The sequence below is a fragment of the Bradyrhizobium sp. STM 3557 genome (assembly GCF_045571465.1).
In the GTDB taxonomy this organism is placed as follows: domain Bacteria; phylum Pseudomonadota; class Alphaproteobacteria; order Rhizobiales; family Xanthobacteraceae; genus Bradyrhizobium.
Genome location: NZ_CP120697.1, coordinates 5,328,237 through 5,385,907, shown reverse-complemented (window position 1 = coordinate 5,385,907; position 57,671 = coordinate 5,328,237). Strand labels below are relative to the sequence as shown.

Annotated in this window: 41 protein-coding genes, 1 tRNA gene and 1 pseudogene (2 of these 43 cut by a window edge); 19 read left to right on the top strand and 24 right to left on the bottom strand. The window is 59.6% G+C overall.

The window, feature by feature from the left end:
* Positions 1-282: the 3' portion of a RidA family protein gene (locus tag P6U24_RS24760; RefSeq protein ID WP_407155095.1), read on the top strand. Its footprint begins 114 nt before the window's first position; only the last 282 of its 396 coding nucleotides appear in the window; its start codon lies beyond the left edge, outside the window; the stop codon is at positions 280-282.
* 26 nt (positions 283-308) lie between these two features.
* Here P6U24_RS24760 and P6U24_RS24755 read toward each other — a convergent pair whose 3' ends face one another.
* Positions 309-968, bottom strand: coding sequence for a TetR/AcrR family transcriptional regulator (locus P6U24_RS24755; protein ID WP_407155094.1), 660 nt, complete (start codon positions 966-968; stop codon positions 309-311).
* Between the two features lie 220 nt (positions 969-1,188).
* Here P6U24_RS24755 and P6U24_RS24750 point away from each other — a divergent pair, with 220 nt between their 5' ends.
* Together P6U24_RS24750 and P6U24_RS24745 are read left to right on the top strand one after the other, a co-directional pair.
* A complete protein-coding gene (locus P6U24_RS24750) occupies positions 1,189-2,421 on the top strand; it encodes an acyl-CoA dehydrogenase family protein (RefSeq protein WP_407155093.1) in 1,233 nt (410 codons plus the stop codon).
* Between the two features lie 254 nt (positions 2,422-2,675).
* The gene (locus P6U24_RS24745) at positions 2,676-3,734 is read left to right on the top strand and encodes a phosphotransferase family protein (RefSeq protein ID WP_407155092.1); all 1,059 of its coding nucleotides are present in this window, start codon (positions 2,676-2,678) and stop codon (positions 3,732-3,734) included.
* Between the two features lie 201 nt (positions 3,735-3,935).
* Here P6U24_RS24745 and argE read toward each other — a convergent pair whose 3' ends face one another.
* Complete coding sequence (gene argE, locus P6U24_RS24740; protein ID WP_407155091.1) at positions 3,936-5,138, bottom strand: acetylornithine deacetylase; 1,203 nt, start codon at positions 5,136-5,138, stop codon at positions 3,936-3,938.
* A gap of 158 nt (positions 5,139-5,296) precedes the next feature.
* Between argE and P6U24_RS24735 the strand changes: the two genes are divergently transcribed.
* Positions 5,297-5,740, top strand: coding sequence for an NIPSNAP family protein (locus P6U24_RS24735; protein WP_407155090.1), 444 nt, complete (start codon positions 5,297-5,299; stop codon positions 5,738-5,740).
* A gap of 580 nt (positions 5,741-6,320) precedes the next feature.
* Positions 6,321-7,403, top strand: a complete 1,083-nt coding sequence (locus P6U24_RS24730) for an IS4 family transposase (protein WP_407155089.1) — start codon at positions 6,321-6,323, stop codon at positions 7,401-7,403.
* 497 nt (positions 7,404-7,900) lie between these two features.
* Here the strand turns inward: P6U24_RS24730 and P6U24_RS24725 are convergent, their stop codons facing one another.
* The gene (locus P6U24_RS24725; protein WP_407155088.1) at positions 7,901-8,686 is read right to left on the bottom strand and encodes an SDR family NAD(P)-dependent oxidoreductase; all 786 of its coding nucleotides are present in this window, start codon (positions 8,684-8,686) and stop codon (positions 7,901-7,903) included.
* Between the two features lie 137 nt (positions 8,687-8,823).
* Between P6U24_RS24725 and P6U24_RS24720 the strand changes: the two genes are divergently transcribed.
* Both P6U24_RS24720 and P6U24_RS24715 read left to right on the top strand, forming a co-directional pair.
* Entirely contained in the window at positions 8,824-9,531 is a 708-nt protein-coding gene (locus tag P6U24_RS24720) for a histidine phosphatase family protein (RefSeq protein ID WP_407160569.1), read from the top strand.
* Positions 9,532-9,563: 32 nt separating this feature from the next.
* On the top strand, positions 9,564-10,331 hold the full coding sequence (locus P6U24_RS24715) for an SDR family NAD(P)-dependent oxidoreductase (protein WP_407155087.1): 768 nt from the start codon (positions 9,564-9,566) through the stop codon (positions 10,329-10,331).
* Positions 10,332-10,524: 193 nt separating this feature from the next.
* Here the strand turns inward: P6U24_RS24715 and P6U24_RS24710 are convergent, their stop codons facing one another.
* The gene (locus P6U24_RS24710) at positions 10,525-11,763 is read right to left on the bottom strand and encodes a serine hydrolase domain-containing protein (RefSeq protein ID WP_407155086.1); all 1,239 of its coding nucleotides are present in this window, start codon (positions 11,761-11,763) and stop codon (positions 10,525-10,527) included.
* 150 nt (positions 11,764-11,913) lie between these two features.
* Between P6U24_RS24710 and P6U24_RS24705 the strand changes: the two genes are divergently transcribed.
* Both P6U24_RS24705 and P6U24_RS24700 read left to right on the top strand, forming a co-directional pair.
* Positions 11,914-11,989 (top strand) — tRNA-Trp (locus P6U24_RS24705).
* A gap of 75 nt (positions 11,990-12,064) precedes the next feature.
* Complete coding sequence (locus P6U24_RS24700; protein ID WP_407155085.1) at positions 12,065-13,780, top strand: recombinase XerD; 1,716 nt, start codon at positions 12,065-12,067, stop codon at positions 13,778-13,780.
* Here the strand turns inward: P6U24_RS24700 and P6U24_RS24695 are convergent.
* Both P6U24_RS24695 and P6U24_RS24690 read right to left on the bottom strand, forming a co-directional pair.
* Positions 13,728-15,173, bottom strand: coding sequence for a tyrosine-type recombinase/integrase (locus tag P6U24_RS24695; protein WP_407155084.1), 1,446 nt, complete (start codon positions 15,171-15,173; stop codon positions 13,728-13,730). The genes P6U24_RS24700 and P6U24_RS24695 overlap by 53 nt on opposite strands.
* Before the next feature lie 156 nt (positions 15,174-15,329).
* Positions 15,330-18,692, bottom strand: coding sequence for a phage tail tape measure protein (locus P6U24_RS24690; protein ID WP_407155083.1), 3,363 nt, complete (start codon positions 18,690-18,692; stop codon positions 15,330-15,332).
* A 379-nt stretch (positions 18,693-19,071) separates the two neighbouring features.
* Between P6U24_RS24690 and P6U24_RS24685 the strand changes: the two genes are divergently transcribed.
* From P6U24_RS24685 to P6U24_RS24670, 4 genes are all read left to right on the top strand, one after another.
* Positions 19,072-19,287, top strand: coding sequence for a hypothetical protein (locus tag P6U24_RS24685; protein WP_407155082.1), 216 nt, complete (start codon positions 19,072-19,074; stop codon positions 19,285-19,287).
* A gap of 260 nt (positions 19,288-19,547) precedes the next feature.
* Positions 19,548-20,111 (top strand): recombinase family protein, encoded by a 564-nt coding sequence (locus P6U24_RS24680; protein WP_407155081.1) that lies wholly within the window; start codon positions 19,548-19,550, stop codon positions 20,109-20,111.
* 216 nt (positions 20,112-20,327) lie between these two features.
* Complete coding sequence (locus P6U24_RS24675; RefSeq protein ID WP_407155080.1) at positions 20,328-20,489, top strand: hypothetical protein; 162 nt, start codon at positions 20,328-20,330, stop codon at positions 20,487-20,489.
* Complete coding sequence (locus P6U24_RS24670; RefSeq protein ID WP_407155079.1) at positions 20,480-20,818, top strand: hypothetical protein; 339 nt, start codon at positions 20,480-20,482, stop codon at positions 20,816-20,818. Before P6U24_RS24675 ends, P6U24_RS24670 begins: the two co-directional genes overlap by 10 nt.
* Before the next feature lie 28 nt (positions 20,819-20,846).
* On the opposite strand, the gene P6U24_RS24665 is transcribed toward P6U24_RS24670, so the two are convergent.
* The 11 genes from P6U24_RS24665 to P6U24_RS24615 form a co-directional block, all read right to left on the bottom strand.
* On the bottom strand, positions 20,847-21,113 hold the full coding sequence (locus P6U24_RS24665) for a hypothetical protein (RefSeq protein ID WP_407155078.1): 267 nt from the start codon (positions 21,111-21,113) through the stop codon (positions 20,847-20,849).
* Positions 21,110-21,517, bottom strand: a complete 408-nt coding sequence (locus tag P6U24_RS24660) for a hypothetical protein (protein WP_407155077.1) — start codon at positions 21,515-21,517, stop codon at positions 21,110-21,112. Before P6U24_RS24660 ends, P6U24_RS24665 begins: the two co-directional genes overlap by 4 nt.
* Positions 21,514-21,705 (bottom strand): hypothetical protein, encoded by a 192-nt coding sequence (locus tag P6U24_RS24655; RefSeq protein WP_407155076.1) that lies wholly within the window; start codon positions 21,703-21,705, stop codon positions 21,514-21,516. Before P6U24_RS24655 ends, P6U24_RS24660 begins: the two co-directional genes overlap by 4 nt.
* A 459-nt stretch (positions 21,706-22,164) precedes the next feature.
* The gene (locus P6U24_RS24650; protein WP_407155075.1) at positions 22,165-23,595 is read right to left on the bottom strand and encodes a hypothetical protein; all 1,431 of its coding nucleotides are present in this window, start codon (positions 23,593-23,595) and stop codon (positions 22,165-22,167) included.
* A gap of 87 nt (positions 23,596-23,682) precedes the next feature.
* On the bottom strand, positions 23,683-23,859 hold the full coding sequence (locus tag P6U24_RS24645) for a ribbon-helix-helix protein, CopG family (protein ID WP_407155074.1): 177 nt from the start codon (positions 23,857-23,859) through the stop codon (positions 23,683-23,685).
* A 274-nt stretch (positions 23,860-24,133) separates the two neighbouring features.
* Positions 24,134-24,922: a hypothetical protein gene (locus P6U24_RS24640; RefSeq protein WP_407155073.1), complete on the bottom strand. Its 789-nt coding sequence runs from the start codon at positions 24,920-24,922 to the stop codon at positions 24,134-24,136.
* A gap of 82 nt (positions 24,923-25,004) precedes the next feature.
* The gene (locus P6U24_RS24635) at positions 25,005-26,201 is read right to left on the bottom strand and encodes a GIY-YIG nuclease family protein (RefSeq protein ID WP_407155072.1); all 1,197 of its coding nucleotides are present in this window, start codon (positions 26,199-26,201) and stop codon (positions 25,005-25,007) included.
* The gene (locus tag P6U24_RS24630) at positions 26,194-28,257 is read right to left on the bottom strand and encodes a DEAD/DEAH box helicase (protein WP_407155071.1); all 2,064 of its coding nucleotides are present in this window, start codon (positions 28,255-28,257) and stop codon (positions 26,194-26,196) included. The genes P6U24_RS24635 and P6U24_RS24630 overlap by 8 nt, the downstream gene beginning before the upstream one ends.
* Positions 28,254-31,031 carry a class I SAM-dependent DNA methyltransferase gene (locus P6U24_RS24625; RefSeq protein ID WP_407155070.1) on the bottom strand — a complete coding sequence of 926 codons (2,778 nt, stop codon included), beginning with the start codon at positions 31,029-31,031 and terminating at the stop codon, positions 28,254-28,256. Before P6U24_RS24625 ends, P6U24_RS24630 begins: the two co-directional genes overlap by 4 nt.
* A 159-nt stretch (positions 31,032-31,190) precedes the next feature.
* A complete protein-coding gene (locus tag P6U24_RS24620) occupies positions 31,191-32,072 on the bottom strand; it encodes a hypothetical protein (protein ID WP_407155069.1) in 882 nt (293 codons plus the stop codon).
* Positions 32,073-32,270: 198 nt separating this feature from the next.
* Positions 32,271-33,140: a helix-turn-helix domain-containing protein gene (locus P6U24_RS24615; RefSeq protein ID WP_407155068.1), complete on the bottom strand. Its 870-nt coding sequence runs from the start codon at positions 33,138-33,140 to the stop codon at positions 32,271-32,273.
* A gap of 54 nt (positions 33,141-33,194) precedes the next feature.
* Here P6U24_RS24615 and P6U24_RS24610 point away from each other — a divergent pair, with 54 nt between their 5' ends.
* Entirely contained in the window at positions 33,195-34,769 is a 1,575-nt protein-coding gene (locus P6U24_RS24610; protein WP_407155067.1) for a hypothetical protein, read from the top strand.
* Between the two features lie 566 nt (positions 34,770-35,335).
* On the opposite strand, the gene P6U24_RS24605 is transcribed toward P6U24_RS24610, so the two are convergent.
* From P6U24_RS24605 to P6U24_RS24595, 3 genes and pseudogenes are all read right to left on the bottom strand, one after another.
* Positions 35,336-35,692, bottom strand: coding sequence for a hypothetical protein (locus tag P6U24_RS24605; protein ID WP_407155066.1), 357 nt, complete (start codon positions 35,690-35,692; stop codon positions 35,336-35,338).
* 61 nt (positions 35,693-35,753) lie between these two features.
* Positions 35,754-36,518: pseudogene (locus P6U24_RS24600) on the bottom strand (transposase); the annotation flags it as partial.
* A gap of 651 nt (positions 36,519-37,169) precedes the next feature.
* A complete protein-coding gene (locus P6U24_RS24595; RefSeq protein WP_407155065.1) occupies positions 37,170-38,249 on the bottom strand; it encodes a phosphatase PAP2 family protein in 1,080 nt (359 codons plus the stop codon).
* A 612-nt stretch (positions 38,250-38,861) separates the two neighbouring features.
* Between P6U24_RS24595 and P6U24_RS24590 the strand changes: the two genes are divergently transcribed.
* From P6U24_RS24590 to P6U24_RS24570, 5 genes are all read left to right on the top strand, one after another.
* Positions 38,862-40,988, top strand: coding sequence for a type I secretion system permease/ATPase (locus P6U24_RS24590; protein WP_407155064.1), 2,127 nt, complete (start codon positions 38,862-38,864; stop codon positions 40,986-40,988).
* Positions 40,975-42,429, top strand: coding sequence for an HlyD family type I secretion periplasmic adaptor subunit (locus tag P6U24_RS24585; protein ID WP_407155063.1), 1,455 nt, complete (start codon positions 40,975-40,977; stop codon positions 42,427-42,429). Before P6U24_RS24590 ends, P6U24_RS24585 begins: the two co-directional genes overlap by 14 nt.
* Positions 42,430-42,504: 75 nt before the next feature.
* On the top strand, positions 42,505-42,744 hold the full coding sequence (locus tag P6U24_RS24580) for a hypothetical protein (RefSeq protein WP_407155062.1): 240 nt from the start codon (positions 42,505-42,507) through the stop codon (positions 42,742-42,744).
* Between the two features lie 42 nt (positions 42,745-42,786).
* Positions 42,787-43,203, top strand: a complete 417-nt coding sequence (locus P6U24_RS24575) for a hypothetical protein (RefSeq protein ID WP_407155061.1) — start codon at positions 42,787-42,789, stop codon at positions 43,201-43,203.
* A 13-nt stretch (positions 43,204-43,216) separates the two neighbouring features.
* Positions 43,217-54,565, top strand: coding sequence for a calcium-binding protein (locus P6U24_RS24570; RefSeq protein WP_407155060.1), 11,349 nt, complete (start codon positions 43,217-43,219; stop codon positions 54,563-54,565).
* 484 nt (positions 54,566-55,049) lie between these two features.
* On the opposite strand, the gene P6U24_RS24565 is transcribed toward P6U24_RS24570, so the two are convergent.
* From P6U24_RS24565 to P6U24_RS24550, 4 genes are all read right to left on the bottom strand, one after another.
* Positions 55,050-55,412, bottom strand: coding sequence for a hypothetical protein (locus tag P6U24_RS24565; protein ID WP_407155059.1), 363 nt, complete (start codon positions 55,410-55,412; stop codon positions 55,050-55,052).
* 545 nt (positions 55,413-55,957) lie between these two features.
* Positions 55,958-56,434, bottom strand: coding sequence for a DUF992 domain-containing protein (locus tag P6U24_RS24560; protein WP_407155058.1), 477 nt, complete (start codon positions 56,432-56,434; stop codon positions 55,958-55,960).
* Positions 56,434-57,573 (bottom strand): AI-2E family transporter, encoded by a 1,140-nt coding sequence (locus P6U24_RS24555; RefSeq protein WP_407155057.1) that lies wholly within the window; start codon positions 57,571-57,573, stop codon positions 56,434-56,436. The genes P6U24_RS24560 and P6U24_RS24555 overlap by 1 nt, the downstream gene beginning before the upstream one ends.
* A gap of 50 nt (positions 57,574-57,623) precedes the next feature.
* A protein-coding gene (locus P6U24_RS24550; protein WP_407155056.1) for a hypothetical protein crosses the window boundary here: on the bottom strand, positions 57,624-57,671 show its 3' portion. It continues 192 nt past the right edge of the window; 48 of the gene's 240 nt are visible here — the last part of the coding sequence; the start codon falls outside the window, past its right edge; its stop codon occupies positions 57,624-57,626.

Below are 57,671 nucleotides of genomic sequence, written 5' to 3'. Positions count from 1 at the left end.
CCGCCGTTCGATCCAAAGACCGGCGAGCTCGGCCATGTCGCGATTGACGTGCAGACCGAGCGCGTGCTGGCGCAGATGAAGCTGTGCCTCGAGGCGGCCGGCGCCTCGCTCGACAACGTGATGAAGTGCAATCTCTATTGCACCTCGTCGAAGCATTTTGCCGCGGTCAATGCGGTCTACACCCGCTATTTCCCCGAGAACCCGCCGGCGCGGATCTTCGTCTGCATCCCCGAATGGACCGGGCCGTTCGACATCGAGATCGACTGCATCGCCATGGTCTGACCACGCGCCCGCCGTCTTGCTCCCCGTCACTGCAGCTGGCGGGCGCGGGCGGGCTGCGGCTTTGCGGCCGCCACAAGTCCCATAGCCGCCACCGACACCACGCGCTCGATCACGCCTGAAACGTCGTCGAGGTCGCATTGGCCGTCCGACAGCTTGGTGAGCCGCTCGCTGTCGCGGATCGTGTGATGCGCCATCGCGAGCGCGAAATGCAGGCCCCAGTACAGTTCGACGTCGCTGCGACCGGGCAAAGCGCGCTTCAGCGCAGCGGCGAATTTGCGCAAATGATCGATCTCGCGGGTCTTGATGCGGCGGATCGGCGGCACCGATTCGATCGAGGCGCGGATCATGAAGCGCGCCGCGGTGGAGCGCTCAGTCTCCGGGCCCAGGCAGTCGCGCATCACGGGCGCGACCAGCGCGCGCAGGATGTCGTAGATGTCGGCCGCGCCGCCGCCTTTCTCCTCGGCCGCGCGCAATTCGCGCAGCCGCTCGCGGTTGAGCGCGATCGAGCGGGTCACGAACAATTCCGCGATCAGCTCGTCCTTGGAGCCGAAATGATAATTCACTGCGGCGAGGTTGACGTTCGCCGCTGCGACGATGTCGCGCAGGGTGACATCGGAGAAGCCGCGCTCGGCATAGAGCCGCTCGGCGGCGGCGAGGATGGCGCTTCGGGTCAGATCGCTCGGCATCGTTGCCTCCGCCGTGCCGGAATGTACGACGCGGGTTGCATTTCAAACAGCTGTATGAAACTATCGTTTGATAAGCTGGAATGTCAATGCGCAGATTTCGCGCGGCGGCATTTCGGGACTCTCGCGCATGCCAGCGCCGGCACAAGAAGTGTCTTGCGGGAGCTGGCGGGCAGGCGGAGAGTGCGGCCCAACAATCAAGCAAAGCCTCAAGGAGCGTCCCATGGACTTCACGTTATCGGCCAAGCAGCAGGAGTGGCAGGAGCGGGTGCGGAGCTTCATGCAGAAGCATGTCCGCCCGGCGGTCCCGGTCTACAAGCAGCAGGATGCCGAGGGCGGTCGCTGGAAGGTGATCCCGATCCTCGAGGAGTTGAAGGCGAAGGCCAGGGCCGAAGGGCTCTGGAACATGTTCCTGCCGCCATCCGAGCATGAGGATGACGAGTTCCGCGGCGCCGGGCTGACCAATCTCGAATATGCGCTGCTGTCGGAGGAGATGGGCCGCATCTCCTGGGCGTCCGAAGTGTTCAACTGCTCGGCGCCGGATACCGGCAACATGGAAGTGCTGATCCGTTACGGCAACAAGGAGCAGAAGCGCAAATGGCTGCGGCCGCTGATGGATGGCGAGATCCGCTCCGCCTTCCTGATGACCGAGCCGGCGGTGGCCTCGTCGGACGCCACCAACATCGAGACCCGCATCGAGCGCGACGGCGATCACTATGTCATCAACGGCCGCAAATGGTGGTCGTCGGGCGTCGGCGATCCCCGCTGCAAGATCGCGATCCTGATGGGCAAGACCGATCCCTCGGCGGCGCGCCACCAGCAGCAGTCGCAGATCCTGGTGCCGCTCGACACGCCCGGCATCAAGGTCGAGAAGATGCTGCCGGTGTTCGGCTTCGATGATGCGCCGCACGGCCACGCCCAGGTGCTGCTCGAGAATGTCCGCGTGCCGGTGTCCAATCTCCTGCTCGGCGAGGGCCGCGGCTTCGAGATCGCGCAGGGCCGTCTCGGCCCCGGCCGCATCCATCACTGCATGCGCACCATCGGCAAGGCCGAGGAGGCGCTGGAGAAGATGGTGAGACGGCTGATGTCGCGCACCGCCTTCGGCAAGAAGATCATCGAGCATTCGGTGTGGGAGCAGCGCATCGGCGAGGCGCGCACCAATATCGAGATGACGCGCCTCTTGTGCCTCAAGGCCGCCGACATGATGGACAAGGTCGGCAACAAGACTGCGCAGCTCGAGATCGCCATGATCAAGGTGGCGGCGCCGAACATGGCGCTGAAGATCATCGACGAGGCGATCCAGGCGTTCGGCGGTGCCGGCGTGTCCGATGAAGCGGGCCTCGCCAAGGACTATGCCGGCATCCGCACCTTGCGGCTCGCCGACGGTCCGGACGAGGTGCACAACCGCGCCATTGCCAGGCTCGAAATCAAGAAGTATGCAAACACGAACCACTAATCGGGTTGGTGCGGCATCGGAAGTGGGCTCCCTCTCCCTTGGGGAGAGGGGTGGGGTGAGGGGTGACGGACTATCGTTGGCGCTCACCCCCTCACCCGATTTGCTGACCTTACGACGCTTCGCGTCGCCGGCAGCAAATCGACCTCTCCCCGCCGGGAAGAGGTGAGCCGCCTCCGTGGATAAACAGGTTCAAGCCAGAGGCAATCTGGCTGTAAGGCGGAGCCACGTCTCCGCTAAACAAAGGAGCGCCCGTCGTGGCTGATGCCGTGCGGAAGGATGAGGATTTTTCCGGCACCAAGCCGGTCGAGGAGCGCCACCGCGTCGACGAGGCGCAGCTCGCCGCCTGGATGGCCGAGCATGTCGAGGGTTTTGCTGGCCCTTTGACCGTGCTGCAGTTCAAGGGCGGGCAGTCCAATCCGACCTATCGGTTGGATACGCCTGATCGATCCTACGTGATGCGCCGCAAGCCGTTCGGCAAATTGCTGCCGTCGGCGCATGCGGTCGATCGCGAGTATCGCGTCATTGCTGCGCTCGGCAAGCAGGGTTTTCCGGTCGCGCACGCCTATGCGCTGTGCACGGATGACAGCGTGATCGGCGCGGCCTTCTACATCATGTCGATGGAGGAGGGCCGGGTGTTCTGGGATCCGACCCTGCCGCATGTCGATGCATCGCAGCGCCGCCCGATCTTCCAGAGCAAGATCGAGACCTTGGCGAAGCTGCATAGCTTTGACCCGGCCGCGATCGGGCTTGCCGATTTCGGCAAGCCCGGCAATTATTTCGCGCGCCAGGTCGATCGCTGGACCAAGCAGTACCGGGCATCAGAGACGGAGCACATTCCGGAGATGGAGAAGCTGATCGAGTGGCTGCCGCGCACCTTGCCCGTGCAGGAGCGCGTCTCGATCGTGCATGGCGACTACCGCCTAGATAACATGATCTTCCATGCCACCGAGCCGCGGGTGATCGCGGTGCTCGACTGGGAGCTGTCGACGCTGGGCGATCCCATGGCCGACTTCACCTATCTCTTGATGCAGTGGATCATGCCGGGCCTCGCAGGCATCGACCACCACGCGCTCAACATCCCGACCATGGATGAGGCGGCGCAGATCTATTGCGGCGTGACCGGCACGAAGCTGCCGGACCTCAACTGGTACTTCGCCTACAATCTGTTCCGCCTCGCCGGCATCCTGCAAGGCATCATCGGCCGCATCCGCGACGGCACCGCCGCCAACGCCAAGGCGATCGAATCGGTCAAGCGCATGGTGCCGATGACCAAGACGGCGTGGGAGTACGCGCAGAAGGCCGGGGCGGTTTAAGCGTCATTGCGATGTGTCCGCCATAGCTCAAAGGGCGAGGGCGGAAGCAATCCAGAGCGGCACGACGATTCTGGTTTGCTTCGTCCGCTTCGCTGTCCGCTTCGCTCCTCGCAATGACGGCGGCGGGAGTAGCCCGCGTGAGCGTAGCGACACGCGGGACCGGCGGTCGAGGCGACCCGGATATCGCTTCGCTCATCCGGGCTACACTCCATGCCGTAGCGTGTCCAGCCCATCCGCCTTCTCGCATTGCGCGATCAGCCGCCCGATCATCTCGGCGCAGCGCTCCAGCTCGGCGATCTCGACGAATTCGTCCGGCTTGTGCGCCTGGGCGATGGCGCCGGGGCCGATCACGACGGAGGGGATGTCCGCCATCGCCACGAACAGTCCGGCCTCGGTGCCGTAGGACACCTTGATGTGGCTGTTGCGGCCGGCGAGCGTTTTCGCGAACGTCACCAGCGGATGACTGTCCGCCATCTCGAGCGCCGGATAGTCGACGATCTCCTCGAAGTCGATGCCGCAATCCGGATGGCCGCGCCGCATCGCAGGCTCGAGCTCGCCGCGGACCCAGGCGACGATGCCGTCCGTCACCTCCTTCGACTCGTGCACGCCGAGGCCGCGGCACTCGAATTGCAGCTCGCAGGTGTCGGGCACGATGTTGAGCGCGGTGCCGCCCTGCACGATGCTCGAAAGCAGCGTGGTGAACGGCACGTCGTAGAGCGTGTCGCGCGCGCCGCCCGCAGCGATCGCGCGCGCACGCCGGCGGATCTCGACGATCAGGTCGGCGGCATATTCGACCGCGTTGACGCCCTGCGGCGCCAATGAGGAATGGCAGGCCAGGCCGCGCAGGGTGGCGCGCAGCGCGTGCTTGCCCTTGTGGCCGATCGCGACCTGCATCAGGGTCGGCTCGCCGACGAAACAGGCCAGCGGCTTGACGGCCAGCTTGTTCACTTCCGCGAGCAGCGGCCGCACGCCGACGCAGCCGACCTCTTCGTCATAGGAGATCGCCAGATGGATCGGCGCAGCAAGCTTCGCGCGCACCATCTCCGGCACCATGGCGAGACATGTCGCGACGAAGCCCTTCATGTCGGCGGTGCCGCGGCCGTAAAGCCTGCCGCCGCGTTCGATCAGCGTGAACGGATCATGGCTCCAGCTCTGGCCCGTGACCGGCACCACGTCCGTATGCCCTGAGAGCACGATTCCCGGCTTGTCGGCTGGGCCGATCGTGACCCACAGCGCGGCCTTCTGGCCGGTCGGATCGGTGATGCGCTGTGCGCGCACGCCATGTGCGGCAAGGTAGGCCTCGACATGATCCACCAGCGCGAGATTCGATTTGTCGCTGACGGTGTCGAAGCCGACGAGGTCGGCGAGAATGATCTTGATACGGTCGGTACGGTCGCTTGGCATGGTGGCTCGGGGAGGATGCTTTCGCCTTTCGCCGCCAAGGGAAGGCAGCGTGTCTGCGGCAGACGCGGCGAGGGTCTGTCGCGACGGATTATCGCCGATCGGGGCAACGAATGAAAGATCGTCAGGTGTGGCGCTATCGCCTGCGGAGAGCAGCGATCATGGCGCGCAACGCGAGGGCGATTTCCGTCACGTTCCGTGTTACCTTCGGTGGACGTGCGACCAGTGTCGAGAAACCAGCCATGATTCAGCAACTGCGCATCTATGAAATCTTCGAGCACAATAAGGCGGCGTTCCATGCGCGCTTTCGCGACCACGCCGCGCGCATCATGCGCAGCCGATACGGCTTCAAGATCGTGGCGATGTGGGAAACCAAATTCGGCGAGCGCACTGAATTCGTCTACCTGCTGGAATGGCCGGACGAGGCCACTAAGACGGCCGCGTGGGCCGCCTTCATGGCCGACGCCGAATGGTCCGATATCAAGCGCGTCACCCATGCCGAGCATGGGCTGATGGTCGGCCAGATCGAAGATCGGTTGCTGATGCCGGTCGACTATTCGCCTGCTCATGCAACGAGCCTGATGCCGACTGAAGCACCTGATTGATTTGCCCGTCGGGCACTTTCATCGCTTGTCGATGCGCGCAAAGGTCGCAGACGCAGATAATCAAGCCGCTGCGAAGAACTGATTTTCGAAGCGCGATCAGGCTGATAATCAAGTCGTGACTGCGGGCGCGAAAATTTCGCTTTCGTTTTTACAGAAATCATGGTTGTTTGTCTGCATCCCGCCTCGGCAAGAGGGGCGTATCGCGATCGTCACGACACGCGAGGCGGGCATGCGGTGGGCGTATCGGATTGCAGCGTGATTCATTCATGCGGACGAACAACACGATGCGCACGGTCAAGTCGTGTGGTCCCGGCATCCCGGTGCTGATGCCAATTCGGCGACGATGCGCCGATGATGGGGGCAAGAACGCCGGTCCCCAGGGAGAGCGCGAAGCAGCCGTTAAAACCATCCGCGCAGGGAAGGCCGGATATTTGGCTGAACCTGTGGTTCTGCCGCGTGCTTTTTGCTGCACGCGGACCATGGGTATCAGCTGATACCCGGTCTTCCCCATAGGCGTTAAGTTTAGTCTTGCGTGTTGGAATCGTTCGTGATTCGAACATGGGATGACACGAGATCGCTTTTGAACGAAGACTGGGCGAGCGTCGTTACGCAGCTAGGTGGGGCTGCGCAGCTCGAGAGCAGCGCGCGCCAGACGAAAGCTTTCGTGCGGCAACGGCGGATCCCTGATGCGGTGGCGTTGCTTCGGCTGATGCTGGCTTATTGTCTGGGTGAAAGAGGGTTAAGATCGACGGCCGCGTGGGCTGCTTCTGTTGGCCTTGCCAATCTGAGTAGCGTGGCGCTGTTCTACCGCCTGCGTCAATGTGGCGATTGGTTTACCGTGCTTGTGGAGCGCTTGCTCGCGGCGGCGGCGCCAAAGGCGAGCCGAGGCCGTCTGATCCGTATCATCGATGCCACGACAGTGCCTCAGGCAGGGCCGGCTGCGCGCAAGAACAGCGAGCTTTGGCGCATTCATAGTGCATTTGATCTGCCATATGAGCGGTTTGGCCATTTCGAACTGACAGATCAGCAAGAGGGCGAGACGTTTGACCGCATACCAGTGGTCAAGGGTGAGATCCGTATTGCTGACCGCGCCTATCTACAACCTGATCGCATCTCGGCAGTGCTCGAAGCTGGTGCAGATGTTTTGATCCGAGCGGGCTGGAAGAACGCACGTTGGCTTGATGCCAAAGGCTATCCGCTCGATCTGATAGCCGAATTACGGGCGGGGAACGCCCGCGGACTGATCGATCGGCCGATTTGGATCAAACGCAAGGCCGGCGCGCCTCTGGCTATGCGTCTGATCGCAGTCAAGAAGTCTGCCGATGCGGCTGCCGCGTCGCGTCGTAAAGCCCGGCGAGACGCCCAAGACGAAAACCGCACCATCTCTAAAGAAACTTTGGAAGCGGCGGATTGGGTCATCCTGGTCACCTCGCTAGCGCCGGACGAGTTCACCGTCGAAGATGTGCTTGCGCTTTACAGACTGCGATGGCGGATCGAACTCGGCTTCAAGCGATTGAAGAGTTTGATCGGCCTCAAGACACCGCCTGGAACCGATCCGCGCTCCGCCAAGCCCTACCTGCTGGCTCATCTCTTGATCATTTTGCTGCTCGAACCGCTTGTCCGCGAGTTCGAGGACTCTCCCCACTGGACGCAGGCCGCCTGACGACACCTGGCGCCTGGCGTGTCTTGCAGCAACTCATTGCGTCCTTGCTACAAGCAATCATTCCACAACCAACCATCCGCCGCCTCCATCACAGCAAACGGGTACTGGACCGGCACCTCTACGAGCCACCTCGAAAACGACGATATCAATCGATGCCCGCATTATCTTAACGCCTATGCGGTCTTCCCTGCGCCCTCTATCTCGAGAGGGACGATGATGCTGCATTACCCGGACGCGAGCAGCGCCGCGGGAAGGAAAGTGCACGTGTGTTTGTGGCATGGACTGCGCCAGACATTCAGCCGTCATCGCCCGCGCAGCAGGCGGGCGATCCAGTACGCCGTGAGTTCTCGATGAATTACGACTGCCCGTGGATACTGGGTCGCCCGGTCCCGTCTTCGCCTTCGGCTTCGACGCGGCCCACGAGCTCAAGGGCGCGCCGGAGCTTCAGCGAAGGCGGCAAGCCGGGCGACGACAGCGGAAAGCGTCGCAGCTCCCTACTAAACCGGCTTGCCCGTATACGGCATCGAAGCAGTGAGGCCGCCATCCACCGGGAAGGCCTGACCATTCACATACGACGCCTCGTCGCTGGCGAGGAACAGGCCCATTGCGGCGATCTCGTGCGGCTGGCCGGCGCGCTTGAGCGGGTTGAGCTGGCCGATCTTGTCTTCGGTGCCGCGCTCCTTGGCACGGTCGAACACAGGCTTGGTCATGCCGGTCTCGATCAGGCCGGGACACACTGCATTGATGCGCACGCCGGTGCCGGACAGCGAATAGGCCGTGGTCTGCACCAGGCTGATGACGCCGGCCTTGCTCGCCGCATAGGGATGGCCCGAGGCCCCGGACTTCAGGCCTGCGACCGATGCTGTGCAAACGATCGCGCCCGAGCCTTGGCTCACCATGTGCGGGATCGCGTATTTCACGGCGAGGAACGGGCCGATCAGGTTGATGCGCAAGATCTCCTGCCAGTGCTCGACGGTCTGCTCGGCGAGCGGCACCAGCCCGCCGGAGATGCCGGCGTTGGCCCAGATCGCGTCGAGCCGGCCATGCGTTGCGATTGCTCGATCGATGAACGAGATGACGTCACGCTCCGAACCGGCGTCCGCGATCATGGCCTCGGCGACGCCGCCCTGTTGTTTGACCTGCTCGACCGTCTCCCTGACGCCGTCGCTGGGATCGACCGCAATCAGCTTGGCGCCCTCACGTGTGAACAGGAGCGACGCGGCGCGGCCGATGCCGCTGCCGGCGCCGGTGATGATGACGGATTTGCCTGCAAGGCGGCCCATGGGAATCCTCCTGTTATGATGTTGCGTGCGGCGGAATTTCAAACGCCGTTTCAAACGCGTTCGGCTTTGCGATGTGACTTGAGACGACCTTCTATCTCACGTACAGCGACATGACGCTGCAGGAAAGGGTGATCGTGATGTCAGGCAATCAGGGCAGGCCGGCTGCTGTCGTCACGCGCTGGTGGTGGGTACGCCATGCCCCGGTGCGCAACGACGGCGGCAACATTTACGGCCAGTCGGACATCGCCTGCGACACCAGTGATACCGAGGTGTTCGAGGCGGTGGCGAAGATCCTGCCGCGCAACGCCGTCTGGTATGCGAGCAATCTGAAGCGCACGCATCAGACCGCGGAGGCGATCTGGGCCACCGGCTTTCCACGGCCGGCAACGATGACCAGGGAAGCCGCCTTCGCCGAGCAGAACCTCGGGCAGTGGCAGGGCATGAACCGTCAAGCGTTCCTGGCCAGCCAGCCGGTCGGCAGCAACTGGTTCGCCTCGATCGATCAGCCTGCGCCTGGCGGCGAGAGCTTCATCGATCTCTACACCCGCGTGACCTCCGCGATCGCGCGCATTACTGCCGACGAGGCGGGCAGGGACGTGATCGCGGTCGGCCATGGCGGCACCATCAAGGCCGCAGTCGGCCTCGCGCTCGGCGGCCTGGCCGAGAAGTGCCTCGCCTTCGACATCGACAATTGTTCGGTGACGCGGCTTGACCATATCGCAGCCGGCGACGTGAGCACGTGGCGGCTGCCGATGGTGAACCAGCAGCCCTGGATGGCGGATGCCAAGCATAGAGCCATGCATCAGCCGGCCGGCCCCGAGGTGACGACGAGCAAGCTTGCTTGATTGTCATCGAGAACAAAAAAGGAGGAAACCAAATGACCTTGTTCGACATGACCGGAAAAGTCGCCGTCATCACCGGCTCGACCCGTGGCATCGGGCTCGCCATTGCCGAACGCATGGCCGAGCACGGCGCCAAGGTGGTGATCTCGTCGCGGAAAGCCGACGTCTGCGATCAGGTGGCAAAGGCCATCAACAACAAGCACGGGGCAGGAACGGCGGCGTCGATCCCGGCCAACATCTCCAGCAAGGAGAACCTGCAGCATCTCGTCGACGAGGCGAACCGTGCCTTCGGCAAGATCGACGTGCTGGTCTGCAACGCCGCGTCGAACCCCTATTATGGTCCGCTCGGCGGCATCTCCGACGACCAGTTCCGGAAAATTCTCGACAACAACATCGTCGCCAACAACTGGCTGATCAGCATGGTGGTGCCGCAGATGATCGCGCGCAAGGACGGCTCCATCATCATCGTGTCCTCGATCGGCGGTCTGAAGGGCTCGACCGTGCTCGGCGCCTATGCGATCTCGAAGGCCGCCGACATGCAGCTCGCGCGCAATCTCGCCTGCGAGTACGGGCCGTACAATATCCGCGTCAACTGCATTGCGCCCGGCCTGATCAAGACCGACTTTGCCAAGGCGCTGTGGGACAATCCGGATACGCTGAAAGCCTCGACCGCGCGCTCGCCCCTGCTTCGGATCGGCGTGCCCGACGAGATCGCGGGCGCCGCGGTGTTCTTAGGCTCCGCAGCCGGCAACTTCATGACCGGTCAGACCATGGTGATCGACGGGGGCGCGACGATTAGTTGAGGCGTGAGGTGACAACAGCGGCGCCTCATACTCGCTTGTCGTCCCCGCGAACGCGGGGACCCATAACCACCGGCCCGGATGTGACAGGCAACTGGCAGCTACATTCCTCGAGAGATCACGCGATATGGGTCCCGGCGTTTGCCGGGACGACAGCGTCAAATGTTGCGAGGATTTGCCGAAACGAGGACAGCAGTTACTCCACCGCCGCATACACGACATCGCGCACCAGCGTGCGCAGATAGTCGCGCTGGCCGGGGCCCTGGGCCATGAAGACGCAGAACAAATCCTCCTTCGGGTCGATCCAGAAGAAGGTGCCGGCGATGCCACTCCAGAAGAACTGGCCGGCCGAGCCGGGGAAAGGCGCGAGTCCGGCCTGCGTGCGCACCGCAAAGCCGAGGCCGAAGCCATGACCGGGAGCAAGCAGCGTGCCCTGGATCGTCACGCCGGGCGCGAGATGGTCGCAGGTCATCAGCTCCAGCGTCTTGCGGCCGATGATCCTGGCGCCGTCCAGCGTGCCGCCACCCAGCAGCATCTGGCAGAAGCGGGCGTAATCCATCGTGGTCGAGACCAGCCCGCCGCCGCCGGATTCCATCGCCGGCCTGTCGAGCATGTTGAACAGCGTCACGGGCTCGCCCGTCCAGGGATCGGTCGCGAACGGCTCGGCCAGCCGGCCGGCATTCTCTTCGCCCGTGAAGAAGCCCGTCTCGGCCATCGCGAGCGGCGCCAGGATGCGCTCGGTGAGGAACGTGCCCAGCGTCTGGCCGGACACCACTTCGATGATGCGGCCGAGAATGTCGGTCGAGCGGCTGTAGTTCCACTCGGCTCCGGGCTGGCAGATCAAGGGCAGGCTCGCCACGATCGCGGCGTGCTCTTCATTGGTGATCTTGCGGCTGCGCAGCCGCGACTGCTGATACAGCTTGTGCACTGGGCCATTGCCGGTGTGGTCATAGGTGATCCCGGAGGTGTGGCGGAGCAGGTCCTGGATCGTCATTGGCCGTTCGACCGGCACGAGGTCGAGTTCGCCGCTGCCGGTCTCGACGCCGACCTTCTGGCTCGCGAATTCCGGGATGAACTTGGCGACGGGCTCGCCCAGCAGCAGCTTCCCATCCTCCACCAGCATCATGATCGCGACCGAGACGATCGGCTTGGTCATCGAGAAGATGCGGAAGATCGAGTCCCTGGCCATCGCGGCCTCGGTGGTCGGGCTCTGCCGGCCGATCGCGTCGAACCAGCCGATCCGGCCCTTGCGGGCGACCAGCAGGGTGGCGCCGGGGATGGTGCCCTTGTCGACCTCGCGCTTGAACGCATCCGAGGCCCTCTGCAGCCGGAGCGCCGACAGGCCGAGCGAATCGGGCTTGGCCTCGGGAAGGGGCGGGGTCTGCGGCGATGTGGCGGGACGGGCGGCTGTCTGCGCGGATGTTGGAGGGGTCATGGGCGCTCCCGGAGCCATTGTTGTTGAATTGCATCAAGTCTGGCGGAGAAGAGCCCGCTTGAACAGCGGATTTGTCCGTCCCGGCCCTTGCATTTCGGGGGGCGACTATGCTTGAAACGGCGCGGATCGGACGCTGGCGGCCGATCCCACAGGAGTGTAGCTCAATTGGTAGAGCACCGGTCTCCAAAACCGGGGGTTGGGAGTTCGAGCCTCTCCACTCCTGCCAGCTAAGTACTTGAAATCCTTAAATTCTGGGCTATTTGATCGATAAACCGGTGTACAAAACCGGTGCACATCAATCATGAGCCTGAGAAAAACCTACGTGACCAAGCGCAAGGATTCTGCCCAAGCCCAATTCCGGATGCGGGTGCCAACACGTGTTCTGGATCGAGTCCGAGGGCGCCGCGTCATCCTCCCCCTTGGCGAACTCACGGTCACCACCACCATTGGCAACGTCGTCAGCTTCTCGCTCCGAACGACCGACCAAAAGCTGATGCAGCGTCGCGAGCGCGCTGCCCGGGAGGCGCTCCAAAACATCTTCGATGCGGCCGAGCAGGGACCGCAACGTTTGGACCACCGTCAGCTCGTTGCCCTGTCTGGCGATGTCTATCGGCTCTACATCGAGATTTACGAACGGGACCCTGGAACCTCTTTCTCGTGGGCAGCGCACAAGGCGTTTCACAGGGCTGCGATGGAAGGCCGCTTGCATGCGCCGCCCGTAGCCCCTGGCCGGATGGACGGCAGCGAGGTCGATCAGGCAACCGAGACGTTCGGCGATGACCTGACGGCCGGAGTGGATGCACTGCCTCCCGGCGAGTCACATGAGGCACTCGAAAAACGATTTGGCCTCCTGGCTGACTGGGTGCTCGCACAGCGCGGTATCGAACTGGATCAGGAGACCCGCCGGAAATTCATGGTCCAGGTCGCGTCTGCGTCGATCGATGCCGGCTGGCGTCTGAAGCGTGCCGCAGAGGGCGATTACACGCCAGACCCGAAGGCCAAGCGCTTTCCTCCCTTCGAGACCAAGGCTTCCTCCGTGAGCCTGCAATTACTCCTGGACGGGTGGTGGAAAGAGGCCGCTGCGGTGGGTCGCAAGCAATCGACCTATGACGCCTATAGCGGCGTCGTCGACACGCTGACGGCGTTTCTGAAGCATGATGATGCCAGCCGGATCACCGAATCCGACATTCTCAAGTTCAAGACCCATCGACTCACCGAAGTGAGCCCTAAGACCGTGAGGGACAAAGACTTGGCCGGGCTGAAGAGTGTCTTTCGCTGGGGAGTATCGAATCGCAAGCTGACGTCGAACCCGGCAGAGAACGTGACGGTGCTCCGCGGCAAGCGGCGCCGCTTGCGGTCGCCAGGCTTCACCGATCATGAGGCAGCCGACATCCTGGCTCGCTCGTTCGACTATCGGCAGGAAGGAAGCGAAGGTGCAAACACCGTCGCAGCCAAACGATGGTTGCCATGGCTTTGCGCTTACACTGGTGCTCGTATCGGCGAACTGGTGCAGCTTCGAAAGCAGGACGTGTTGCAAGAGGGTGGAATTTGGTGCCTGCGAATCACACCGGAGGCAGGGACGGTGAAGACGGACCAGGCCCGCGTCGTTCCGATCCATCAGCACCTGATCGACCAAGGCTTCCTTGATTTTGTGAGAGCGCGGCGCGATGGCCCGTTGTTTGCGGATGAGACCCGCGATGACGGGAAGCCTATTGGGGCAGAAAGCCTAGTCAATCGGCTACGGGATTGGATTCGTGCGATCGTTCCAGATCCGAACGTGCAGCCGAATCACGCTTGGCGCCACCGACTGAAAACGCAATTCCGCGATCTTCGCATTGAACAGCGCGTTGCGGATGTCATTCAAGGTTGGTCGGAAGAGGACTCCAACAATGCCGGCAGCGGCTATGGCGAAGTCAGTTTGAGAGCAAAAGCCGATGCCATCTCGGCCATTCCGCGTTACCAAGTCAACCATTCGGTTGGTCAGGAGCAACCCGCTTTCTCAAGCTTAGCATCTTAGGTCTGCGGGTAATGCGTTCTGCCGCATCAGCCTGGTAGTCAGGATGATGATGGCCGTAGACGCGTTCCAGCACCTCAACGGTCATGCCCAGGTAACCGGCAGCATCCCAGATGTCGGTACCGTTTTGCATCAACCAGGTTGCCGCGGTGTGGCGCAGAGTATGCGGCACCACAGCGCCGATTGAGGTGTCGATCTTCGCGAGCGTGACGACAGTTCGGAAAGCTTTTTTAACCGAAGTCACCGGGCGACCATTAAATTCGACGAAATATTCTTGGGCAATGCCCTTACGTGCCCAGCGTCTTAGATGAGCTAGAAGGCGAGGTGGAATTGGAGCAGTGGTTTGGCGCTTCTTAGTTGCTCGCTTGCCGATAGGCTTCCGATAGAAAATGCCTCGTTCCAGGTCAACGTACGAGTGACCCTCGGCGTGTCTTTTCGATGCTGAGGCAATGGTCCCAGCTCGACTGCCGGTATAGCAGCCGATGAGAAGGAAACGGGCGACGTGACGGAGAGGACGGCGGCCTGTGATTACCTTCTGTCCTTTTTTCGGACCTACATGAATGGTCTGGATTTCACGATAGCGGTAGGCGGCCCAGATCATCCGGGCTACTTCAGCGCGGGTGAGCCAGCGGACGCGGGGCTCACCACGATCGGGTAGCCAAACATTTACGTTGCCATAGTGAAGGTTCTCTTTCGAGTGGTGGTTGATGGCAGCGCGCATGACTTCAAGATCGCGGCGAGCGCCACCACGGCCGCTGCCTTTGTTGATCCTGTGTTTTACGTACGCTTTACCGGCGGGAGTGTTGACATTTTTTAGGGTGATGTTGCCCCAATAGGCGTTCAGTCTACTAATGCATTGGATTAGAGCGCGATCCTCGATGGAAAGATCGTTACGGCTGGATTCCGAATCGATATGGTCGCAAAGATATATCGATAGGACCTGCGCGATTGGTATCTGATCGATGTCTCCAGCGTGTCGTTCGGGGTTGTGACGTAATAATTGAATCACCGACGTCCGGCTCGTACTCTTGGTGAGACAGGTTTTGATGTTCGCTTGCAATAATTCCTGCGGAGATGTACCAGTCTCCATGCTAGAACAAACGCCGCCGACGGCGACCGCCGGCATCTCGTTGTGCTTGAGAACCGGAGCGGTTGCGGTAGCGTGAACGCGGCACAGTCGTCTCATATTCTCGATGTCGCCTAGCGTCGTGTAGTATTTTCCGGCGATCATTTCATAGGCAAGGCGTCCGCGAGTAATCTCGCAACGTAAGCCGGATAGCTTCATCGAGCCGTCTGGAAACGCAAGTCTCGCAGCAACGTCCAGCTTGAGCGGAGTTGTCAGGCTAACGTTGCCGAGATCGGGTACGAGTTGGTCACTATGGGCTTTTTTACGCATTTTGACGTCCGCGACAGCGAGCGTACTGCCGAAGACCATGTTCGTCGGCACATCCCGCGATTGGGATCATTGTCGCGGATCGTCATTTGCATAGCCATTTGCATTATTGGCGATCGCGAAACTTCTGGCCTCAGTTGGGCCCCGAGGATAGAGCCGTCAGGTGTATTCTGACTCGGTATCGTGAGCGCGCCAGTTCATCGACTCGTCAATGCGGCGCTGAACCAGTAGCGCGAGCGCTTCCGGATCGTGCGAACCACCGTTGATGTGGATCGCGACATTTCCGGGGGTGCCACGACCGATACCGAGACTGGCATCCGGAATTGACAGTGCCGGAACATTCCTGATCAAGTCTGCAGGTGCAGGCACGTTCTGGATTGGGGACGACCCGCGACGAAGCTGATACTTTCCAGGTCGCTCCCAACTGTAGCCGACCGCATCACCGTGGTTGCCAGATATCATCTGGATGGCGCCATCCTCGCGGACCTTGCCGGTTGCCATGCCGACGTGGTGCGGCGCGACCATGACGTCACCGCGCTTCACCGCGCCTTCGACGGCAGAGCCCCATCGATAGAAGCTTGCCGCCGCCGCGCTGCCGGTGCCCTTGATGCCATTCTCACTGAGAGCGGCATTGACGAAACGAGCGCACCATGCGTTGACGTTCCCGCGCGGATTAGCCTTGATGAAGTCGCCAATCTCCCGGGTATTGGTCCACTCGTTCTTGCCGACGAACCGCTCTGCCGTCTTCACGGGGTCGCCCAGATCAGACGGAGTTGCCTGAGAGTCGGCCATCTGCCCCAAGAACTTCCCGACACCAGCGGACCAATATCTGTTCAAGCCGCTTGGATCGTTAGCGGCTCCAACCGGAGCATAGATTTTGCCCATGCCGCCAAGATCGCCACCGGCACGCTGCCAGTTCTTTGCGACGGTGGACGCTGTTTTACTGATTCCGGCATCGAGGCTACCGAACTGCATCTTGCGAGCCATGCCGGTTGCAGGGTCCATGATCCCGCCCGGGTTATTTCCGCTCAGGTTTCGACCTTGCCCCGTCTCATGGGCCATGATGGCCGCGAGCAGCGCGGGGCTGATTCCATTGGCCTTCGCGGCTGCCACTACCTGGTCGTACTTGCCTGCCATCGCAGTGCCAGCGAACATCCGGTCGAATGCCGACCTGTTTAGGCCGCCCGCCATGCTGCCACCCGTTCCGGAAAACGAAGGCATCCGATCGCGGCGGATGATGCCACCGGATCCAACACCAAAGTTCGGAAGGATGCTGCCGGGCGTGCTCTTAAACAGAGCGGTCGGGCTGGCGCTACCAAGTGCCGGTTGGATTGGAACGAGCGATACACCAGAACCACCGGCGACGAATGAAGAATGCTCGACGATGGCGCCATATTTTGCAAGCTGATCCTTCAGCTCATCGACGGCGGAGGACGTTCTGCGGCGGCCGGAGAAGTCCGTAGGTGCGCCATCCTTGCCTTGATCCTGCGCTTTCTTGAGGCGCTTCTCTCGTTCCTTTTTGAACTCCTCTTGCAGCGCCTTGAAATCTTCGGGGCTGTTATCCGGCCTGCCATCGCCGTAGAGCAGCATGCCGAGCCACCCGGTCAATGGGGCCGCTACACGTCCGGCCACCTTTGGAGCTGCTTTCTTGATGAATTCCTTACCAGAAACCAAGCTGGCGACCCATTCGACCCACTTGCCGATGCGCCATAGGAACGCGGTAACGGCTCCGAGCACCGTAACGAGCGGCGCGAGGAAGCGAAGCACCAACGTGAAGCCGAGTAGTTCAGTCGCGAACTTCGCCATGGCCTTCGTGTCACCTACGTTGACGCCGGAAAAGTTTGCGATGCCGGTGAAAACGTCTTTTAGGGTGGACCAGACGGCCTTGATCCCTTCGGCAATGCCTTGGCCTATCTCGCCGTACTTCTTAGCATCGCCTGCCGACGCGCTGCCGAACGCATTGTCGAGCAGCTGTTTCCATGAGCTGTATCCGAATCCGGTCCGAATGCCGGCGACGAAACTACGGACGTTCTCGGTCAAACGGCTGTAGTCGAATGCATTGCTGAAGTCGCGGAACCAGTCGCTGATTTCTTCGAACGCATCAGTGAAGCCGCTCCCGATGTGCTCGAATGCGAGAGCAAAGCCCTGGACGATGCTGTTCCACCGACCTTGGAGCGAACTGGTTTTGAGCTTCGATGCTTCCGCGATCTTGTCCGTCTTCTGCTCAACGGCTTTACGGGTTGAGATGATCTGGTCTACGGCGTTCCCGATCTGCAAGATTTCATCGTCCCAAGACTCGCCCCCAAGCAGCCGAGCAACATGGGTTCTCTTCTGGTCGGAAAGCGACTTCATGCGCTTGAACATGTCGATCAGAAGATTCATGGGGTCGTCGGCCGCGCGTCTTGACATTGCAGACTTGCTGCCAAGCCCAAGCAGTCTCGCTGCCTGATCTAGATCCTTCGCCTTCTGACCTCTCGCGCTGCTGCCGCCCACCAGCGTTGAAATCAGGTTGCTGATCGCGTTACCGGCTTTGCCCGGCTGTACGCCGCTGGAAACGGCCACAGACAGGAGAGTTGCAAGGTCACGTTCGTTGAGCTTGCTCATCGAAAGTGCAGCGTTGCCCTTCTTGAAGCCCTGAATTACCTCATCAGGATCAGCTGCCGTCTCTGCAGCTGCTACGCCGATCGCGTTCATCATGGCAAGCACGCGCTTCGGATCGACGTTCCTGACGTCTCCGCCGAAGATGGTGGCCACCTTGCCGCTGAGCTTGATCAGTTGGTTGACGTCCAACTCAAGCGCAGACGTCGCCTCTAGCGCGCCCTGCGTGATCTGGCGAGCAGTGCCCCTGCCGAACCCCGCTTTCAGCGACTCGGTGAAGCTGTCGATGATCTTGCTGGCGGACTCGCCGAACTTGATTGAAGACTTATCGATCCAGTCCCTTCGCTCGCTCTTGATCTCATCGCGGCTAAGGTCTCCGAAGATGGACGCCTTCACCTCGCTCAGATCGGATTGCATACGGCGCTTGAGGGCCGCTCCGATGCCGCCTGCCGTGGCCACGCCACCGATCGCGAGTCGGCGGACGGTCGGTCCGGGAATGCGGCCAATACCACCATATCCAAATCGGCCACCACCACGTGCGGCTGATCGTTCGGCTCTGCGCTCTGCAGCAGCGCGACGCTCGACCTGACGCAGATAGCCGGCTTCCATCCGCTCAAGTGACTGAAACATGCGGCGCGTATCGCTGACACGCTGATCCGCCGCCTTGCGCCAGTCGTCAGAAATGGAGCGGGCGGCAGACTTTCCGGTGTTCGCGAGACCTCGCATTTGTTGCGCCGCTGCCTGCGCCGCTCGGTTAAAGCCGTCCATCGACGACAGGCCGGCGCGGCCGAGGCCGGACAGCTGATTGTTGATCCTTTTGGCAATGCTTTCGAACTGCTTAAGGTCCGCGATCACCCGCTTAAGGACCGACGACATTTCGTTGACGGCCGTCAGTCGGGCGTGAATATCGAGGTTTTCTGACACGTCTTATCTTTCGTTGTTTGTTGGCGTCACGCGGACGTATGAACCTACCGAGATGGGAGGGGTACCTTGAGAGACCGGTGGTGGTCGTAATCGGTCTTTTACGGAATCGATCAGAAAAGGCGCTTCCAACCCCAGCCGGCATGTCGTCACAAAAATTTCGACTCGCCCCGGGCAATTTCAGTGCTGGGAAACCGTTTTCAGCAGACTTGCAACGGTGTGGCTGGTCGATGCAGTCAAGATGTCATTGCGGCGCGATGTAGCCCGCGCTATAATTATTGCTGTTGGGCTTCTGCGCCCCCGGCCTCGATCGACAGCCCCAAGATCGACCTGCCCGGATCATCGCAACGGCGGGTAATCCTCATAAGGGAGCCGTTGCGCTATGACTGCACTCAAAATCCGTGAAAATCGACTCCGCCGCCGCCTCGCCAAGGCTGACCACCGTCTAGCCAAGATGCCAGCGCGATCTTGGCTGCGGCAAGCGCATGCGCCGGGCTACATGGTGTTGGACCACACCAACACGGTGCGGATCGGATGCAGCCAGTGGGAATACGACGCCACGCTGAGCGAGGCAGAGGCGTTCGCCGGCACGCTCTGAAGCCCATCGGACAGGTGGCCGGTCATGCAAGCGGGGCCGGCCACCAACACTCGGCGGTGCACCGCATGCGCCCGCAGCCAGCCCGTGCCGTGAGAGGGCAGGGCGTTCAGGTTGGCAAATCCCGGCTGGGCCCGTCTCTTTAGGGTATACGGTAGCGAGACACGCGCTGAGACGAAAATTGTGTCTCAATAGGGTTGACTCATGAGATATGAGACGCCATTGTCTCAGGGTCTAGAGTCAAACGAGACAGGGGCCTTGCCATGACCGTTATCGGATACGCTCGCGTCAGCACCACCGATCAAGACTTGTCGATTCAGGAAGCCGCTCTACGGGCTGCCGGCTGCGACATCATCAGGACTGAGAAGCGGTCCGGTACCACCACGGCGGGCCGCGAGGAGCTTCGGACCGTCCTGGACTTCATGCGCAAGGGGGACGTGCTGGTCGTCACCCGCGTTGATCGGCTCGCGCGGTCGATTGGCGACCTGCAAGACATCGTCCGCGAGATCAAGGCGAAGGGCGCAGCCCTGAAGGCGACCGAGCAGCCGATCGACACCAGTACGGCAGCCGGCAAGGCCTTCCTCGATATGCTTGGGGTGTTCGCGGAATTCGAAACGAACCTCCGGAAGGAACGGCAATTGGAAGGTATCGCCAAGGCGAAGGCGAACAACGTCTACAAGGGCCGTAAGCCCTCAATCGACGTCGCGAGGGTCCGAGAGCTGAAGGCGGCCGGGGTGGGTCCTGCAGCGATTGCGAAACAGCTCAAGATCGGTCGTGCGTCGGTCTATCGTGCGTTGGGGGAAGCAGGGCAAGAGGCGCAACGGTGAGAGCCGACGCGACCGGGCGAGCGATCCAGCGTGTCTCAATCACCGTCGCGCCTCCAACGGACAACGGCCCTTTGGGGAGCAGCCGCCGCCTAAACTCGTTTCTAGAACGGCTATCGGCCGCGGTGCTGCGTCCTATTGCACGCATTGATAAGCACATTGGCAAGATTCATACTTGGCGTGTTGAGTCTGATCTGTTGGAACACGGAAAGCCCCATTATGCGTCGTCAATTGATCCTGTTTTCTTCGGTAGTCGCCAGTCTCGTTCTCACCGGCCAACAAGTTGCAGCCGGTGAGTTTGTATTTGAACCAACGCCGGCCAGCGCTGAGCGCATCGATCCAGACAAGCTCTCCGAAGTGGAAGTTCCATCTTGGACCTAGCCCGCAGCCTTGCCTATGCCGCCAAGGTCGGGACTAAGGTAAGAACAGCCGGTGGAATGGCCTGCTTCAAGGCAGATGAGCACGACTACCGGTGTGCGAAGCTTCATGCCAACTCCGGACGGCCTGGTCTGATTGTGGCTCTTAACGTGGACGAGCCGGCAAAACAGGTCCTAGACCAGTACTGCTTCACCATCGCCCGCGCTTGTCGCGACAACCGGTGCGCCTTCAACGCTACTTTCGTCGTCGCCAGACGCGGCATGAATCAGATGGAAGACACCTTCGTGTACCTGACGGAGCAGATGAAGCTCACGCACTGGTCTAAGTACTAGACGGCCGATCGCAAATTTGGGGGCGTCACTACTGTGACGCCTTCCCCTGCGTCTCGATCTCTGCCAGCTTCGTCAGTGCTGCATCCAGCGCGGCTTGCTCAGCGGCTGTGTCCCTGACACGGTTCAGCGCCTCGCGAGCGGCTTCAACCTCCTGTCGGGCGGCCTCAAGGGCGCGACGTCGCTCAAAGTCCTGGATGGCTCTGGCACGCTCTGCCCGAACATCGGACGGGACGCTTTCGATCAGGTCGGCAGCAGCATGAACCGATCGTGAGCGGCGGAATGTGTAATTCGTCATTTTTCATTTCCTTGGCGGCGGGTTGCCGCAACTGCATCCATGTGAGCCCGGGTACGAGTGCCGGCGGCGTAGCGCTCGCGCACCGCGTTGAAGTCACCCGGCAAGGCCTGCCTGCGAGACGCAGCCACGGCGGCCCGCATCTGTTCGGTCATAGTCACATTGCCGGATGGTCGATCGCCGTGTCGGCCTGTATCGAGGGGCCGGAAAGCGGATGGCATCGCTGCTCGCAATGCGCGGGCATAGTCTGCCGCTGCGAGCGCCCCTTTGCCGGGCAGCATGATTAGGCCCTGAGGCGTCAAAACGGCTCCGGCAAGATCGGCGGCGGCTTGACGGATCGCGTCTGCGGTAACGCCATAGCCCTGTTGCTTGGCAGCCTCAACCACCAGCGACTCCAGATCTGTCATCGCGCGGCCTCCCGCTTCAAACGATCGATCAAGGCGCGGCGCATCCACGAACTGCGGTTCGGGCTTGATGGGTCGTCTTGTGCTGCGGCGCGGTCGATCTGTTCCAGCAGTAGCTTCGGGATCACGAGGCTGACGTTCTCCATCGGGCTGGCGACGAGGTCGGCGGCATCGAACTTGATGTTCGCCATAGGGCGGTACTCCATGAAAAAAGCCCGCGCGGCTGATCCGGCGGGCTTGGTGGCTGTTGCTCAGACGAATATGGCCACCAACGAGGGTGGCCATTATTCATCGTAAACGTGTAGCAGTGTATGTGTATAAATACACAATATACCGCAAAAGTCAATTCCAAGAGTCAGGAAACGCAAACCCGACCGAAAATAACAACTCTGCTTTTTAAAGCACGCAACCTGGGTTGAGCGCAGTCCTCTATCGAGACTCAACCAGGGTTGAGATGCCTCACAAGCGCTTTAGGAAGCCGCTGGCGCGTTCTGATTGCTGTCCGCAGCGGGTGGCCTTCAGGTCTGGAAAACTCATCAGCGACCACAGCAGTAACGATGCAGAGGCATAGGGCCGGGATGTTGACGGTCCATGGCAGCCGATCGACCCGCCGGCAAGAAGCTCGCCGGCAGGTCTGTGAAAGGTCCCAATCAGAAGGGCGGATCGTCGTCCCAATCGATACCGGCGACCTTGCGGTCTGGCCGGCGGCTGTTGTCGTTCGATCCAGGCTGATCCTCCTCCCATCGACGTTGCTTCAGGAAGTCCGAGAGCTTGAGGTTCTTCCTGTAATCCTGATCTTTGCGTTGGGCGGCATAGCGGCGAACGCCGGACACGACATCACGAAAGACAACTACGTCCCGCAGCCTCTCCAACTCCGCAGCTGCTAGATCAATCTCCTCACGCTTGTTCCGAGCTGAATAGAGCGGATAGCCTATCGCCATCACCGTGCTCAACGTGCGAGACGGTTCGGGCCATTTATTCCATCCATCGTCCGCTACTTGATCGTCCGGCTGATCGTCGCTGGCCTTGTGGTCGGCGTGTTGATCCTCAGCGGACGGTACTTCGCAGGCAACCTTATTTTCCTCGTGTTGATCGTCACCGTTGGCCTCAGGCTGTCGATGGTTGTCGTTCGTCCCGATATGGTCGGGTTCTTGCTCGGGTTCTTTTGCGGGTAGAAACCGCTCCGGGATGACATAGCCGTATTCATCGGCATCATCTGCATCTGCTTTGACCAGCTTACTCAACAGGCTTGAGACGGCTATCTGGCACGGTTCAAAGCTGTTGCTGGGGCGCTCGCAAGAGCGTTGGAAGTGGGACTCGCATGCCTCGGCTGCTTCCTTGATCTCTTCGAACGTCCAGCCGATACGGAGCAATTTCCGAAGCTGATAGGTGGCGCCCCGGCGGGATCGATCTGTATTTGACTTGAAGTCCCCATACGGAGTGTGAGGGGTCAAGATGGCTTCCAGTTCAGCGATGCGACGGTTGACCTCGTCCGTGGCCGGCGCTCCGCCCGAAGGGCGACTTGTCCGAGCAGGACCTGACCGTTTCGCGTCGTCGCCAGACGAGGCGGGAAACGACGGGTTCGAACCACTGGGATCAAAAACACGAGAATAAATCCCTGAGTTTTGAGTGCCCCCCGGAGAGCAGACCTCTGCCCTCTGCTCGGCAGGGGTCTGTCCCCTACGGAGCAGACGTCTGGTCTCTACGCACCAGACCCCTCCACACGCTGCCGCCAAATCCCAGCATGGACTGTAGCTGTTTGCAACAATTTCAGCGTCGTTATAGACATGCTCGACCTCAAACCAGCCCAGCTCTCTTATCAACTCGACTGCGTCGCGAACTGCCGAGACAGAGCATCCCATCTCAGCCGCGATCGTCTTGTACTTCAGAACGATCCGACCAGTTTGATTGTGGCGATGTTTGAGTATGACCACAGCAATTCGCACGGCCATAGACTGCTTGGCGGAAATTTCGTGGTCCATCGCGAGTTCAGACAAGAAATCGAGGCGGTCAGTAGGAAGGATCGCTGACTGAGAGTTGTTGTTGTCGTTGGCATGCTTGTTTTTTCGAGGTTTTTGCATTACTGTGTTTTCGTTCGATCGTGGTGGGTTGAACAATGAGATTTAAAGCCCACGGCGTAGCAGCGCCGTGGGCTTTATCGTTGGTGGCTAATTCGCGGTGGCCTGTAGCCGCTGCAGGCGCTCCTCAATGGCCTGCCGTACGAACTCCGACCTGCCCTGACGCAGGTTTAGGCGCGCTTCATCCAGCGCAGCCAATTGGTGCGCTGACAGCCTGAACCCGACGTAGGGTCGTGCTGTGTCGGGATCGTAAAAGAGACGGCTCATGGTTCCTCCAAACGAGAACGCCCCGGCGGGATTGCCGAGGCGCGAATAGGTCGACGAAAAAAGGCCCCACTTGGGGCGGGGCTTTCTCCAACGAATGTATAGCGATGTAACGCTCCCGTAGCACAAACCGGGAACGCTGTCAAATATTTGCCTGCCCGGCCGTATCAGCGATGGTCGGCCGGATCATCAGAGCAGCCGTAGCATCCCGCCTTGATACTTGCGCTATCGAGCGACCATGCACAACCTAGCGCTCGAACCATGCAGCGCCGAGGACTCATTTTGGCAGCTTAGCAACCAGATCGATGAGTCCCGCGCGATGCACATCGATGGTGTCCGGGGAGGTCTTCGCTGACAGTGACGCCCGGTCCTTTCGACCAAGGAAGTAAGCGATCCGCTCCGCATTAGCTCCGCTGGGATGGGGCAAGCCTGACAAGACCCGATCTGCCGCCAGCATGCCCCGCCTGACGAGCAAGCCCACCCCTTCGCTCGCTTTTGGACCTAAGGGCACCCAGACTGCATCTGGCAGTGCCGCAACTTCGTCGCCCAGATGTCTGATCAGCGCCTCTCGCAAGATCGGGGTGGTGGCCATTGACGGATTGCCACTGTAGTTCTCGCCTTGGACAAATACCGGATAGCGAAGCGCGCTGGTAAAGTGGACCAGATCGCTCTGCGAAGACCAAAGCTCCTCGGTGCTTCCCAACCCTATCCAGCGCGCAATTCCGATATGGTCCAACATCGCGACCAGATTCGTCCGCATGGGACCTGAGAAACTTGCGAACGTCTTCGCCGCTTTGAGCGCGCTGGCATGATCAGCGCCTGCGGCTAGTTGGCGTCGGACTTCCAATAGCGCATTTCGCGCTTGCTGGGCACCGGGCGTGATCCCAACGATAACAATTCGGGCGCCGCGCTGAATATGCTCGAACGGTGCATAGCTGATCGTCAACGGTTGCTGATTCGCAAGGAGGAGCCGTCCGTCCAGGGTGACGTCGGAACTAATGTCGCGCTCGCTGGCTTCCCTGATGAAGGTAGAAAAGCGTTGTAGCTCTGGAAACTGCGTCATCATTCCCTTGGGTTAACAGGATGCTGGGGGCAGGGTACCGATAGAACCGAAGGCGTCTGTGTGGCGGCATGCGATGTACGCAATCCTATCCCGCTACGCGGCCGAGCGACGCGGTTCTCGGATCGTAGACATAGTCGATGATAGTTCCATCTCTGATCCGATCGACAGCCTCGTTGATGACAAACAGTGGCACAAGAAACCATTCGCGCGGGATCACCGGCTGTCCAAACCGATCTTTGATCTCGATGTCGAGACGCGCTGGGTCGAAGACGCGGTGGATCAGGTTTTCAAGGCGCGTGCGCTTGACGTTGAACAGCTCATAGGTAGCGATCACCTCAACGTCGGCCATGAGAAAGGTAGGGTCGTGCTTCGCAGCAGCAATACGGCGCGCAATGTCGCCGCCCGTGACTCCGATCTTGTGAAGCACGTCGCGGTGGGCCGCGACGGCCGGATGGTCGGACTTGCTGCGCAGCACATAGATGATGCCGCTGGCCTCGTCCCCTTCCTCATTGTGATCGGCGAAGAGCGGACCGGCCGTAGGCTCGACGATCCGTCGTCCAGCCGGGTCCTGTTGCAGGGCCTTTTGCAGCGACCGCATCAGCAGGTTGCTCTCGGTGCCATTGTCGAAGATCACGCGAAGCCGGGCATCGATATTGCCATGCTCGTTGACCGTAGGCTGCTCCATGGTTGCCACGTAGGCTTTTTGGCCGCCGAGGATGTAGAAACGGCCGGGCGCGATCTCGGATTTGCGCTCGAAGCGTCGGGTCTGCCGCAGGCCGGAGCTAAGTTCCTTCTGTACCTGCTCGAATAGCGGCTTGAAGTCGTCGAAGTCCTCGCATTTCTGGCGATTGGCGATCTCCTCGGCCGCCTGCTTCTCCGCTGCTGACCGGACATGACGGAGTTCCGTGATGTCGCGAGCAGAGTCATCGTTCACCCCGAGCTGTGCCAGAAGCTCATCATCGTCGAGGTCATCGATGACGCTGACAGGAGCGGGCTGCGCATCAGCTAGAAGCCCTTGGTGGTCGAAGGGCTCGATCACAGCGCGGCAATCAGGCTGCGCACGAAGACGATCGAGGCGCACGGCGTAAAGGCGCTCGAAGATGTCGCGGTCTTCGCCGTGCTGTGGCACACGGCCATGCTGCTCGACGAAGCGCTGTATTTCCTCGAAGCCGGCGATCACCCGCTCCTCGCGAGCTGTCCGGCTTGACTGCTTCTTAGCCTCGGTTTCGACGCCTAGCTCGGCGAGAAGTGCGTCGTCCTCGTCGGTGAAGCCCCTAGCCACGCGCCGCCTCCGCCTTCATGCGCTGCAGGAACGCGACGCCTTCGGCCATGCGCTTCTCCCAGGCGTCCGGTGAGGTGATGGAGGGTAGTCGGCCGCGCTCCTGTTTGAACTTCAACGCCCGCTTAGCTAGTTCGCGCGCCTCCTCCATCGTCAGACTGACCCGCTTCGCCGCGATGATCTCCTGAACCTGGCGAAACCGCTCGCTATCCATCGTCTTGGCCAGAATAGCGCGGGCTTCGCCGAACGGATTGATCTGATCAATCAAATCGATGTCCAGTTCACGCACGTCCATCGCAAACTTGCGAACCCCTTCGATGAAGGCCGTGTTAGGACTCCGCTCGTCGTCGACCCCTGCTCCACCTAAGGCGATTTCCTTCGCCTTTTGTGTCAAGCTCAATGCGGCGACAGCGTGCTGGCGCACGGCCTCCTGATCTTCCTCGTCTAGCTCAGGATATTTGTCCTGGACAATCTTTCCCATGCGGAGCCGGGTCAACTCTTCGGGCACCAGCTCGGGATCGAAAAGCCCTCGCTCGATCGTAGTCTTGTCCTGCACGAAGGCAGCGATGACCTCGTTCAAGTCCTGCTGGCAGATGCGTTGCGCTTCCTCGCTCTTCGGTTCGACAAGGCCCTTGATCTCGATCTGGAAACGGCCGGTTTCCTCGTTGAATCCGACATTCGTCTTGTTTGGATCGTATCCGTCTTCGCCATAGTCGAAACCCGGCGTCGGCCCGCTCTGCGGATTCTTCGGCTTGAACTCGAATCTTGGTGCAAGCACTTGCTCCATGAGCAGGCTGGCCGCGATCGCCTTCAAAGTGTCGTTGACGGCTTCAGTGACAGCTTCTTCCGACGCATCGGGCTCGGCGATCAGGTTGGTGAAGCGGGCGCGCAACTTGCCCGGGGCGTCGCGGGTGGCGCGGCCGATGATCTGCACGATCTCGGTCAAACTCGATCGATACCCAACCGTCAGGGCGTGCTCGCACCAAATCCAGTCAAAGCCCTCCTTTGCCATGCCGAGCGCGATGATAATGTCCACATGGTCGCGGTTGTTCTTTTGCGCCGGGTCCTTCAGTGCAGCAGAAACGCGGTCCCGCTTGACCGGATCGTCGTCGACCAAGTCAGCGATGCGCAGGACGCGGCCATCCGGCATCTTGACCCGTTGAAAACCGGTGGCGGGGTCAGTGCCCTGCCATTCGCCCAACTCGTGGAGGATATGTTCGACCTCCTTGATCTTGTCTCCCATGCTTTCACGGGAATTTACGTTTGGAATGTGGACGATGGTCTTTTCGGCCGGATCGAGCACCTTCAGGATATCGTCGGTATATGGGCCGTTGTAGAAGAAATAGCCGATGTCGAGCTGCTTCAGATATTCGTAGCCGTTAAGTTGCTCATAGTAGGTGTATGTGACGGTGTCGAATTTCGACTCGTCTTGGGGGGCCAGCACCGCCTCGGCGTCGCCCCGAAAATAGGAGCCCGTCATCGCCACGATATGCGCGCGGTCGCGGGCGATGAACTGGCCGAGGTGCAAACCAAGCTTATTCTCCGGATTGGCCGAGACATGATGGAACTCGTCAACCGCGATCATCCGGTCGTCGAAGGCTTCCACCCCCAACCTGTCCACAGCGAAGCGGAAGGTGGCATGGGTGCAGACCAACACCTTGTCTCCGCTTTTCAGGAAAGCCTCGACCGAGTTTACCTTGCCGCCGTTATCCGAGCCGGGCGCATTGCAAAGATTCCATTTCGGCACAACGATCCAGTCGGCCCAGAAGCCAAACCGGGTCAGCAGCTCGTCGTTGAAGCTCGCGCCGATAGACTTTTCCGGCACCACGATGATCGCCTGCTTGAGCCCTTGATTATGCAGCTTGTCGAGGGCGATGAACATGAGCGCGCGGCTCTTGCCCGATGCCGGCGGTGACTTAATGAGAAGGTATTGCTCTCCTCGCTTTTCATAGGCACGCTCCTGCATCGGCCTCATGCCGAGGGCGTTGGACTTGGTCGAGCTACCGTTACGAGCGTAGGTGACTGAGACCGAGGGGATTATCTTCTTCTCATCGGTCATGCGCGTGCCTCCGCCTTGTGTTTTTTCGTTGCGTCCGGTCCGGTGGTCATCTTGGTATAAAGCTCAAACAGCTTTTCCAACCGCTCTGTGTCATTGCGAAACCGACGACCGACATAGATGCGCTCAAGAATCTCGTCGTTCCGGTCGTGGACTTCACGCAGGTCGGCCGGCATGGCGTCGGGGTCGTAGAGGTCGGCGATGGTTGCCGGGAAATGCGCTTCACGCGCCAGAAGGATGTCCTCGGCGCAGCGCGTTAGATCAGCCTTGTTCTTTTCGGTCAGCGTCGGGACCGGAAAGGTATTCCAGCCGAGTGTGTTGGAATATGAGAAACGCATTTCCAATCGCACGCACACTGTGCCCACCCAGACCCAGTGCAGGCGCGACGCAATCAGCGCCATGTTCCAGAGCGGCGCATCATACAGGGCGTAGTTCTTGTTGTTGATGGTCGTCTGGTTGTCAATGATACCGCAAGGTAGATAGGGCCGGTTCTCTGACGATATGGCTGCCGCGACAATGGCGTGGCTCCTCCCAATCAGCATCTCCCTCATTTGATGAGAACGGGCCGCCATCTCGTTCGCACCCTTATCCCGGCTGGCGAGTCGCATTCTCCGAACTGCTTCGATCCGCGCGACGAGCGCAGGAATGCTAAGTGCCTCTTGCAGATACTTATCCTCTATCCAGAGGCAGTAGCGTTCGATCCCTCGGATAAACTCAGCGCCCCCGTAGTTCTTCCGTATGAAGCGCTTCTTTTGGTCATCTGTCAGACCTAAACCCTCAACCTCTTCAGCCGTCAGCAGAAGGTAGCCGCCATCAACCGGCTTGTTTCCGAAGTTCATTCGAGGAAGCTGGTTCAGCGGCGCCGCAGCCTTTTCGACATATACGTTCGGGCCCGGAACGAGATAGGCGTTGATGTTGTCAACCTCTCTAACCAGGACAGAGCCATCTTCAGCTTCGTCGTACAACCTCCGCTTCGCCGGGAGATTTCTGCCGATGCCCACAATCACGACGGTGACACCAGCTTTGTGACTGGCGAGATTTGCCCATTTGAAGGAGGTATGTGCAAACGCAATCTCATTCCCGGTGCTGGCGACGAGCGGCCAAAGGATCGGCACCTGCTGGCCCTGACAGATTGAGTTTGTCGCCACGAACGCAACGACGGCATTCGTCTTGGTGCCAAAATCCGCCGCCTTCATGAACCACCCGGCTACGTAGTCGAGCGACTTCCAGCCGTTTGTTCGTTGTTCAAATATTGCCTGCAACTCGGACTTCTGCTCACCGTCCTGCCATGTCGAGCCCAGATATGGCGGATTGCCGCAGATATAGGTTTCGCCACCTTCGTTCTCGAAGTCGATCTGGGCTTGATCGAGCGGCGTGTGAAAAAGATCATCGGCCTGAAGCTTCACCCCGGTTCCGGTGGGTGGGCAGATACTCAACCAGTCAAGTCGCAAGGCATTGCCGCAGGTGATCCAGTTCTCGGAGTCGAGAGGCAGGAAGTCTTGCAGGGCTTCTTTCTGACCGCGATAGAGCACGTCGCATTGGTATTCAGCAATAACGAGGGCAAGCCGTGCGATCTCGGCCGGGAAACTGCGCAACTCGATCCCCCGGAAGTTGGTCAGCGGGATTTCGCTCCGCCTGTCCGACTCGCCGCGCCGCTTGTTGATCTCGGCCTCGATCTCCCGCATCTGCTTGTAAGCGATGACAAGGAAGTTGCCGGAGCCGCAGGCGGGGTCGAAGACCCTGATCCGCGACATGCGCTTGCGGAGGTTCAGCAACATGCGCGGATTATCCCCGGCCTCGTCCAGACGAGCGCGCAGCTCGTCAAGGAAGAGGGGATTGAGGACCTTCAGGATGTTCGGGACACTTGTGTAATGCATCCCCAGCGCGCCGCGCTCCTCGTCCTCGGCAACGGCCTGAATCATCGACCCGAAGATGTCCGGGTTGATCTTCTTCCAGTCGAGACCGCCGATATGCAGCAGGTAGGAGCGTGCGATCCGGGTGAAGCGTGGCACGTCCATGCTGCCGGAAAAGAGCCCGCCATTCACATAGGGAAATTGGTCGGCCCAACGAGGGATGCTCGCCGCCGTGCGCTCGCCGTGCTTCATATTCATGGTGCGGAACAGAGTGCCGATCACCTCGTGGGTGTTGGACGAGTCCTTGTCGCTCATCTGCCCCACGGTCGAGGTGAACAGCAGCGGCTTGTTGAAGATGTCGGTATCCTCGGCGAAGAAGCAGAAGATCAGCCGCGCCATGAAGTGGTTCATGTCAGGCCGGCGTTCTGCCGTGCCCCATTCTGGATTGACCTTCAAAAGCTCAACGTAGAGCCGGTTCAGGCGGCTGGTCGCGCGAATGTCGAACGAGCTGTCGCGGACCTGCTTGACGGTGGTGATACCGGCTAGAGGCAGGAAGAAGCCGAAATGGTCCGGAAAGTCGGCATAGGCACAGGCGACCGTTTCGCCCGAGGTCAACTCCTCGGCCTCGAACGTGTCGCCGTCTGTCGCCAGGACAAACTTCGCCTTCGCCCGTGCCGTCGCCGGGCTTGCCTTTAGTGCGGCAAGGGTGTTCGTCACCTCGCCGGGCGCGGTAACCGCGATATGGATGTTGTTGGTCTGAAGGACACCGCCAAGGTCGGATTTGTTCGACTCGCCCTTGCGCAGCCGCTTGAGCGTTGTATCCTTGTTGCCGAACGCCTGAAGGAACGCGAAAGGGAACTCCGCCGCGTTAAACGGCTGTTCCGCAAGGGCGGATATAGCCTCCTCTATCTCGACCGCGTTCATACTTTCAATAGCCCCTGTTCATCACTGCCTATAGCGAGAATTGGGAGTCGACAAGCGAAAGAAGGGGTCGAGGAGCCTCAGGCTTTGTCGGCCTGGATCCAGCGACCGGAGCCCCGGTCATCGCAGCACGGCTTGTTGTACCTGGTGCCGCACTGGACTCTACACTAGCTGCCTTTCGAAAATTTCGCCCTGCGTAATGAAGAGCCGGTTTATCTTTCCGTCCTTGATCGTGGGCTGCGCAACGACCCTTAGGGCAAGACCTTCATTCAATGCACGGGTGTATATGTTCCCCGGCTTTCCGAGTTCATCGTCGGCAATCTTTCCGGAAACAATTTTCTTCTTTGGTTCGTTCAGGATTTCAACACGGCAAGCCCCGTTGGTTTTGAAAACGCCGTGAATGCGAACAACATACTCCTCTTTGTCTCCTAGAGTAAGGCCGTCCGGCGACCTGAGCACTTCGGCTGCGGGTTCGTCTATAACGGTAGCGACCCTGGAGTCACCGATCTGCATGTGATTTACGCTCCTTCCGACCGGGTCAGGGAGCTGTCTAACCGAGGTCCGGTTCTCGCGCGCCATCGTTGTGACCATCCGCTGCAGCCAGGCCTTATCCCGCATATGACCTTCGTGAACCTGCCTTGCGAACTCGTTGTGGGCCATCGCAAGCTCGTGGATACGGTCAACGGCGTTGTTGCTGTCCTTCTTCGAAAGGACCTTGTCGATTACCGCCTTGATCGAAAGCTCAATGAACTTCTTCGCGACCGTGATTAGGATCGGACTGTAAAGCGGGAGCTGCCCAGAATTGGAGATCGCGAAGATTTCTTGCAGTAGACCGTTCTCGCGGCTCGGCCCCACACAAAAGCGTATGTGGTAGGAGCGCGGATCGTGGGTGATGTTCTCCCAGAAGAGTTCGTGACAGATGCTATTGGCGAGCTTAGTTGCGCCAATGAGTGATCGGCCGAATTGCTGGGCATCGACGAGATGTTGATCAGCAAGAAGTCCTCTGTATACAATAGGTATCGGCTCGAAAAGCGGCTCCGGCATGCAATATCTCCCTGCCAGACCATACTTTACTTTCGCATTTCGTGAAGATCTACCCCTGGTTGCTCAGCTCACAAATAAAGGGCCACAGGCTCCTCGACTAACAATCGGCAGCCGCAGCGCACAATTTCTGCTGAACCAACGGCACAACAACATGAGATGCCGACCTCCTAATTGTCGGCGTAGAGATTTAGTTTGCCGTCAGGTTTTTACGGTGATCTTCTCACTGCTGAGCTGTAACTGGACTACATTATCAATACCGCTACGGGGCCAATACCCTAGCTCCTTCGCCTTGCGCCAATCGTCGATTGCACGCTTCCGCTTGAGCGCAACTAGTGGCCGCGCAGCGATGTAGCTTACTTCGTTTACAACTCCGATCCCTGAAATCATTCCTTTTAACAAGTGCACGGAGGGTGTCCTGGCTTCGTGCAAAATGATGGACAAGATTTCGTAGTCCGAATTTTTCTGTTCGAGCAGGAAGTACATGTATTCTCGGACAGGGTACGCATAGCCCTCGTATTCATAGCATGACATGTTACCGCTTGAGTCCTTGTGGGGATTTATCAGCGAAGCGTGCAGGCCATCGCCTGTCAGGCGATCGATCGAAAGAAGGGAGCTAATCACGGTGTTCGGCTCGCTGTGCAAATAGTGCAACAAATATTGCCCGCGATATTTCTCGAAGCTGTCCCTCCATTTATTGGTATTCTGCCGAACTGCACGGAACGTCATCAGCGGGAGGTTTGAAGCCGCCGTGCCAGTATGACGCTCCAAGAATGCTGCATGATCGAGGTCGAGTTCGCTTGGTTCGATCCGAAAAAAGAGGGCAAGTGCGCTCTTCTGATTTGCGTTCGGCTCCCTCTCCCCACTCATGAGTTTAGCGAGAACAGTTCGGTCCCAGCCTAGTTCATTGGCCAACGCTACCTGCTTGAGGCGATGTACGCTCGCGAGGTGGCGCACGTTCTTGCAAAAGTCGCTCAGCACATCATCCGTCGACGCCACGGTTTCCTCCCCCGCCACAGGTCGGCACAATTTGCCACAAGCCGGCGCGATGAGCTCGGCCTTATCTTCCATTCTCGCAATTGCATCAACGTCTAAGCAAGCGACCTTTAGAGAGGACGGCTTCACATGAACAGAATTTCACGCGTTGCCTTTGCTTTCGCCGCCACCACTATGGGCGTGCTGCCTCCAGCTCACGCTGACTTTTTCAAAGATCTTAATCGAGCGGTTATCAACGTCGGTAAGACCGTAGAAAAGGCTGTCGGCGACACTGGTAAGACGATCGAAAAGGCGGCGCACGATACCGGCCATACCGTAGAAAAGGCGGCCGGCGACACCGGCAAGACGATCGAAAAGGCAGCTCACGATACTGGTCATGCGCTCGAAAAGGGTGCGCACGACACGGGCCACGCTCTGGAGAAAGCCACTCAGGACACAGGGAATGCGCTGGAAAAGGCCGCCCATGACACGGGTCACGCGCTCGAAGATGCTGGCCAGTTTATCAAGGACCATCCTTGGGAAACGGTCGTCGCGGTAGCGCTTATCGCCGGCGGGGGTTATCTGGTCGTCTATGAAGGCTTCACCCTAAGCGTAACAGCCCAAGGCGTGGAAGTCGTGAAAATCGCTTGCGCCGCAACCTGTGGGGCGGTCGCCGGAACCGGATTAACCGTTGCGGGGGTCGGCACGGAAATGGCTGCCTATTATATGGGCGGAACGCGGCGCAGGGGTGCCGGCGATTCTAACCAGAAGAGCGATGATCCCTCTTCGCCCATCGGTTCGGACAGACCGTCCAACGCGGGTCCGGCGACGTCTGAAACTGGACCGGTTATGGGCACAGACCGCTCGACAACGCAGCTTTGGGCTTACGCGAGGCCTCAGGCCGGTTCTGGCACGTCGCAAGTGTTCGGGCCATTCGATCGGCCGCGGATCATCGTCGGGAGCAACCCAGCAAAGGCGGAAGCGGGGGCGCCGGCCGCTCGCGATGGTAACGCCTCGCAGGCCATCAAGCCCGTCGTCGTCACGAATTACGGCCGCTCCATCATGTTCGAACCGCGAATGGCAAAGAACCCTAGCGATATGCAGAGATACAGCTATGCGATGTGGGTGCGCAATTGGGCAATGAAAACGCTGCCAATCGATAAGTTCGACCCGAACTCGCCCAACAACATCAGCAACGTCGAATTGAAGCTGCTCGACGCGATTACCGCGCTACAGAGCGTGGAGGGGGCGGAGGACGACAAAGCTGAAGAACAACGGCGCGACAGGATGAACCCCCTGCCATCGCTCGCGCTCGAACAGGCGATCGAGACGAACAAAGAGATCTTGTGGTCGGTCGTGAAGGGGCAAAGCACCAAAGAGGTATTCACGATCGCGAAGCAGCTGGAGATTTTCCGCGGGGCCTCCACGGCCGTCAACTCGTCCAATGTTGCGAAATGGATCTTTACAGCGGGAGCGCCTGAAATGGCTGGCGGGCTGAGCTCCCTGGGTTTGATAAGCACCGGCACGGCGTTCGGTGTTCTCCTATCGTCGACGGCAACGTCAGAGGGCATTAAAGAGTCAAGCGGTGCTTTGGCGGTAGAGCTAAGGGATCAGCTTCGCGCGTACGACCGGAAGCGCCAGGAAAAATTTGGCAAGGCGCTCACGCCACCGGTTCGGACGGTCGAAAGCGTCCCACAGGGTCCCGTCCTAAAGGCCGCGCCGTAGAGCAATGGCCTGCAAGATGAAATCCCAGCGCGCTTCCCGAAGGGCTGGGGTTTCTCATTTGGACAACTGCAACCCCGAGAGCCACAGATTGCGTAACACCAAGACGAGCCGGGTATAAGTAGGCGACCGACAAGAGCCGTGGCCCCGGAAAACGCAACGACGGAGGGTGGCGGCATTTGCGCCGAAGCACGGCGCCATGTTCAGCTTTCCGACCTTTGAACCTTCTGACATTAGATCAGCGGCATGCTGCAGCTGGCCCAGCCGGAGGAGGCGTCCATATCTTCTGTGGGTGACACACTCCCTTCCGACTGTTATGGTCATCGAAGACTGCCACCTAAAAGTGCCACACGAACTCAGATCGCTCGTCCTCCAATCAAATCAGCGCACTGCAGGATTGCGCCGATAGTTCAATCCTGTCCGGCAGAACTTCAGTACGTCACGAGTGGATTTGCGTGGTGCAGGGGTGCCCCTTGCTATGCTAGTTTTAGTTTAGTTGTTGCGAGCGATAAACGTGTTCCCGTCTTCTCGATACCTACGGGTTTCTCGAGTCGGGTTGATGCGGGTGGTCAGTTCACGTTGAGTTTTCGGCAAACGACTTGGATGCCGCTCAGGCAACCGATGCAATATCTCGTGGCATCTCCCGAGCCCCACCAATTGATGCCGGCAGCATAGTATCCCTCGGGACACATGGTCGCAGGCTTTGGATCTCCGGCACCCGACTGATTGCCGACAGCAGGTGCATCCTTGCTCCACGTTTGAAGCTTCTCACGCAATGATGAAATAGACTTTTGTTGTTCTTTGAGACATGCAATCACGTCCGCATACTTCGTGTCCGCCGTAACGCGGTCCATACAGTCTTCTGCGAATACCGGAGTAATTGACCCAACCAGCGCAATAGCAAAAATCAATGAGCTTGCTCGCATTCTATTCGCTCCTTCAAAGTCTTCTTTTGAGAACAATCGCGGTTTGGCGGTATTTAGATCTGGTACGACAGATTGTGCCGGTGCACCGGTGTTCGCTCTTGCCGGCATGGGCCAGGAGGTTGGGCATGAAGTGCACGAGGTACGCTGCCAAGTGGCGTTGAGCAATTTGCTGGCCTTTGCCTTGATGTGTCCAAGATCATGAGACTGACGCCGCAAGACCCTGCGGGCGAGCTTGTGCAGACACCCGGTCCAGAACGTCTCGGCTTCGGACCGGCCAATGGCTATGCCGAGCATCTCGCGCCAGCCATCGCTGTTGACGCTGATCGCGACGATAACCGCGACCGAAACGGTGCGCGTTCCGACGCACCGCGGCGTAGGAGGCATCAACCCGCAGATGCGGCCGGTCGCCGTCGATCGGCGGGCGAGGAAGGCCTTCTCGTCGATCTCGCCAAAGAGGGCTCACCTGGCTTGAAGATCCCGCTCATTGTAGACCGAGCGGGTCGAGACACCCTGCACATTGGCTCTTGCGGGATCACGGCAGTGAGCGCCGTCTCAGCCATCCGGCGCGGCTCCAGAAAGGCAGGAACGTAGGGCCCTTGCGCAGCTTGGAAATAACTGGACGGTGCCAACCCGCGTCTTTCAGTTGCGGTCCCGGTAGCCGTTGCGCTGAGCCCGCCGCTCGACGCTCTTCTCACCACAAGCGACTCCGGTCAGGCCGGCGGCCGCCATTTCCATCAAGCCTTGAGCGGCAAAGCCGATCATCTCGCGCAAAAGGTCCGCATCAGAAGTCCACGAGGGCACGAAGTTTCATCATCTCGTCGGTCATGGGCAAGTTCCTCGAATCAGGTTGTGTCAATAACCTGACCGTACTGGGCAATCGCCGGTGACTACCGCAAGCTGCCCGTCTGTTACAGCGCAATTTTGAGGGCGCGAATCGGCACGGCTTCGCCCTACCGACCTACACCACTTGCAGGGACACGACCCATGTGGCCCAGGTGGTCGGGGGCAGGCGGTCAGCCCGAGCCAACATGATCGGACTGTACTGCCGCCCTGATCTAGTCCAACCGGGTTGCCGCGGGTTGTGAAGGTGCTTTCGCAGACGTGCACGTTGCTTTTTGCGATGTTTACAAAATCGCTGATCTGGAGCCAAGCGTCGCTCGTCGCTCTCCGGTACGCTCTGCTCCGAACGCAATCCGCTTGCCGTGGCGCTCCGATCGCTTGCACTGGGTCGCTGGTCGGCGCAAGCGGGAGGGGAATTGCCTTTCTTAATGGTGTGCCGCCTTATGGTCCGTTCTGCGCAGGCGTCGCGTGCTGGCCCGCCTCATCTTAATCGGAACATCGAACCCTCCAGCGTCGTCTTGCTGTCGAACGCAAGAAGCCCGGACGCAATCGTCCGGTCTCCCTGAGAACGCCACGTGCAAAGTACCAAATTACAAATGTATCTGATGTGCTTGCTCCCAAACTTGAATTGGTACAATCATGAACGCTTCAAGAAAGGGCGAATTGGAGGCGCGAGCAGCCTGCTAACCGTTTGCGAGATAGGTGCGCCGTCGACCGATCCTAGTCGGTGCGCCGACTGGGCACCGTAGATGGCGAGGATCGCAACGGCTATGCCCGCGAGCACGTCGATGAGAAAATGCCCGCCGCCAATCGGCGTGGCTACCAGCATTGCTGCATTGATGAAGATGTTCACTGGGCGGAACCAGCGCCAGGGCCAGAGGGCCCAGCCGTACAGTATCGCGCTTGCTGCATGGAAGCTCGGAAAAGTCACGACCCCAACAAATTTGGAAAGGTCGAGCAGACGCAGCGACCCGTCACGTATCAGCGGCATCTCACGCGCCGTATCGTAGTATCCGCCCGGACTAATGTGCAGATAGTCGGATGGGACAAGTCCCAGCGCGTGATAAGCTCCAATGGCTGGCACGGCAATCGTAATGCAGCATGTCACGGCCAGTGCGAGCATCAGCGCAAGAATGAACTCGGCCGTCCGCCGGCAATATCCTGTCAGGGGGAGTGCGACGATAATCACCTGGATCATCCAGCTGATGGCCCTATAGCCGAACGAGAGAATGTGGATCAGCCACTCGCGACAATCGACAAATGTCAGGAAATGCCGGAAGTCGAAACCCAAGGCGCGGTCGATTGCCAACAGGGCGGCGTCTTGCAGCGGCAGGTTGGCGGCCGTTGCGATGTAAGTGAGTGAGGTGAGAATGCTCAATCCTAAGGTCGCCTGAGCAAAGCCGATCAAGCAAGAGAACAGCCGCGGTTTCGCACATTGCGCTGATCTGGCGTTGAGATGTCCTGAAATGCCATACATGGCTGCGACTGCCAGCACCCCCAAGTAACCAAGCGGGCGAATACGAAAATCTGTCAGCAGAAGCGCGAGATCGAAGATCGCGAGCAGTAGGGCCAGAAACAGCCAGTTCAAACGGAAGATGGTCCACGCTACAGCGACATCCTGGCCGTGCCGGTGCTCGATATCCGCGGCTTCATATGACACGAACTGTCGGCGACGAAAGAAAGTCGGCAATAGCGTGCCTATGGCAGGCTCCATCATGGATGTCTGCTCCCGTTTCAATCAATTTCATTATGTGTCCCGTCGGTGCGTAGATACTTTGAAGTAGGTCTTAAAAGCAATCTAAACGTGCATCTTATTTAGATACCGTGCGAAGATGATTAACAATTTCAGGCGACACGAATCCGTCTTTGCAACCGCCAGGGGGCAATTGAAATTCTCTTCGATCACCTGCGTCGAATCGTCGCCGCGTCTATCGCGGCCTCCGTCTACTACCTGGTGATTGTGTCGAACTCGCCATCGCGAGGTCTCCGTCTTTCGCAACGTTCGATGCGGCGGATCGCTCGTGTCAAAATTGCCAGTTGATTCTCGATCCTGGATGTGCTGGCGCGCCTGTGAATCTGACTCGGATGTCGAAGGTGACGGTGCAGAAGATATAAGAGCGCACTCACACGTCGGCATTTGCCCGGTGCGTTTCTTGGGAGTTTCCGCTGACTGAGCAGAGCGTTCGCGATCTCTCGGCGAGAAAGTTTCGTGCGCTTCTGATTTGTCGTATCGATGCAATAAAAAAATGTGAGGCGATTGTGTGTCTACTCTTGTGCGATCGTTGCTGGTAGTACAATATTCGATGGCGACTTGAGGTAGTGCGGGGCAATGGACGTCGGGCAGAGGGATTCGGGGCTTGAGTGCCTGACGTTGCTGTTGCGGTTTCACCAGATCGCTGTCGATCCGGCACAGATCGCTCATCAATTTGCGGGCGAGCGCATCGGTACTGCGCAAATGCTTCGCTGTGCGAAACAGCTGAAGGTGAAGGCTCGCGCGGTTTCCGAGACGTGGGGCGGCCTCAAGAAGCTGCCATTGCCGGCGATCGTCGAACGCAACGAGGGGACCTACGTAATCCTTGGCCAGGTGGCCGAGGATAGCGCGCTCATCCAGGATCCGCTCGCGGGCCGGCCGCAAAGCATCAAGCGGGCAGACTTTGAGTCAAATTGGACGGGTCGCGTCATATTGCTGACCCGTCGTGCATCTTTGGCGAATCTTGCGCTGCGCTTCGACATCACCTGGTTTCTGCAAGCGATGCATAAATATCGGCGGCTGCTCGGTGAGGTGCTGCTGGCGTCATTTTTTCTTCAATTGTTCGGGCTGGTGACGCCCTTGTTCTTCCAGGTCGTCACCGACAAGGTGCTGGCCCATCGCGGCTACACCACGCTCGATGTCCTCGTGTTCGGCCTCATCACGGTCACGATCTTTGAGACCGCGCTCGGTGGCTTGCGCACCTATGTGTTCTCACACACCACGAACCGGATCGATGTCGAGCTCGGCGCCCGGCTGTTTCGGCACCTGATTGCACTGCCGATTGCCTATTTCGAAGCGCGGCGCGCCGGTGATTCGGTGGCGCGGGTGCGCGAACTCGAGAACATCAGGAATTTCATCACCAGCTCGGCCCTGACGCTTGTCATCGATCTCGCCTTCACTTTCGTCTTCCTGGGAGTGATGTTCTATTATTCGCCGTTTCTCTCGTGGATCGTGGTCGGCTCGTTCCCGTTCTATGTGGCGCTGTCGGTCGGGGTGACGCCGATCTTCCGCAAGCGGCTCGATGTGAAATTCGACCGCGGCGCTGAGAACCAGGCGTTCCTGGTCGAGAGCGTCACGGCCATTCAGACGCTGAAGGCGATGGCGATCGAGCCGCAGATGCAGAAGCGGTGGGAGGAGCAGCTTGCCGGCTATGTCGGAGCCAGTTTCGATGTGCTGTCGCTCGGCAACTGGGCGAGCCAATCGGTCCAGTTCATCAGCAAGATCGTCACCGCGCTGACACTCTATTTTGGCGCGCATCTGGTTATCGAAGGCAGCCTCACTGTGGGCGAGCTGATTGCCTTCAACATGCTGGCGGGCAGGGTGGCGCAGCCGGTGCTGCGATTGGCCCAGCTCTGGCAGGACTTTCACCAGGCACGAGTCTCGGTGGCGCGGCTCGGCGATATCCTCAACACCACGCCCGAGCCCGCTTTCAATCCCGGCCGTGCGGCGCTGCCGCCGGTCCGCGGCGAGGTCGTGTTCGACCACGTCAATTTCCGCTATCGCCTCGACGGGCCGCTGGCGCTGCATGATATCAGCCTGAAGGTGCCGGTCGGCCAGGTGATCGGCATCGTCGGCCCCTCGGGCTCCGGCAAGTCGACGCTGACCAAGTTGATCCAGCGCCTCTACGTTCCCGAAAGCGGCCGCATCCTGATCGACGGAGTCGATCTCACCGTCGCTGATGTGACCTGGCTGCGGCGGCAGATCGGCGCGGTGCTGCAGGAAAACGTGCTGTTCAACCGCTCGATCCGCGACAACATTGCGCTGGCCGATCCCGGTATGGCGATGGAGAAGGTGATCGCGGCGGCCGAGCTCGCCGGCGCCAATGAGTTCATCTTGGGGCTGCCTGATGGTTACGAGACCATGGTCGGTGAGCGCGGCGCCAGCCTGTCCGGCGGCCAGCGGCAGCGCATCGCGATCGCCCGCGCACTGGTCACCAACCCACGCATCCTGATCTTTGACGAGGCGACCAGCGCGCTGGATTATGAGAGCGAGAACATCATCCAGCGCAACATGCGGCGGATCTCAGCCGGCCGGACCGTGTTCATCATCGCTCACCGGCTGTCCGCGGTGCGCCACGCCGATCGCATCATCACCATCGAAGCCGGGCGCCTGGTCGAGGACGGCACCCATGACGAGCTGATCAAGCGCGCTGGGCGTTATGCGACCCTGCACCAAATCCAGGCGGGGCTTCATGTCGTCGGCTGAAGCCCGCAAGCAGGATAACGCGCCGATTTCGCTGGAGCGTTGGCGCAAACGGCGCAACACAGCGCGCGAGTTCCTGCCGGCGGCTCTGGAAATCGTGGAAACACCGGCTTCGCCTGCCGGACGGATGATCGCGGGCACCATCATCCTGTTCTTCGCCATTGCGGTCGGCTGGTCGATCATCGGTCACGTCGACATCATCGCGACCGCGCAGGGCAAGATCGTGCCGACCGGACGCACCAAGACGATCCAGCCGCTCGAGGCCGGCGTGGTCGCTGCCATCCATGTTCAAGATGGTGACAAGGTCCATGCAGGCGACCTGCTAATTGAGCTCAACCGCACGGTGACCCAGGCCGAGCGCCAGCGCGTGGCGCAGGATCTGATGCTATCGCAGCTTGATGTTGCCAGGCTCAGTGCGTTGCGCGACAGCTTCGAGGCATTGGGAACGCTGCATCCGATGCAGGTGCCCGATGGGGCTCTGGCCTCCGATCTTGCGCGCGCCCGCGCGACCATGCAGGCCCAGGCCGCCGAACAGCTCTCTAAGCTCGCCACAGTCACCCAGCAGATTGACCAGAAGCGGGCCGAGGCGCGGTCGGTGGAGGCCGCCATCGCAAAAATCGATGCCACGATGCCGCTGCTGGAAGAAACCGCCGATATCCGCCGCAAGGCGAAGGAGATCCAGTACGGCAACCAGATCGCCTATCTCGATGCCGAGACGCGCCGCCTCGACCAGCAGAACGAGCGCGTCGTGCAACAACGCAAGTTGGTCGAGATCGAAGCGGCGCGGCTGGCCTTGGAGCAGCAGTTCGGGCAGACCAAGTCCGGCTTCGAGCGACAGGTGCTGTCCGATCTCTCCGATGCCGAGAAGAAGGTCGAGGAGCTCGGCCAGGATGTCGTCAAGGCCGAGCGCAAGATCGAAGAGCAGGTGCTGCGCACGCCGATCGACGGCACCGTGCAGCAACTGGCCCTGCATACGGTCGGTGGCGTGGTCACCCCGGCGCAGCAGCTGATGCTAATCGTGCCCGCCGACAGCCAACTCGAGGCGGAGGCGATGATCTCCAACCACGATATCGGTTTCGTCAGTCCCGGCCAGAGCGCCGAGATCAAGATCGATACCTTCAACTTCACCCGCTACGGGCTGATCCACGGCAGCGTCACCAGCGTGTCGCAGGATGCGATCGTGCGCGACAAGCCGGCCGACAAGCAGACCGGTGCAAAGCCGGCCGGCGCATTGGCCGAGACCAGCGAGCCCGCTGGCCAGGAGCTCGTCTATTCGGCGCGCGTGTCGCTGGGCCAGACTCGGATGCAGGTCGAAGACAAAATAGTCAATCTCGCGCCCGGCATGGCGGTGACGGTCGAGATCAAGACCGGCACTCGGCGCATCATCGAATATCTGATGTCGCCGCTGCTGAGGTACAAGCAGGAAAGCCTCCATGAACGCTAGGTGGAATGTTCTGTAGTTTGATCTGGTGGAGCGAGCAATCAACCGGTCAAGTAGCAGACAGCAAAGGAGCTGAAGATGAAATCCGTTGACGACCTTCCCTATGCATTCGTCGGAGCGATCTTCGGAGGCGTGTGCTTCTTTCTCGGCAATCTCCTTTTTAATCATAGCGCTTGGCAGCTCATTATGGCTTTGGTTGTGGGGGCAATTCTTGGCTGCCTTGCGGGCGTAATGGCACTGCGCAGCAAGAGATTATCGTGTTCAGCGACAATGCGCGAAATGAAGTTGGCGATGGAGCGTGAGAGTAGAGAGCGCTGAACGCAGAATTTGCAGTGATTACGATAGGGGCTGCGTACGTCGATGTACGTCTTTGGCGAGTTCAACAGAGCGAATATCAAGCGAATCCATCATTCCGTGATGGTGGACTTGGCTATTCTTTTAGGTGTTTGGACATCGAGCCTACTTATTTTGCGAGAATCAGAGGTTGCTCTTGAATTGGTGATGATCGGACTGTTAGCAGTGCGGTTCATCCGCATACCAAAGCTAGTCCGGCTACAAGAGTTGAAGCTAACAGCAGCGCAGTACGCAGTTGCCGCCGCTGGGGCACTTGTCGGCGGAATGCTGTTGGTCTTCGCTTACTCAAAGACGACTGGAGTCGGACAAAATATCTCTTGGGACATTTACAAGTCCGTCGTGTTGGCTGTAGGGCTCTCGATATACTTGCTGGCCTATGTCGATTTCGCAATTGCTTCGTTAGTTCGTTGTATTAAGGAATGAACAGGGGAATAGGATGAGCACGCTGCCGATAGATATCGAAAACGCTATTTTTAGCGCGCTGGATAACTTAAAAACGGCCGCCGAAAGCCGTGACAAGCACCTCGCTATCGCCACGATCCAAGCGATGGCTGGCGTTTTTGATACCGGAATCTCGGTGACAGGTCTTGTTGCGCAGCTCGGTGGGTATGTCGCAGGTGGTGGCACGGTTGCGGCGCTAACGCCGCATTTGGAGAGATTGAACGGTATTGGTCTGGCAGCTGATTTCGGAGTTTCTCTGATCGGGATTGGCGTGGCATACGTGCAATGGTCGGCGAATCCAACTTTCGAAAACCAGCATTCGTTGCAGAAGGCCATTGGTAAGTTGATATTTCAAACCCTTGTGGCCGGGCTCTTCCTTGCGCTCGGAGGTATTGGGCCCGCTGCATTAGCTTTCGGAATTGTTGGTCAGCTTGCGGACCCAGAGAGCCTACAAAATTTTCTGGACGTACTGAGCCAAGTTTTTGATCGGGCTGTAAAGAATCCTCTGCTTAAGCTCTTCCATGATCCAATTGTGTTCGATCTTAATGGGGACGGCGTTCAACTTTCAAGTCTGGCAGCGTCAGGCGTGCATTTTGACTACGCGGGAGATGGGTTTGCGGAGCGTACAGGTTGGGTGGCCGGTGATGACGGGATGCTGGCCATTGATGCGAACGGCAATGGTAAGATTGACAATGGCCTAGAGCTCTTTGGATCGTCGTCAGAGGATGGTTTTGCGGTTCTCGAAACCTTCGACAGCAATGGTGACGGGAAGATTGATGCTCAGGACGCTGGCTTCAATAAATTGCTGATCTGGCGAGATCTGAACCAAAATGGTATCTCCGATCCAGGAGAGCTTCAAACGCTTGCGTCAACTGGCATAACCTCTATTTCGCTGGATCGGCGGAAGTTATCTGGGACGAATGCAGATAACGGGCTGGGATATCAAGCATCTTTCGTCCGTGCTGATGGGACGACGGGCGTAGCGCAGACTATCTATTTCCAAGCGGACCCCGAGCATTCGATATCTGATAACACGCCAAATTTCACTGCTTCGGACGATGTATTGGCGTTGCCTCAACTCCCCGGATCGGGATTGATCTATAGCATTGCTTATAAAGCACAGAACGATGGGCAATTCGCCGCTGATTGGGCGGCTCTCGCCGACAGCGCTCCTAGTGAGAGCCCTGCTGCTCTACGTGAAGCATTCGAGGCGATGTTGTTTAGATGGGCTGGAGTCGACGGCGTCGATCCTGGCAGTCGGGGAGCATATGTTGATGCGAGGCATCTTGCCTTTGTTGAGAAGTTCTTCGGAGACACATATCGCGAAGTGCAGTTTGGACAGGAAATTAGAACATTCCCAAGCAACCAAGATTTTGGCAACACGGTCGAGAGTACATTTGAGCAAATTGTCTCCATCTATGAGACTTACTTTCTATCTCAGGTCAGCTTCAGTAGTGTTTTGCGCGGTGTGAGCGACAGTGAGGCCGCTCTAAATAATCCGTACTTCTTCTACAGCCTTTTGGATTTTGGTAAACACTCGCCGGGAGATCAGCTTCCAGCGACCCCCGGCAACATCGGGATGGTGGTGGACCTTATGACGGACCTTGGTCCGTCTTCGCCGGGTGATGAAACATCTTACCTCATCAAGTCCCTCAGCGGGTTGAATGGTATCATTGATATTTCATTTGCTGGTGATCGCGCTTCGTACGTGACAGTGGTAGAGCCCCATCTTGCTTCAATCGTTGATGAAGTGACCCGCGTAATTGCGACCGACATTGTCCAAGGTGCAGCCTTTTTCGGTTCCACCCGTGCAGAAGGGATCAATGGTACCGCTGCCCAAGATGTCTTCATCGGTGGAGGTGGTGGTGACGTCCTTAGCGGTGGAGGTGGTAGCGACATCTACGTCTACAACAAGCAGGATGGTGACCTCTGGATCAAGGACGATGGTGCCGCAAGCGACACCGATCGGCTGGTGCTGACTGATGTCAATGCCTTGGATGTCACTTTCGACCGCATCGGCGATGACCTGCTGATGCGGATCGCGAGCACCGGCAAGACGATCGCTGTCGAAAGGTTCTTTACGGATCAGGGCGTGGATGTCATCCGTTTCGCCGATGGGGCCGAGTGGGATCGGGCGCGGATTAAGAGTGCGAGCGTCTACCGCGGCGATGGGCATAACAACGCGATCTACGATTCGAACTCGGATGACGTGATCCACGGCGGGACGGGCGACGATTACATCCACATCGGCGGGGGCAACGACACGATCCTGTATGGTAAGGGCGACGGCTACGACGTCGTCGACGACGGATCGGGCGCGCGGGCCGAAAAAGACAAGCTTGTTCTGACGGACCTTAATCCCGCTGACGTGGTCGTTTCGCGCGTCGGCGCCCATCTCGTCGTCACGGTGAAATCGACCGGGGAGTACATCGATTTTGATAATTTCTTCCCTGATCGGACAGGGGATTGGGCGACATCGGGCCGGAGTATCGACACGATCCAGTTCGCCGACGGCACCACATGGAATCGCGATCAGATCCAGCAGAACGCCTGGGTGCGCGGCACGGATCGGGCCGATGGCCTCGGGGGCTCGGAGCTCAACGACACGATCGAGGGTGGCAAGGGTGACGATGTCCTGCAGGGCTATGGCGGCAGCGACACCTACGTCTGGAGGAAAGGGGATGGCAACGACGAGATCTCGGATACGTCATCGACGCTCGACCATCTGGCGGTCCCTGATGTGGACACGCTGTGGCTCAAGGACGTCTCGGCCAATGAGGTCTCCTATTCTTATCAGGGCACGACGCTTCTGATCACGATCAAGTCGACCGGGGAGATCATCAGGGTCGACGACTTCTTCAAGGGTGTGAGTAGCCTGCTCACCGGGGAGGGCGCCTACGGGTTTGGCATCGACCAGATCAAGTTCCAGGATGGCTCGATTATTAACCGGCAGCAGATCACCTACAATGCTGGTGTCGATTATCTCGGATGGGTTCCCACGGTTTCGGCGTATGTCGTCCAGGGATTGATCCAGTGGGAGGTGTTCGTCGATGAGTTCGGTCACTCCGGCAACATCGTCGGCCATTTCGTCGATGGCATCGACGACATCTGGAATGCATCGAGTTTTGGAGGCTACGGCGGAATTCTCGGCACGCCAGACGCCCTGCAGCCGAACCCCTTCCACGGCGGCGGCAACAATATCTTGAACGGCAATATTGGCAACGACATCCTTGCCGGCGGAGATGGCGGAGACATCATCGGCGGTGGTAACGGCGACGACATTCTGTACGGCGACTATGTCGATCCGAATGCGCCCGGCGGCAACGACGTCATCGACGGTGGCGCGGGTGACGACGTCATCTATGGCGGTGCCGGTATGGATCTCATCAGCGGAGGCGAGGGCAACGACTACCTCGCCGGAGGTGACGGCAAGGACTATATTGATGGTTATACAGGCGACGATACCTTTGTTGGCGGCAGGGGCGACGACATCCTGATCAGCAACGACGTCTTCACCTCAGGCAACGACACCTACATCTATTCCCGGGGCGACGGCAACGATACGATCTATGAGTCGGCGACCAGCGATGCGGCGCATGAGACCGATATCCTGGTTCTAACCGATCTTTCGTCAAGCGATGTGGAGCTGTCGCGCTCGGGAGATGATCTGCTGGTCCGCATCAAGAGCACGGATGAGATCATCACGATCGTCGGTCAGTTCACGTATCCGTTCGGTTCGAGCTTCGACGTGGCGGGCGCCGGGATCGAATCGATCAGGTTCACCGACGCGCAATGGGATCGCGTCCAGATCCAACAAGCGGCCTGGTATCGCGGTACGGACGGTCGAGACATCATCAGCGGGGCAGGCACGGCGGCTCAACTCGACTCCACGTTCGATGGCGGCAAGGGCAACGACATCATCTACGGTGGGCGCGGCAGCGATACGTTCGTGTACGCGCGCGGCGATGGAAACGATACCATCACTGATGGGACGGGCAACGGCACCAGCGCCACTGCCGTCGATACGCTGAAGTTTACCGACCTCAATGCGGCTGACGTGGAACTGGGCCGCTCTGGCAACGATCTACTGGTGAAGGTGCGTGCAACCGGTGAGATCGTGACGGTGGCCTCGCAATTTGCGGGCAGCTTGACCGGGTCGGACGTGGGTCTCGAACGGATTCTCTTCGCTGACGGTACAGAGCTGAACCGGCTTCAGATTCAGCAGCAGGCCTGGTTCCGAGGCACCGATGGCAACGATATCATTTCGCTCAGCGGGATGGATGACACCGTCGAAGGCGGCAAGGGGAACGACGTTATTTACTCCGGCTATCAAGGCGGCAGCGGCAACGACACATTCATCTATGCAAAGGGTGACGGCAACGACGTCATCCAGGAGGAGAGCTGGGCAAGCCGTGCTCCGACCGAGATCGACACGCTAAAGTTCAAGGACATTGACAGCTCGGATATCGCGCTTCGGCGTTCCGGTAATGATCTGCTGGTCACGATCCTGTCGACCAACGAGACGATCACGGTACTGGCGCAGTTCAACGACAGCGCCAGCGCGCCCGGCAACGGCCTCGAATATATCGAATTCGCCAATGGCGATCAGTGGGGACGCGAAACAATCAGGAGCATTGTTGACAGCAACTCGCCGTTTATTGTCGGCGGCAATGGCAATGACCACCTGGTTGGATCTGCCGTCAACCAGAACATTTATGGTGAAGCGGGCGACGACACGATCGACGGCCAAGGCGGCAGTGACCTGCTCTATGGCGGACTCGGCAACGATACGTTGGTCTTGAGCGTCAGCAACGCTGGTGACCTCGTCACAATCGACGGCGGTGTCGGCGTTGACACGCTCGATCTGTCGGACTTCGGCGCTGCCGCGTGGGTCGATCTCGTCACCAATGGTGCGGAAGTCAGGACCACCGATCAGAGCAGCCTAGCCACCGGAACCTTGCGGGACATGGCCAATGTAGCCAATGTCGAGAACATTACCGGGACGGCCTTCTCTGATCAATTGGCAGGCGACGCTGGCAACAATGTCATTATTGGAGGCGCCGGAGACGACGTGCTGGACGGACGCTCGGGGGACGACCAACTCCTGGGCGGCGCCGGCAATGATGTCATCACCGGCAGCATGGGAGCCGACGTTCTCGACGGCGGTGATGGCGCGGATACTCTTAATGGCGGCCTTGGCTCCGATATCCTGATCGGCGGGGCCGGAGACGATGTCCTCACCGGCGGTACCGAAGGCGATGTGTTCGTCGTTGGCCTGGGCAGCGGCGCCGACACCATCACGGACTTCACGGCTGGGAGCAGCGCGGATCACGACGTCGTCCGCTTCGATCGTGCGCTGTTCCCGGGCTACGCCGCAGTACTCGCTTCGTCGCAGCAAGTCGGCAGCGATTTCGTCATCCCGCTAGGAGACGGCAATAGCGTCACGCTCAAGAACGTCAATCTCGCTGATCTGACCGCCGCCGATTTCGAGTTTCGCCGTCTGGATAACAAAGCTCCAACAGCGATTTCGGTATCCGGTGGGACCGTCACTGAGAACGCGGCCGCCGGGACCGTGGTCGCCACGCTTGCGGCGATCGATGCGGGCGACACCGGTGTGCACACCTTTACTCTCGCGAATGACAGCTTGTTTGAGCTCGTCGGCAACGAGATTCGGGTCAAAGATGGCGCCGTCATCGATTTCGAGCAGGCCGCCCAGCATCAGCTGACCGTCACGGCCACTGATGATGATGGCCTATCGGTAACGTCGGTTATCACCATTGCTGTTGCAGATCAGGTTGAGTTGATGGCGGGTACCGCGGGCGCCGACGTGCTCAACGGCGGGGCAGGTGCCGACATCCTGGTCGGCGGTGCGGGCGATGACCGGCTCGTCGGCGGCGGCGGCTCGGACGAATACCGCTATCAATTGGGAGATGGCAGTGATCGTATCGTCGAGATTGGCGGCGCGGCAGATACCGACAAATTGGTATTCGGCGCGGGGATCGATCCCGCCAGCATTGCCGTCGGACGATCGTCACTGACGACCGACGATATGGTGTTGCTGCTTTCCAACGGAAACACCATCGCGCTGCAAGGACAGCTGTCGCCGACAGCAGGATCCGGCGTCGAGCAGGTGGTATTTGCCGACGGCACGGTTTGGAGCCGCGCCGATGTGCTGGCACGGCTCAGCCCCGGCCTGATAATCGGCAGTCCAGGGGTAGCAACGCTCGCAGGCGGTGGTGGCAATGACGTTCTGGTGGCCGGAGCCGGCGACACCGCGCTGTCTGGCTACGGTGGCAGCGACGTTTATCGTGTCGGAGCCGATTTCGGCAACGACGTGATCACAGAAGGCAGTGAGGACGGCACGGACCGCATTGAGTTCGTCGGGATGACCAGGAACGACGTTCTATTTTCCCGTGAGGGGCAAGATCTTGTCATCCGTAATCGGGCGACCGGCAATACGATCAAGGTAATGAACCAGTTCGGCGCAACCTCTGCAGGCATCGAGGAGATAGCGTTTGCCGACGGTCAGATCTGGAACAGAAACCAGATCACGGCCAATGCCCCTGTGCGCAGCACGTCCGCGGACGGGACCGTCACCGGCACTCCGGGAGATGACGTGCTCGAACCCGGCCCTGGGAATCAGCTGATCCAAGGTGGCGGGGGCAGCGACACCATTGTCTACGCTCTGGGTGATGGAAGCGACACCATCAATGATGGCGCGAATTCGCCGAGCCAGATCGACGTCCTCAAATTCGTCGATCTCAACGCCTCGGACTTCACCTTCGCCCGCCAGGGGAATGATCTCACAATCAAGGTCTTGCGATCGGGCGACATCATCACGGTCAAGCAGCAATTTGGGGCTGCCACCGACTATTGGGGTCTCGAACAGATCCAATTTGCGGATGGCACTCTGTGGGACATAGAAGCTATCGCCGAGTCGACGTGGACCAAAGGTACCAGCGGCGACGACACGATCAACGGCACGTCTGGCAATGACGTCATTGCCGGTATGGGCGGCAACGACACGCTGAATGGCGGCCCAGGTGATGATACCTACGTGTATCGTCGCGGCGATGGCAACGACACCATCATCGAGGGCACCGCCGGGAATTTCAGCACATTTGATACGCTACGGCTCAAGGGCATCGCTCCGTCCGCGATCAGCTTCGTCCGCAATGGTAACGACGTCACGCTCGTTATCGCCGAGAGCGCACCTGGCGCCGGCGACGGCGGCTCGATCCTGATCAAGGCGACGCTGGACAATTTCTTCAGCTCGGGTGTCGAGCAGTTTGTGCTTGATGATGGCACGCTATGGACCCAGGACGACCTTCGCGTGAAGGTGCTGGCGCAATATTCAACGCCAGGCAACGACATCATCAATGGCTACAACACCAATGACGTCATAACCGGCGGTCGTGGCGATGACGTGATGTCCGGCGGGGTGGGCGACGATACCTACATCTACAATCGGGGCGATGGTAACGATACTATCATCGAGGGCACGTCGGGTAACAACACGACTTTCGACACGCTGCGGCTGCATGGCATCGATCCGAGGGACATCAGCTTCTTGCGTAACGGCAACGATATGACGCTGGTCATCGCCGAGAGTGCGCCGGGCGCAGGGGACGGCGGCTCGATTCTTATCAAGCAGACTCTGGAGGACTTTTTCAGCCAGGGTGTCGAGCAAATCGTCTTCGACAATGGTACGGTCTGGACGCAAGCCGATCTGCGTGCGTTTACTTTGCAGCAGGCGACGGCGTCCGGCGCAAGCTCGATCTACGGCTTCAATGGCGCTGACACGATCGCGGCCGGTACGGGGAACCGCTATCTGAACGGCGGCGGCAGCTCGGATACCTACATCTATACGTCGGCGGGCGGCAACGACGTCATCGAGGACCCGACCAGCGGCAATGTCCTTCTCATGCAGGATATTGCGTCGACGGCGGTGTCGCTCAGCCGGCCGGGCAGTGGAGCCGACCTGATCATTCAGAACTCGTTGACCGGCAAGACGGTCACGGTCAAAGGCCAGTTTAGCAGCGGCACGTTGTCGACGATCACCTTCGGTGACGGCGTCAGCTGGAGTCAGGCGCAGATCCTCGACGTTCTCGCCGGAAGCGACGATTCCAGCGCCTATTTGTTCAACGCCGGTACAGGCCAGGTGACGGTCACGAACACCGTCACCACGATCAAGATGGGTGCCGGCATCGCCTCATCCGATCTCTACTTCCAGGCCAACGGCAACGGTGATCTCGTAATCAAGTTCAAGTCCGGCAATGACGTCATCACAGTTCCAGGCGACCTCGTGAAGCAGGCCTGGGGGGTTTCGAGCTCCGTCATCCGCATCAAGTTCAGCGATGGGACCGTTCTTGCACTCGGCCAGCCGGCAGCCGGGCAGGGTACGCCACTGACCTTCACTTGGCTCGGCAACACTACGAACTATACGATTACCGGCACCACCTTCGGCAACAATGTCTATGAGGTGACCACTGGCGGAAAAGTGAATTTTGCCGATGCCAGCGGCGCGGGCGGCATCAATATCGTCAAGTTCGACAAGGGCGCCCAGTTGGTCAATGTCCAAGCCAACAATTACGCCGGCCGGCTCGATTTGGGCCCGCAGATCTCAGCGAAGGATGTCTACTGGCAGACCAATCAGTATGGCGACCTGATCCTGAAGATCCGGGGCGACGATGCCGACAGCATCAACGTCTGGGGCGACATGCAACTCGCCAACGGCGTCGTGACCAGCGCGATCAAAACCGTGAATTTTAGCGACGGCACCGTGCTCGACATGAGCCACGGGCCGCAGACCTTCACCTGGCTGGGCAACACCGCGAACTACACGATCACCGGCACCAATCTCGGAACCAACGTCTATGAAGCGACGATCGGCGGAAAGGTGAATTTTGCAGACTCGGCTGCAGCGGGCGGCATCAATATCGTCAAGTTCGATAAAGGTGCCCAACTGGTCAATGTCCAAGCCAACAATTACGCCGGCCGGCTCGATCTCGGGCCACAAATCTCAGCGAAGGATGTCTACTGGCAGACCAACCAGTATGGCGATCTGATCCTGAAGATCCGGAGCGACGATGCCGACAGCATCAATGTCTGGGGCGACATGCAACTCGCCAACGGCGTCGTGACCAGCGCGATCAAAACCGTGAACTTTAGCGACGGCACCGTGCTCGACATGAGCCACGGGCCGCAGACCTTCACCTGGCTGGGCAACACCGCGAACTACACGATCACCGGCACCAATCTCGGAACCAACGTCTATGAAGCGACGATTGGCGGAAAGATAAACTTTGCAAACTCGGCTGCAGCGGGCGGCATCAATATCGTCAAGTTTGATAAAGGTGCCCAACTGGTCAATGTCCAAGCCAACAATTACGCCGGCCGGCTCGATCTCGGGCCACAAATCTCAGCGAAGGATGTCTACTGGCAGACCAACCAGTATGGCGATCTGATCCTGAAGATCCGGAGCGACGATGCCGACAGCATCAATGTCTGGGGCGATATGCAACTCGCCAACGGCGTCGTGACCAGCGCGATCAAGACAGTGAACTTTAGCGACGGTACCGTCCTCGACATGAGTCATGGTCCGGCTAATTTCACATGGATCGGCAGCACTCCGAACTTCAACCTGACCGGAACGACTCTCGGAACCAATGTGTATGAGGTGTCAACCAGCGGCACGCTCAATTTCGCCAATGCCAGCGCGGCAGGCGGGACGAACATTGTCAAATATGACCGCGGCGATCAGAACCTGGTGATCTGGACTAATAAGAACAGCGGCACCATCGAGCTCGGGGCCGGTATTACCGAAGCGGATGTATACTGGCAGGAGTATCAAGATCGAGATCTGATCCTGAAGATCCGGGGCGACGATGTCGACAGCATAGCCGCCTACCAGAACTGGCAAGTCATCAATGGCAACATCGTTAGCAACATTGGTGCGGTGAAATTTAGCGATGGGACGGTTCTGGACCTTAGTCACGGGCCCTCAAATTTCACTTGGTTTGGCAATGCCGTGAACTTCAACATAACCGGCAGCACGCTAGGCACCAATGTCTACGATATTTCAACGAGCGGAACGATCACCTTCGGCAAGAATGCCGCGACTGGCGGGACGAACATTGTCAAGTATGACCGCGGCGATCAGAACCTGGTGATCTGGACCAACAATAGCAACGGAATCATCGATCTCGGCCCGCAAGTGTCTGCTTCTGACATCTACTGGCAGGAATTTCAGGATCGCGATCTGATCTTGAAGGTTAGGAATGACGCCAACGATAGCATCAGCGCCTACCAAAACTGGACGGTCGTGAATGGTAGCACGGTGAGCCTTATCACCGCCGTCAGATTTGCCGATGGGACTGTTCTTGATCTCAGCCAAGGCCAATTGGCCTTCACGTGGATGGGGGCTGCCGCCAATTACAATCTCGTTGGAAGCAACCGTGCCGCGAATGTGTTCGAGGTAACGCAGGGTAATGGTTCGATCACTTTCGGAAATGCGAGTGGCGGAGGCAGCGGGAAAAACACGATCAAGTTTGCAAAAGGAGCAGGGATTGCCGATGTCTACCTGAACGGTGGTACGGGCACGATCGCGTTTGGCGCGGGTATAACTGCTGATGATATTTACCTTCAATCAAACGACAGCAATGGCGATCTGATCATCAAGCTCAGAGATGATGCGGCTGACGCTATAACGGTCCACAGTGATCTTGTGAATAATAGCTGGGGAGTCTCCAGCGGAGTGACACAGCTGCAGTTTGCAAATGGGAGCTCGGTCGACCTGGGCCAGCCCGCCGTGGGTCAAGGCTCTCCCCTTACGTTTACATGGACAGGAACGTCCGGAGCCACGATTACTGGCAGCGCCTATGGCGCCAACGTGTTCGAAATGGGCCCCGGAACTGAGAGCTTTACGGGTGGAAACACAAGCAAAGGCGGAAACGGCTATAACACCTATGTCGCTTCCGTTAGCACCGGCCATGCGATTATCAACCCGAATGAAGCCGCTGGCTCAAGCAATGAGCTCGACTTCATCGGCGATATTACGGATCAGAACCTGTGGTTTGTCCAATCCGGCAACAATCTGCAGGTTGACCTTTTAGGAACCAATACTAGCGTGACCGTGAATGGATGGTTTTCGAGCAGCGCCAATCAGCTCCAGGAGATCACTGCCGGCGACCTCAAGATCGACAGCCAGATCTCACAACTTGTCCAGGCAATGGCAACTTATTCGGCAAACCACGCCGGATTTGACCCGACCAACTCAAGCGTCCAGGTGGCACCGAACGATCCTGCTTTGCAGAACGCAATTGCTACTGCCTGGCACGCCTAAAGCTGGCTGAATGTGGGCGTAAAGCCGTCCGCAAGGCATCAGAAAGCGCGCTCACGTATCATGGGCGCGCTTTCTTGTAGGCAGCCGCAGAGTGGTGCAGGGCCGATCTGGCCAACCTATAATTTGATAAAGCTGCAATAGGGATCTCCTGTACGGCGTGCGATAGGACGAACGTCGGTGCTGCTGCGCAGCCAATCGTTTTCGCGGTAGGCTGCCGGCCCGCAGACATCTGGCATTTCGGAAATGAGTGCGGCAATCAACGTCCTCCCTGCACAGAGGGCTTGTTCCGGTGAACAAAACCGGTGTACATTCGGCTGCCGGTTGGGTCAAAAACCCTTGTATTTTCAGGCTTTTCGAGTCTAGGCAGCAGAGTTCGAGCCTCTCCACTCCTGCCAGCTAATCCAACGGCTTAGCAGTCTGTTCCGGCGGATGGCGCGCTGCGCCAAATGGCGGCGAGCCCTTTCGGGTTCACCGCCGATGTCTCTTACCAGCACACGTTCACGGGCACGAGGCGCCAGCCCCAGCCGGTCCAGACGCGGCGCCATCGCGTGCAGCTATCCCAGCCGGCATAACCCCAGCTTGGCGCGCCCCATCCCCAACCCCACCCCGGTCCCCAGGCGGCCGCGCTGGCGAGGCCCAGTCCCACGCCAAGGCCGATCGCAGGTCCGCGCCAGCCCCAGCCGCCTCCACGCCAGCCGCCGCCCCAGCCGCCACCTCGCCAGCCGCCGCCTCCGACAAAGCCGCGGCTGAACCCCCCGCCATGAAAGCCGCGCTGTGCGGACGCAACGCTTGGCGCCAGCGCAAGCACAGCGACAACACCGAGCGTGAGAACCGTCTTTCTGACCATGAAGACCTCCTTGGATTGAGCAAGAAAAGATTCACCGGCGCGAGCAAATCGCACCGAGTCCGGATGCATCGCGTGCTGCTATCGCCAGACCCAGCCGCAGCGACGACGACCGCGATGCCACCGGCAAACCCAGCGCCGTCGTCGCGGCGGCCGCCAACGCGGAGGGCCGCCCCAACCAGGACCACCAGGACGCGGACCGGGCCCGGGACCCCACTGGACTTCGGTCGTGTCGGGGTGCGCGTCGCCTCGGCCTAGAGTGGCAGCGACCGGCATCGCTTCCGCGGGCCCGAGCAGCTGAACGCCGATGGTGCCGACTGCTGCGGCGACGAGAGCATTCTGTGCAAGGCCAAGGAACGCGCGGCGGCTAGGAGAGCTCATGTGTGGTCCCCTTTGTTGACCAGTCGTGATGCTACGGAGTCATCACGTTCGAACCGCCTATCTAGTTGCGCTCGCACGCGGCCAACATCCGACGAAACCCTGAGCGTCAGGACGGGATATCCTCCGGCCTGCGCGAGCGCGAGGTCGCGGGATCGCACGCGGGCGCGTCATCTGCGTCCGCGCGCGTCCAGCGTCAGGCTGGCTACGCCGGCCGCGACGCTCACGCCGATCGATAGCTCGACCGATAGCGGCTGCAGCATGATCGCCCGGCGCGAACCGCCGATCAGGGCATTGACGCCGAGGCCCGGTCCCAGCGAGAGCTTCCCGCTGGCGCCCACATAGCGTCCGCGCAAGCTGCTGGGCCTGATGTGCGAATTCCGGGCGAGGACGATCCACGACAATGAGCTCACGCTGGTGACGCCGAGGTCGAGACCCAGTCGCCTGAGCCGCCCCGTGTAGACGTAGCGCCCCGGCGGATGTCTCGCGTGAAACACGCAGCGAAGCGACTGCGTCGATCCAACCACCAGCCCGACGCGCGGCGTGCCGATACAGATGAGTCTGCCGACCCTGAACCTCTCGGCGTGCGCCGGTCCAGCGGCACATATCAAGACGGTCGCGGCGGCGAGCAGCAGCGTGACGCGCATCAGGCCTCCCTCCGACTCTTGCCCTCGGCAGAGGTCGCTTGCCCAAGAGTGTCCCCAAGGTAATCCTCGACATAGAACCTGATGATCGCAACCCGGCCGATGGCCACGAGCGGCATGGCGAGCGCGATGCCCATGACGCCGAACAGCGCGCCGAAGATGACGATCGCGACCAGGACCCAGGCCGGCGGCGTCTCCACCGCCTGGCGCTGGATCAGCGGGCCGATCACATAGCCCTCGATCGACTGTATGACGGTGTAGACGAGGATCGCCCAGACAAGCAGCGAGACCCCCAAGGGCATCGCGACAAGTGCGATCGGGATCGCGGCGACGATCGGACCGAGATAAGGGATGAAGTTCGACAGCCCCGCCTGAAGTCCAAGCACGAAAGGACCGGGCAGCCCGATGAGGTAAAGCGCCAGCCATACGCACAGCGTCATCAGGGCGATGCGGATGAGCTGCCCGACGAACCAGAACCGCAGCACGTTGCCCATCTCGTCCATCACCGCTCGCATGCGCGGCCGATAGGATTGCTTGGCCAACATCACCAGGCTTTCGCGGTAGCTGGTCGGATCGAATGCAAACAGGATCCCAAGAAACACGACGACGAGCGCACCGGTCAGAATGGTCGATGCGCCACCGAGGACGAACTGGGCATGGCGAAGAAAGCGGCCCTGATCCGACACCAGCCACTGCGCGAAGTCGCGGCCCCATTCCGGGCCGAGCAGGTCGACACCGTATGTCAGAAGATGCTTCTGCAGGATGTCGAGCTGGGTATCCATCACCTTCAGAAGCAGACGCGTCTGTTCTGGCAGCTTGGCTGCGCCCCAGCCAATGCCCAATGCCGTTGCCGCAGCGACCAGCAGCAGCACGAGCGTCAACCGCAGGGTCCGATTGAGGGGGAGGACCGGCCTCAGTGCCCTTGCCGCAGCATCCAGAAAGGCTGCAAACAGCACGCCCGCGAAGACGATCAGCAGGCTGAAGACCGTCTGCCACATGATGAAGAGCGCGACACAGATCGCGAGCAGGGTCAGCCCGGTCGCGAGCACGCTGCGCCTGCCGTCAGGCGCGGTCGGTTCGATGGCTTGGTCGGGAAACGCGATCTCGCCAAGCCGCTCCTGCGCTAATCTGGTTTCGCTCATCGATCGGCCAATTCGAACGCGCGGAATTGAACCGGTGCCGCGCTCGGCTCCTACGTCCGAACGCGGCGGCTGCCAAAGTGCGGATGCTTCCCACCCCG

What these genes read in the sequence shown, in the direction of transcription:
- P6U24_RS24755 (WP_407155094.1), bottom strand. Translation starts at nt 968, where the DNA reads ATGCCGAGCGATCTGACCCGAAGCGCCATCCTCGCCGCCGCCGAGCGG.
- P6U24_RS24750 (WP_407155093.1), top strand. Translation starts at nt 1,189, where the DNA reads ATGGACTTCACGTTATCGGCCAAGCAGCAGGAGTGGCAGGAGCGGGTG.
- argE (WP_407155091.1), bottom strand. Translation starts at nt 5,138, where the DNA reads ATGCCAAGCGACCGTACCGACCGTATCAAGATCATTCTCGCCGACCTC.
- P6U24_RS24735 (WP_407155090.1), top strand. Translation starts at nt 5,297, where the DNA reads ATGGCGCGCAACGCGAGGGCGATTTCCGTCACGTTCCGTGTTACCTTC.
- P6U24_RS24725 (WP_407155088.1), bottom strand. Translation starts at nt 8,686, where the DNA reads ATGGGCCGCCTTGCAGGCAAATCCGTCATCATCACCGGCGCCGGCAGC.
- P6U24_RS24720 (WP_407160569.1), top strand. Translation starts at nt 8,824, where the DNA reads ATGTCAGGCAATCAGGGCAGGCCGGCTGCTGTCGTCACGCGCTGGTGG.
- P6U24_RS24715 (WP_407155087.1), top strand. Translation starts at nt 9,564, where the DNA reads ATGACCTTGTTCGACATGACCGGAAAAGTCGCCGTCATCACCGGCTCG.
- P6U24_RS24710 (WP_407155086.1), bottom strand. Translation starts at nt 11,763, where the DNA reads ATGACCCCTCCAACATCCGCGCAGACAGCCGCCCGTCCCGCCACATCG.
- P6U24_RS24700 (WP_407155085.1), top strand. Translation starts at nt 12,065, where the DNA reads ATGAGCCTGAGAAAAACCTACGTGACCAAGCGCAAGGATTCTGCCCAA.
- P6U24_RS24695 (WP_407155084.1), bottom strand. Translation starts at nt 15,173, where the DNA reads ATGCGTAAAAAAGCCCATAGTGACCAACTCGTACCCGATCTCGGCAAC.
- P6U24_RS24685 (WP_407155082.1), top strand. Translation starts at nt 19,072, where the DNA reads ATGACTGCACTCAAAATCCGTGAAAATCGACTCCGCCGCCGCCTCGCC.
- P6U24_RS24680 (WP_407155081.1), top strand. Translation starts at nt 19,548, where the DNA reads ATGACCGTTATCGGATACGCTCGCGTCAGCACCACCGATCAAGACTTG.
- P6U24_RS24675 (WP_407155080.1), top strand. Translation starts at nt 20,328, where the DNA reads ATGCGTCGTCAATTGATCCTGTTTTCTTCGGTAGTCGCCAGTCTCGTT.
- P6U24_RS24665 (WP_407155078.1), bottom strand. Translation starts at nt 21,113, where the DNA reads ATGACGAATTACACATTCCGCCGCTCACGATCGGTTCATGCTGCTGCC.
- P6U24_RS24660 (WP_407155077.1), bottom strand. Translation starts at nt 21,517, where the DNA reads ATGACAGATCTGGAGTCGCTGGTGGTTGAGGCTGCCAAGCAACAGGGC.
- P6U24_RS24655 (WP_407155076.1), bottom strand. Translation starts at nt 21,705, where the DNA reads ATGGCGAACATCAAGTTCGATGCCGCCGACCTCGTCGCCAGCCCGATG.
- P6U24_RS24650 (WP_407155075.1), bottom strand. Translation starts at nt 23,595, where the DNA reads ATGCAAAAACCTCGAAAAAACAAGCATGCCAACGACAACAACAACTCT.
- P6U24_RS24645 (WP_407155074.1), bottom strand. Translation starts at nt 23,859, where the DNA reads ATGAGCCGTCTCTTTTACGATCCCGACACAGCACGACCCTACGTCGGG.
- P6U24_RS24640 (WP_407155073.1), bottom strand. Translation starts at nt 24,922, where the DNA reads ATGATGACGCAGTTTCCAGAGCTACAACGCTTTTCTACCTTCATCAGG.
- P6U24_RS24630 (WP_407155071.1), bottom strand. Translation starts at nt 28,257, where the DNA reads ATGACCGATGAGAAGAAGATAATCCCCTCGGTCTCAGTCACCTACGCT.
- P6U24_RS24625 (WP_407155070.1), bottom strand. Translation starts at nt 31,031, where the DNA reads ATGAACGCGGTCGAGATAGAGGAGGCTATATCCGCCCTTGCGGAACAG.
- P6U24_RS24620 (WP_407155069.1), bottom strand. Translation starts at nt 32,072, where the DNA reads ATGCCGGAGCCGCTTTTCGAGCCGATACCTATTGTATACAGAGGACTT.
- P6U24_RS24615 (WP_407155068.1), bottom strand. Translation starts at nt 33,140, where the DNA reads ATGGAAGATAAGGCCGAGCTCATCGCGCCGGCTTGTGGCAAATTGTGC.
- P6U24_RS24610 (WP_407155067.1), top strand. Translation starts at nt 33,195, where the DNA reads ATGAACAGAATTTCACGCGTTGCCTTTGCTTTCGCCGCCACCACTATG.
- P6U24_RS24605 (WP_407155066.1), bottom strand. Translation starts at nt 35,692, where the DNA reads ATGCGAGCAAGCTCATTGATTTTTGCTATTGCGCTGGTTGGGTCAATT.
- P6U24_RS24595 (WP_407155065.1), bottom strand. Translation starts at nt 38,249, where the DNA reads ATGATGGAGCCTGCCATAGGCACGCTATTGCCGACTTTCTTTCGTCGC.
- P6U24_RS24590 (WP_407155064.1), top strand. Translation starts at nt 38,862, where the DNA reads ATGGACGTCGGGCAGAGGGATTCGGGGCTTGAGTGCCTGACGTTGCTG.
- P6U24_RS24585 (WP_407155063.1), top strand. Translation starts at nt 40,975, where the DNA reads ATGTCGTCGGCTGAAGCCCGCAAGCAGGATAACGCGCCGATTTCGCTG.
- P6U24_RS24580 (WP_407155062.1), top strand. Translation starts at nt 42,505, where the DNA reads ATGAAATCCGTTGACGACCTTCCCTATGCATTCGTCGGAGCGATCTTC.
- P6U24_RS24575 (WP_407155061.1), top strand. Translation starts at nt 42,787, where the DNA reads ATGTACGTCTTTGGCGAGTTCAACAGAGCGAATATCAAGCGAATCCAT.
- P6U24_RS24570 (WP_407155060.1), top strand. Translation starts at nt 43,217, where the DNA reads ATGAGCACGCTGCCGATAGATATCGAAAACGCTATTTTTAGCGCGCTG.
- P6U24_RS24565 (WP_407155059.1), bottom strand. Translation starts at nt 55,412, where the DNA reads ATGGTCAGAAAGACGGTTCTCACGCTCGGTGTTGTCGCTGTGCTTGCG.
- P6U24_RS24560 (WP_407155058.1), bottom strand. Translation starts at nt 56,434, where the DNA reads ATGCGCGTCACGCTGCTGCTCGCCGCCGCGACCGTCTTGATATGTGCC.
- P6U24_RS24555 (WP_407155057.1), bottom strand. Translation starts at nt 57,573, where the DNA reads ATGAGCGAAACCAGATTAGCGCAGGAGCGGCTTGGCGAGATCGCGTTT.